This is a genomic window from Rhizobium mayense (assembly GCF_030272705.1).
In the GTDB taxonomy this organism is placed as follows: Bacteria; Pseudomonadota; Alphaproteobacteria; order Rhizobiales; family Rhizobiaceae; genus Rhizobium; species Rhizobium mayense.
Window position 1 is genome coordinate 165437 of the sequence record NZ_JARFYM010000005.1, and the last position, 54985, is coordinate 220421.

At 60.7% G+C, this 54985-nt stretch carries 56 protein-coding genes, 2 tRNA genes and 1 riboswitch (2 of these 59 cut by a window edge); of the genes, 33 read left to right on the forward strand and 25 right to left on the reverse strand.

Annotation, left to right across the window (positions count from 1 at the left end; all coding sequences use genetic code 11):
* The 5 genes from PY649_RS09625 to PY649_RS09645 form a co-directional block, all read left to right on the forward strand.
* Positions 1–213, forward strand: partial view of an ABC transporter permease gene (locus tag PY649_RS09625; protein ID WP_285868069.1) — the end only. 852 nt of this gene lie to the left of the window's left edge; the window shows 213 of its 1065 coding nt (coding positions 853–1065); its start codon lies beyond the left edge, outside the window; it ends in the stop codon at positions 211–213.
* Positions 210–998 (forward strand): ATP-binding cassette domain-containing protein, encoded by a 789-nt coding sequence (locus PY649_RS09630; RefSeq protein ID WP_432761341.1) that lies wholly within the window; start codon positions 210–212, stop codon positions 996–998. Before PY649_RS09625 ends, PY649_RS09630 begins: the two co-directional genes overlap by 4 nt.
* Positions 995–1627, forward strand: coding sequence for a nucleoside triphosphate hydrolase (locus PY649_RS09635; protein ID WP_285868071.1), 633 nt, complete (start codon positions 995–997; stop codon positions 1625–1627). Before PY649_RS09630 ends, PY649_RS09635 begins: the two co-directional genes overlap by 4 nt.
* A gap of 98 nt (positions 1628–1725) precedes the next feature.
* A complete protein-coding gene (gene pyrC / locus PY649_RS09640; RefSeq protein ID WP_285868072.1) occupies positions 1726–2766 on the forward strand; it encodes a dihydroorotase in 1041 nt (346 codons plus the stop codon).
* Between the two features lie 183 nt (positions 2767–2949).
* Positions 2950–4128: a GGDEF domain-containing protein gene (locus tag PY649_RS09645; RefSeq protein ID WP_285868073.1), complete on the forward strand. Its 1179-nt coding sequence runs from the start codon at positions 2950–2952 to the stop codon at positions 4126–4128.
* Between the two features lie 31 nt (positions 4129–4159).
* Here the strand turns inward: PY649_RS09645 and PY649_RS09650 are convergent, their stop codons facing one another.
* Both PY649_RS09650 and PY649_RS09655 read right to left on the reverse strand, forming a co-directional pair.
* A complete protein-coding gene (locus PY649_RS09650; protein ID WP_285868074.1) occupies positions 4160–4639 on the reverse strand; it encodes an anthrone oxygenase family protein in 480 nt (159 codons plus the stop codon).
* Positions 4636–5466 carry an NmrA family NAD(P)-binding protein gene (locus PY649_RS09655; protein ID WP_285868075.1) on the reverse strand — a complete coding sequence of 277 codons (831 nt, stop codon included), beginning with the start codon at positions 5464–5466 and terminating at the stop codon, positions 4636–4638. Before PY649_RS09655 ends, PY649_RS09650 begins: the two co-directional genes overlap by 4 nt.
* 98 nt (positions 5467–5564) lie before the next feature.
* Between PY649_RS09655 and PY649_RS09660 the strand changes: the two genes are divergently transcribed.
* From PY649_RS09660 to PY649_RS09670, 3 genes are all read left to right on the forward strand, one after another.
* Entirely contained in the window at positions 5565–6236 is a 672-nt protein-coding gene (locus PY649_RS09660) for a TetR/AcrR family transcriptional regulator (RefSeq protein ID WP_285868076.1), read from the forward strand.
* Between the two features lie 100 nt (positions 6237–6336).
* Complete coding sequence (locus PY649_RS09665; protein ID WP_285868077.1) at positions 6337–7038, forward strand: orotate phosphoribosyltransferase; 702 nt, start codon at positions 6337–6339, stop codon at positions 7036–7038.
* Between the two features lie 74 nt (positions 7039–7112).
* A complete protein-coding gene (locus PY649_RS09670; RefSeq protein ID WP_285868078.1) occupies positions 7113–8039 on the forward strand; it encodes a carbohydrate kinase family protein in 927 nt (308 codons plus the stop codon).
* 139 nt (positions 8040–8178) lie between these two features.
* Here the strand turns inward: PY649_RS09670 and pgi are convergent, their stop codons facing one another.
* A complete protein-coding gene (gene pgi / locus PY649_RS09675) occupies positions 8179–9804 on the reverse strand; it encodes a glucose-6-phosphate isomerase (protein WP_285868079.1) in 1626 nt (541 codons plus the stop codon).
* A gap of 173 nt (positions 9805–9977) precedes the next feature.
* Entirely contained in the window at positions 9978–11675 is a 1698-nt protein-coding gene (locus PY649_RS09680; protein ID WP_285868080.1) for a long-chain-fatty-acid--CoA ligase, read from the reverse strand.
* A gap of 353 nt (positions 11676–12028) precedes the next feature.
* Here PY649_RS09680 and PY649_RS09685 point away from each other — a divergent pair, with 353 nt between their 5' ends.
* Entirely contained in the window at positions 12029–12424 is a 396-nt protein-coding gene (locus PY649_RS09685; RefSeq protein WP_285868081.1) for a PRC-barrel domain-containing protein, read from the forward strand.
* A 57-nt stretch (positions 12425–12481) separates the two neighbouring features.
* Here the strand turns inward: PY649_RS09685 and PY649_RS09690 are convergent, their stop codons facing one another.
* From PY649_RS09690 to osmF, 5 genes are all read right to left on the reverse strand, one after another.
* Positions 12482–12877: a VOC family protein gene (locus PY649_RS09690; protein WP_285868082.1), complete on the reverse strand. Its 396-nt coding sequence runs from the start codon at positions 12875–12877 to the stop codon at positions 12482–12484.
* 222 nt (positions 12878–13099) lie between these two features.
* Entirely contained in the window at positions 13100–13852 is a 753-nt protein-coding gene (locus PY649_RS09695; RefSeq protein ID WP_285868083.1) for an ABC transporter permease, read from the reverse strand.
* Entirely contained in the window at positions 13849–14796 is a 948-nt protein-coding gene (locus PY649_RS09700; RefSeq protein WP_285868085.1) for an ABC transporter ATP-binding protein, read from the reverse strand. Before PY649_RS09700 ends, PY649_RS09695 begins: the two co-directional genes overlap by 4 nt.
* Positions 14793–15959, reverse strand: a complete 1167-nt coding sequence (locus tag PY649_RS09705; protein ID WP_285868086.1) for an ABC transporter permease — start codon at positions 15957–15959, stop codon at positions 14793–14795. The genes PY649_RS09700 and PY649_RS09705 overlap by 4 nt, the downstream gene beginning before the upstream one ends.
* Positions 15960–16086: 127 nt before the next feature.
* On the reverse strand, positions 16087–16995 hold the full coding sequence (gene osmF / locus PY649_RS09710; protein WP_285868087.1) for a glycine betaine ABC transporter substrate-binding protein OsmF: 909 nt from the start codon (positions 16993–16995) through the stop codon (positions 16087–16089).
* Between the two features lie 455 nt (positions 16996–17450).
* Here osmF and PY649_RS09715 point away from each other — a divergent pair, with 455 nt between their 5' ends.
* The 3 genes from PY649_RS09715 to PY649_RS09725 all read left to right on the forward strand — a co-directional run bounded on the left by PY649_RS09715 (position 17451) and on the right by PY649_RS09725 (position 19457).
* Positions 17451–18653 (forward strand): LysR family transcriptional regulator, encoded by a 1203-nt coding sequence (locus PY649_RS09715; RefSeq protein WP_285868088.1) that lies wholly within the window; start codon positions 17451–17453, stop codon positions 18651–18653.
* Positions 18654–18790: 137 nt separating this feature from the next.
* The gene (locus PY649_RS09720) at positions 18791–19036 is read left to right on the forward strand and encodes a hypothetical protein (protein WP_285868089.1); all 246 of its coding nucleotides are present in this window, start codon (positions 18791–18793) and stop codon (positions 19034–19036) included.
* Positions 19037–19190: 154 nt separating this feature from the next.
* On the forward strand, positions 19191–19457 hold the full coding sequence (locus PY649_RS09725) for a hypothetical protein (RefSeq protein WP_285868090.1): 267 nt from the start codon (positions 19191–19193) through the stop codon (positions 19455–19457).
* Positions 19458–19569: 112 nt separating this feature from the next.
* Here the strand turns inward: PY649_RS09725 and PY649_RS09730 are convergent, their stop codons facing one another.
* The 4 genes from PY649_RS09730 to PY649_RS09745 form a co-directional block, all read right to left on the reverse strand.
* Positions 19570–19869, reverse strand: a complete 300-nt coding sequence (locus PY649_RS09730) for a putative quinol monooxygenase (RefSeq protein WP_285868091.1) — start codon at positions 19867–19869, stop codon at positions 19570–19572.
* 461 nt (positions 19870–20330) lie between these two features.
* Positions 20331–20546, reverse strand: coding sequence for a hypothetical protein (locus PY649_RS09735; protein WP_285868092.1), 216 nt, complete (start codon positions 20544–20546; stop codon positions 20331–20333).
* Between the two features lie 170 nt (positions 20547–20716).
* Positions 20717–20792, reverse strand: a tRNA-Thr gene (locus PY649_RS09740).
* A 137-nt stretch (positions 20793–20929) separates the two neighbouring features.
* Complete coding sequence (locus PY649_RS09745; RefSeq protein WP_285868093.1) at positions 20930–21889, reverse strand: NAD(P)H-dependent flavin oxidoreductase; 960 nt, start codon at positions 21887–21889, stop codon at positions 20930–20932.
* A 340-nt stretch (positions 21890–22229) separates the two neighbouring features.
* Here PY649_RS09745 and PY649_RS09750 point away from each other — a divergent pair, with 340 nt between their 5' ends.
* On the forward strand, positions 22230–23462 hold the full coding sequence (locus PY649_RS09750; protein WP_285868095.1) for a hypothetical protein: 1233 nt from the start codon (positions 22230–22232) through the stop codon (positions 23460–23462).
* A gap of 17 nt (positions 23463–23479) precedes the next feature.
* Here PY649_RS09750 and ppk2 read toward each other — a convergent pair whose 3' ends face one another.
* Positions 23480–24361, reverse strand: a complete 882-nt coding sequence (gene ppk2, locus PY649_RS09755; protein WP_285868096.1) for a polyphosphate kinase 2 — start codon at positions 24359–24361, stop codon at positions 23480–23482.
* Positions 24362–24606: 245 nt separating this feature from the next.
* Here ppk2 and phoR point away from each other — a divergent pair, with 245 nt between their 5' ends.
* The 7 genes from phoR to phoB all read left to right on the forward strand — a co-directional run bounded on the left by phoR (position 24607) and on the right by phoB (position 32265).
* Positions 24607–25863 (forward strand): phosphate regulon sensor histidine kinase PhoR, encoded by a 1257-nt coding sequence (phoR, locus tag PY649_RS09760; protein WP_285868097.1) that lies wholly within the window; start codon positions 24607–24609, stop codon positions 25861–25863.
* Between the two features lie 184 nt (positions 25864–26047).
* The gene (locus PY649_RS09765) at positions 26048–27082 is read left to right on the forward strand and encodes a substrate-binding domain-containing protein (RefSeq protein WP_285868098.1); all 1035 of its coding nucleotides are present in this window, start codon (positions 26048–26050) and stop codon (positions 27080–27082) included.
* Positions 27083–27141: 59 nt separating this feature from the next.
* Positions 27142–28623, forward strand: a complete 1482-nt coding sequence (gene pstC, locus PY649_RS09770; protein WP_285868099.1) for a phosphate ABC transporter permease subunit PstC — start codon at positions 27142–27144, stop codon at positions 28621–28623.
* Positions 28620–29954 (forward strand): phosphate ABC transporter permease PstA, encoded by a 1335-nt coding sequence (pstA, locus tag PY649_RS09775; protein WP_285868100.1) that lies wholly within the window; start codon positions 28620–28622, stop codon positions 29952–29954. Before pstC ends, pstA begins: the two co-directional genes overlap by 4 nt.
* Before the next feature lie 14 nt (positions 29955–29968).
* Positions 29969–30784, forward strand: a complete 816-nt coding sequence (gene pstB / locus PY649_RS09780; RefSeq protein ID WP_285868101.1) for a phosphate ABC transporter ATP-binding protein PstB — start codon at positions 29969–29971, stop codon at positions 30782–30784.
* 51 nt (positions 30785–30835) lie between these two features.
* Entirely contained in the window at positions 30836–31549 is a 714-nt protein-coding gene (phoU, locus tag PY649_RS09785) for a phosphate signaling complex protein PhoU (protein WP_285868102.1), read from the forward strand.
* A gap of 32 nt (positions 31550–31581) precedes the next feature.
* Entirely contained in the window at positions 31582–32265 is a 684-nt protein-coding gene (phoB, locus tag PY649_RS09790; RefSeq protein ID WP_004128368.1) for a phosphate regulon transcriptional regulator PhoB, read from the forward strand.
* A gap of 84 nt (positions 32266–32349) precedes the next feature.
* On the opposite strand, the gene PY649_RS09795 is transcribed toward phoB, so the two are convergent.
* Positions 32350–32874, reverse strand: a complete 525-nt coding sequence (locus PY649_RS09795; protein WP_285868103.1) for a GcrA family cell cycle regulator — start codon at positions 32872–32874, stop codon at positions 32350–32352.
* 425 nt (positions 32875–33299) lie between these two features.
* On the opposite strand from PY649_RS09795, the gene PY649_RS09800 reads away from it, so the two are divergent.
* The 3 genes from PY649_RS09800 (at position 33300) to PY649_RS09810 (ending at position 36525) form a co-directional block, all read left to right on the forward strand.
* On the forward strand, positions 33300–34499 hold the full coding sequence (locus PY649_RS09800) for an aspartate aminotransferase family protein (protein WP_285868105.1): 1200 nt from the start codon (positions 33300–33302) through the stop codon (positions 34497–34499).
* Between the two features lie 72 nt (positions 34500–34571).
* Entirely contained in the window at positions 34572–35489 is a 918-nt protein-coding gene (argF, locus tag PY649_RS09805; RefSeq protein ID WP_285868106.1) for an ornithine carbamoyltransferase, read from the forward strand.
* Between the two features lie 46 nt (positions 35490–35535).
* Positions 35536–36525, forward strand: a complete 990-nt coding sequence (locus PY649_RS09810) for an Hsp33 family molecular chaperone (RefSeq protein WP_285868108.1) — start codon at positions 35536–35538, stop codon at positions 36523–36525.
* Between the two features lie 16 nt (positions 36526–36541).
* Here the strand turns inward: PY649_RS09810 and apaG are convergent, their stop codons facing one another.
* Positions 36542–36934: a Co2+/Mg2+ efflux protein ApaG gene (gene apaG, locus PY649_RS09815; RefSeq protein WP_285868177.1), complete on the reverse strand. Its 393-nt coding sequence runs from the start codon at positions 36932–36934 to the stop codon at positions 36542–36544.
* A gap of 325 nt (positions 36935–37259) precedes the next feature.
* Positions 37260–38447 (reverse strand): O-succinylhomoserine sulfhydrylase, encoded by a 1188-nt coding sequence (locus PY649_RS09820; RefSeq protein ID WP_285868111.1) that lies wholly within the window; start codon positions 38445–38447, stop codon positions 37260–37262.
* Between the two features lie 43 nt (positions 38448–38490).
* A riboswitch (SAM riboswitch) is annotated at positions 38491–38569 on the reverse strand.
* Positions 38570–38740: 171 nt separating this feature from the next.
* Here PY649_RS09820 and PY649_RS09825 point away from each other — a divergent pair.
* A complete protein-coding gene (locus PY649_RS09825; RefSeq protein WP_285868113.1) occupies positions 38741–39835 on the forward strand; it encodes a 2'-deoxycytidine 5'-triphosphate deaminase in 1095 nt (364 codons plus the stop codon).
* A 58-nt stretch (positions 39836–39893) separates the two neighbouring features.
* Positions 39894–39967 (forward strand) — tRNA-Gly (locus PY649_RS09830).
* A gap of 101 nt (positions 39968–40068) precedes the next feature.
* Here PY649_RS09830 and PY649_RS09835 read toward each other — a convergent pair.
* Entirely contained in the window at positions 40069–40467 is a 399-nt protein-coding gene (locus PY649_RS09835; protein ID WP_285868114.1) for a VOC family protein, read from the reverse strand.
* A gap of 84 nt (positions 40468–40551) precedes the next feature.
* On the opposite strand from PY649_RS09835, the gene PY649_RS09840 reads away from it, so the two are divergent.
* Positions 40552–41298: a helix-turn-helix transcriptional regulator gene (locus PY649_RS09840; RefSeq protein WP_285868116.1), complete on the forward strand. Its 747-nt coding sequence runs from the start codon at positions 40552–40554 to the stop codon at positions 41296–41298.
* Positions 41299–41377: 79 nt separating this feature from the next.
* Positions 41378–41812, forward strand: a complete 435-nt coding sequence (locus PY649_RS09845) for a GNAT family N-acetyltransferase (RefSeq protein WP_285868118.1) — start codon at positions 41378–41380, stop codon at positions 41810–41812.
* Positions 41813–41836: 24 nt separating this feature from the next.
* Here the strand turns inward: PY649_RS09845 and PY649_RS09850 are convergent, their stop codons facing one another.
* Positions 41837–42748, reverse strand: a complete 912-nt coding sequence (locus PY649_RS09850; protein WP_285868120.1) for a LysR family transcriptional regulator — start codon at positions 42746–42748, stop codon at positions 41837–41839.
* Positions 42749–42849: 101 nt separating this feature from the next.
* Between PY649_RS09850 and PY649_RS09855 the strand changes: the two genes are divergently transcribed.
* The 3 genes from PY649_RS09855 to PY649_RS09865 all read left to right on the forward strand — a co-directional run bounded on the left by PY649_RS09855 (position 42850) and on the right by PY649_RS09865 (position 46658).
* Positions 42850–44085, forward strand: coding sequence for an MFS transporter (locus tag PY649_RS09855; RefSeq protein ID WP_285868122.1), 1236 nt, complete (start codon positions 42850–42852; stop codon positions 44083–44085).
* Positions 44086–44192: 107 nt separating this feature from the next.
* Complete coding sequence (locus tag PY649_RS09860) at positions 44193–45974, forward strand: adenylate/guanylate cyclase domain-containing protein (RefSeq protein ID WP_285868123.1); 1782 nt, start codon at positions 44193–44195, stop codon at positions 45972–45974.
* Between the two features lie 96 nt (positions 45975–46070).
* Entirely contained in the window at positions 46071–46658 is a 588-nt protein-coding gene (locus PY649_RS09865; protein ID WP_285868125.1) for an acyltransferase, read from the forward strand.
* A gap of 84 nt (positions 46659–46742) precedes the next feature.
* On the opposite strand, the gene PY649_RS09870 is transcribed toward PY649_RS09865, so the two are convergent.
* Entirely contained in the window at positions 46743–48749 is a 2007-nt protein-coding gene (locus tag PY649_RS09870) for a HAMP domain-containing methyl-accepting chemotaxis protein (protein WP_285868127.1), read from the reverse strand.
* Between the two features lie 440 nt (positions 48750–49189).
* On the opposite strand from PY649_RS09870, the gene PY649_RS09875 reads away from it, so the two are divergent.
* A complete protein-coding gene (locus PY649_RS09875; protein WP_432761342.1) occupies positions 49190–50062 on the forward strand; it encodes a transporter substrate-binding domain-containing protein in 873 nt (290 codons plus the stop codon).
* Between the two features lie 8 nt (positions 50063–50070).
* On the opposite strand, the gene PY649_RS09880 is transcribed toward PY649_RS09875, so the two are convergent.
* The 4 genes from PY649_RS09880 to PY649_RS09895 all read right to left on the reverse strand — a co-directional run bounded on the left by PY649_RS09880 (position 50071) and on the right by PY649_RS09895 (position 53127).
* The gene (locus PY649_RS09880; protein ID WP_285868129.1) at positions 50071–50484 is read right to left on the reverse strand and encodes a tellurite resistance TerB family protein; all 414 of its coding nucleotides are present in this window, start codon (positions 50482–50484) and stop codon (positions 50071–50073) included.
* Positions 50485–50565: 81 nt separating this feature from the next.
* Positions 50566–51879 (reverse strand): thermonuclease family protein, encoded by a 1314-nt coding sequence (locus PY649_RS09885; RefSeq protein WP_285868130.1) that lies wholly within the window; start codon positions 51877–51879, stop codon positions 50566–50568.
* Positions 51880–51894: 15 nt separating this feature from the next.
* The gene (locus PY649_RS09890; protein WP_285868131.1) at positions 51895–52560 is read right to left on the reverse strand and encodes a S24 family peptidase; all 666 of its coding nucleotides are present in this window, start codon (positions 52558–52560) and stop codon (positions 51895–51897) included.
* Positions 52561–52698: 138 nt separating this feature from the next.
* Positions 52699–53127: a hypothetical protein gene (locus PY649_RS09895; RefSeq protein ID WP_285868132.1), complete on the reverse strand. Its 429-nt coding sequence runs from the start codon at positions 53125–53127 to the stop codon at positions 52699–52701.
* A gap of 108 nt (positions 53128–53235) precedes the next feature.
* On the opposite strand from PY649_RS09895, the gene PY649_RS09900 reads away from it, so the two are divergent.
* The gene (locus PY649_RS09900; RefSeq protein WP_285868133.1) at positions 53236–53592 is read left to right on the forward strand and encodes a DUF952 domain-containing protein; all 357 of its coding nucleotides are present in this window, start codon (positions 53236–53238) and stop codon (positions 53590–53592) included.
* The gene (locus PY649_RS09905) at positions 53589–54677 is read left to right on the forward strand and encodes a quinone-dependent dihydroorotate dehydrogenase (RefSeq protein ID WP_285868134.1); all 1089 of its coding nucleotides are present in this window, start codon (positions 53589–53591) and stop codon (positions 54675–54677) included. The genes PY649_RS09900 and PY649_RS09905 overlap by 4 nt, the downstream gene beginning before the upstream one ends.
* Here PY649_RS09905 and PY649_RS09910 read toward each other — a convergent pair.
* Positions 54653–54985: the final stretch of an MATE family efflux transporter gene (locus PY649_RS09910; protein WP_285868135.1), read on the reverse strand. It continues 1017 nt past the right edge of the window; 333 of the gene's 1350 nt are visible here — the last part of the coding sequence; its start codon lies off the right edge, out of view; it ends in the stop codon at positions 54653–54655. The two genes, PY649_RS09905 and PY649_RS09910, sit on opposite strands and share 25 nt — an antisense overlap.

Genomic DNA, 54985 nt, shown 5'->3' on the forward strand with positions numbered 1-54985 from the left:
CAGGCGATTACCGCGACTGTGATCGGCGGCATCTCGCTCTTCGGCGGCCGCGGCTCGATCCTCGGTACGCTGTTCGGCGCGATGATCGTCGGCGTGGTGTCCATGGGTCTCAACATGCTCGGAGCCGATCCGCAGTGGAAGGTTCTTTTGACGGGCGTGCTGATCATCGGCGCCGTCGCGATCGATCAATGGATCAGAAAGGTGTCGGCATGACCACGACTGGCGAACCTCTTCTCACGGCGCGCGGCCTCGTCAAGCGTTACGGACGCGTGACCGCCCTCGACAATGCCGATTTCGACCTTTACCCCGGTGAAATCCTTGCCGTCATCGGTGACAACGGCGCCGGCAAATCCTCGCTGATCAAGGCGATTTCCGGTGCGACCACGCCCGATGAAGGCGAGATCAGGCTGGAGGGAAAACCTGTCCACTTCAGGTCGCCTATGGAAGCGCGCGAGGCCGGCATCGAGACGGTCTATCAAAACCTCGCGCTGTCGCCGGCGCTCTCGATCGCGGACAATATGTTCCTCGGCCGCGAGATCCGGAAACCCGGCATCCTTGGCTCGTGGTTCCGCATGCTGGACCGGCCGGCGATGGAAAAGCGCGCCCGCGACAAGCTCACCGAACTTGGCCTAATGACGATCCAGAACATCAACCAGGCGGTGGAAACGCTTTCGGGCGGCCAGCGCCAGGGCGTGGCGGTGGCGCGCGCCGCCGCCTTCGGTTCCAAGGTTGTCATCATGGACGAGCCGACGGCAGCCCTCGGCGTCAAAGAAAGCCGCAAGGTGCTGGAGCTCATCCTTGACGTGCGCACCCGCGGCTTGCCGATCGTGTTGATTTCGCACAATATGCCGCATGTCTTCGAGGTGGCGGACCGCATTCATATCCATCGCCTCGGGCGTCGTCTGACCGTAATCAACCCCAAGGAATATTCTATGTCCGATGCCGTTGCCTTCATGACCGGCGCCAAGGCACCACCGGCGGAGACTGTCGCCGCATGACATCTGCGACTGAGGCACTTGCCAATGATATTGTTGCGCGTGCCGGCAATGCCAAACGGTTCCTGGTCGCGATCGCCGGTCCGCCCGGCGCTGGAAAATCAACCTTGGCCGAAAATTTGGCCAAGGTATTGCATGCCAAAGGCGAGAGCGTCGAGGTTCTGCCGATGGACGGCTTCCACATGGACAATGCCGTGCTGATCGAAAAGGGACTGCTGGCACGCAAGGGCGTGCCGGAAAGTTTCGACGTTCGGGCGTTCATCGATATCGTCAAGGCGGTGCGTGCAGCCGATCAAGAGGTATTGGTGCCGGTCTTCGATCGTTCGCGCGAGATCGCCATCGCATCGGCCCGCATTGTGTCGCCCGATCATCGCTTCATTATCGTCGAGGGACTCTACCTGCTGTTCAGCGAAGGCAAGTGGGCGGAGCTAGAGGGCATTTTCGATTATACGATCATGCTGGCGCCGCCGATTGAGGTGCTGGAGGAGCGGCTGTGGCAGCGTTGGCGTGGCTATAATCTCACTGAGGAGGCGGCGAGCGCCAAGGTTTACGGCAATGATTTGCCCAACGGTCGCCGCGTCCTTGAAAACCGTCGCAGGGCCGATACGACCATCGATATCCTCCAGGACTGACATCCAGCTATCATTTCCGCCCCATCTTCGATTGTTTTGCGGCATAGGATGGTGCTATCGAGGCTCGACGATACAAGACGAGTCCAGAGGTCGCTGCCATGCAAAAGCTCACCATCCGCCGCCCTGACGATTGGCATCTGCATCTGCGCGACGGCGCCATGCTGGAAGGCGTGATTGGCGATACCTCCAGGCATTTCGCCCGGGCCATCATCATGCCGAACCTGGTGCCGCCGGTCGTCACCGCGGCGGATGCGACCGCCTATCGCGAACGTATCCTGAAGGCATTGCCGGCTGGCGACCGTTTCCAGCCGCTAATGACGCTTTATCTTACTGAGCATACCGATCCCGACGATGTCGAGGAGGGCAAGAGAAGCGGCCTCATCACCGCCGTCAAGCTCTATCCCGCCGGTGCGACGACCAATTCCCATGGCGGCGTGCGGCACATGGAGAAGGCGATGCCGGTGCTGGAGCGCATGGCCAAGATCGGCCTGCCGCTCTGCGTGCATGGCGAGGTGACGACGCCGGATGTGGATATTTTCGACCGCGAGGCCGTTTTCATTGAAAGCGTGCTCGATCCGCTACGTCGGCGCCTGCCGGAACTGAAAGTCACCATGGAGCATGTGACGACCTCGGACGGTATCGATTACATCAAGTCGGCAAACGCCAATCTCGCCGGTTCGATCACCACGCATCATCTGATCATTAACCGCAATGCTATCCTCGTCGGCGGTATTCGGCCCCATTATTACTGCCTGCCGGTCGCCAAGCGCGAAAGCCATCGCCTGGCGCTGCGCGCTGCCGCCACCAGCGGCGACGCCAGGTTTTTCCTCGGCACGGATTCCGCGCCGCATGTCGATCCGCTGAAGGAATGCGCCTGCGGCTGCGCCGGCATCTACACATCGATCAATACCATGAGCTGCCTGGCGCACGTCTTCGAACAGGAAGGCGCTCTCGACAAGCTCGAAGCCTTCGCCTCGCTGAACGGCCCAGCCTGGTATGGCCTGCCGGCGAATGAGGACCGGATTACGCTGCTTCGCCGCGCTGAATCGGTGACCTTTCCCGACAAGATCGAAACCGGGGCAGGCTCCGTTACCGTATTCGACCCGATGTTCCCCTTGCATTGGGACGTCGAGATCTGAGCCAAGCGAATTAGTACTTCAATAAATAGCCTTTTTGTTTGAAAATTCCGGGGAGTAATGTTGGGGTCATATTTCATTGAAATACATGATCTTTATCGGACCCTGTAACCAATTTGATACCCCTTGAAGGATAGCTTGATGCTGATCCCCAACGGTGCGGAATGAAACCGTCGAAGGAAGAGCATGGAGCTTGACTATAATTCTCTTCTGCTGGCGTTGGGCGTTTCTGCATCCTGTCTTGCGGTGACGCTGATCGGCAGTTGGTTTTCCCGCCGGCCGGAGACGTTCCTGCTGACCTGTTCGGCTGGCCTTGCGCCCATCGTTGCAGGCATTTTCGCTTATGGCGCCTATGTCGACAAGCCGCGGTTGAGCCTCGCGATCCTGACTTTCGTCCTGTTTTTCATCGGCTTTTCGACCATCTGGGCTGCGGGATACCAGTTCCGCATGCGCCGGTTCTCCAAGGCCCGTGTCCTGTTGGGAAGCTTGATCGGCATTGCCGCCTCCGTGCTCGCCATGCTCGCCGGTTATGATGGTCTTGCTTTCATCGGCGAAAACTCCGTCATCGCAGTGCTGCTCGTGCTGACGGCGCGCGAATATTGGCTGAGCCGCCAAGAGGCGCCCACGCCGCTCTATGGGATTACCGTGCTTTATACTCTGACCGCCATTTCCTTTGCGATGTGCGCGGGAGTCCTGATCTGGGACGGCAAGCTCGTGCTCGGCCACGCGCCGGACAATTGGGCCGAGGATGTCAGCCTTGCGATCTGCATCGCCGGCATGACCGGCATCGGCGCCTTGTCGCTCGCGCTGCATCAATGGCGTCAGGCGGCGCATCACCGGCTTGAGGCGATCACCGATCCGCTGACCGGCTTGCTTAATCGCCGCGCTCTGTTCGATCTTTATGGTCAACGCTCCTTCGGTCCGTCGATGGCGGTGGTCGTCTTCGATATCGACCGCTTCAAATCCGTCAACGACCAGCATGGCCATGCCGCCGGCGACCGCGTGCTGAAGTTTTTTGCCCAGGAGTTGTCGAGTGGGCTGCGGGCCTCCGATACGGTGGCCCGCCTTGGCGGCGAGGAATTCGCGCTTGTGCTCGATAACGCTTTGCCGGGCCGGGTAGAGCAGATCGCCGAGCTGGTGCGGACCGCTTTTTCTGCTCGCGAAATCGCCGTGGAAGGTAAGTCTTTCGCCTGCACGGTCAGCGCCGGCATCGCCTTCGGCACCGCAGAGGGTATCGGTTTCGACGGCGTTCTCAGCGCTGCCGACAAGGCGCTTTATTCCGCCAAGCGCAATGGTCGCAACCGCGTCGAAGTCGCGGTTCATCTGCATGCAGTCTCGCCGGACGTTTCCCGCACGGCGTCCTGACCCGTCCGCGACGGTCAACTAAAGACATCGTCTAAAAGAGAGCCCGGACGAAAGCGCAGGCAGCCAGCAGGGACGCCACCGTGCGCACATGGTTCCATCTCGTCCAATCGCTGAGATAGGTGGTCCATAATTGTGCCGCCTCCGCCGTGCGGCCATCGACCTTATCCAAGGCATCGTTCAGAGGAACATTGAAGACGATCGTCGAAAGGAAGCTGGTGACGATATAGAGCGCCGCGCCGGCAATCATCAGGATGCTGACGCCGCCCCGCCAATAGACGATGGCCATCACCGCAATGAACACCGACAGCATGAGGGTCAGGAGAAACACCGCCATGAACGGCGAGCGTAGGATCGTCGTATTGATCGACTGCATGGCTGCGATGCCCTGATCGGCGGGAAGCCTGGCGAAGGCCTGGATGATGAACGTCGAGAAGGCAAAAAAGATGCCGGCGATGAGACTGCTGCCGAGTGCGGCGGCGATGAGGGCGATATTTGTGATCGGGTAGGTCATTGCTGGATACTCCAGATGCCGGTTGCCGCGGTTTCACGGGCATAGTCGGCAAAATCCTTAGGCCTCCTGCTGAGGACCTGTCGAACGCCATCCGTGACGTTCGAATTGCGGCCATCGAGGACCTGCGTGAAAAGCTCGTGCAAGATATCGATCGTCTCCAGCGGCAGACCCGCTGCCGTCAGCCCGGCGATGAAGGCATCTACCGGGACCGTCTCATACTCCATGGTTCGGCCGGAAGCCGCCGCGATTTCCGAGACCGCCTCACGAAACGTCAGAGCACGAGGTCCCGTCAGCTCATAGGTTTGGTTGCGATGCCGAGGATTGGTGAGAACTTCGACGGCCACATCTGCAAGGTCGTCGGCATCGACGAAGGGCTCCGGCACATCGCCGACCGGCAACGCCAGCTTTCCTTGGTGGAGCTGGTCTAAAAAGGCGCCTTCGCTGAAATTTTGATTGAACCAACTGGCGCGCAGCACGGTGTAGTCCACGCCCACCGCCTTGAGTTCGTTCTCGCTGCGAACAGCACCATTTTCGCCGCGGCCGGAGAGCAGCACGATGTGCCCGACACCCGCATCAGCTGCCGTCTTCGCGAGAGCCGAAATCGCTTCGGCTGCCCAGGCGACCGCAAGATCCGGCTGGAAGGCGACATAGGCGACGGCAACGCCCGTCAGCGCTGCATGCCATGTGCCGCGGTCCTGCCAATCGAAGCTGGGTGCCGTCGAGCGCGAAGCGGCGCGGACGTCGATGCCGCGATCTTTCAGGCGCCTGGCGACACGGCCGCCGGTTTTCCCCAATCCCCCGATGATGGCGACACTCGAGATCTGCATGTCAGCTCCTCCTGCTCAAAATGTGATAAATACTCTCATTTGCGAAATGTGATAAACTCTCTTATATCGTCTGTCAAGAATGTGGGACGAGTCGCGACATGGCGCAGGAACCGATTGTGAAACGCCGGCGCAGCAAGGAGGAGGCAGGCACACCCCGCCGGATCCCGAGCCAGCAGCGCGGCCGCGAGCGCGTCGAGCGGATATTGTCCGTTGCGATGGAATTGATCGAAAAGAACGGCAGCGATGCGTTGCGAATGGGCGAGATCGTCGAAAAGGCCGGCGTATCCTTCGGTTCGCTCTATCAATATTTTCCCGACAAGACCGCCATCATCCGCGTCCTGGCCGAACGCTTCAACGAGCAAGGGCGGCAATGTGTGGAAAGCGAACTGGCGCGTGTGAAAAGCGCCGCTGATCTCCACGGCGTGCTCGGCAGCATCATCGATGGTTACTATGCGATGTTTTGCGAAGAGCCGGTCATGCGCGATATCTGGCACGCGACGCAGGCGGACAAGCTTCTTCAGGAGATCGATGCCGAGGATATGGAATGGCATTCCCAGGCATTTCTGGCAGTACTCCATCGTCTCTGGCCGGAGCGAGATTCCGCAGACCTGGCGCGGATCGCACGTTTGACCATGCAACTGGTCGCAGCCGCCGTCCGCTACGCGATTTCGATTGAGAAGGGGGAGGGCGACAAGGCTATCGCCCTGTTCAAGGCAATGCTGCCCGCCGATATAGGCTCTGTTTCAGAGAAGCCGCGATTGATGAAATAGAAGCCTCGTGTAGGGCGCATAAAACCCTCGATCCGTCTGGAAACCTCGGCCGCTTGCTGCTATTGCCGCAGGAATGTCCTAAGAGCGAAGGAGGCTCCGCATGACCACCCAAATGACATTTTCCGATCGCGCCGTCATGGCCGAACTGGTGGCGAAGATGCTTTGGGAGATCAAGGCGGTACATTTCAGCGCCGATAAGCCCTACAAGTTCGCCTCGGGCATGGCGAGCCCGGTCTATATCGACTGCCGCAAGCTGATTTCCTACCCGCGCGTCCGGTCGACGGTAATGGATTTCGCCGCCAGCATCGTGATGCGCGATGCCGGTTTCGAGCAGTTCGATTGCATCGCCGGCGGCGAGACGGCGGGCATCCCCTTCGCCGCCTTCCTCGCCGAGCGGCTCGACCTGCCGATGATCTATGTTCGCAAGCAGCCGAAGGGCCATGGCCGCAACGCGCAGATCGAGGGTCATATGCCCGATGGTGCCCGCGTGCTGGTCATCGAGGATCTGACGACGGCAGGCGGCAGCATGTTCACCTTCATCGATGCCGTCCGGGCCGCCGGCGGCATCGTCGAGCACGGCATCGCGCTGTTTTACTATGGCATCTTCCCCGAGGCGGAGGAACGGTTTGCCAACGGCAAGGTTCGGCTGCATCATATAGCCACGTGGCGCGACGTGCTCGCTGTTGCCAAGACGCAGAAGCTGTTCGACGACAAGACGCTCGAGGAAGTCGAGGCATTCCTCAATGCGCCGCTCGCCTGGTCCGGCCGGAACGGCGGCGTATCGGAACTGGCAACAAAGTGACGCTTTGCTTTTGCCGCAAATTTATCTAATCGATTTATAGAACTAGACCGACAGACGCTCTCCAGGAGGCCGGAATGATATTGTGCTGTGGCGAAGCTTTGATCGACATGCTGCCTCGGGATACGACGCTGGGCGAAAAGGCCTTTGCGCCCTATGCCGGCGGCGCGATCTTCAACACCGCGATCGCGCTTGGCCGCCTCGGCGTTCCCACTGGCTTCTTCACCGGCATTGCCGACGACATGATGGGCGATATCCTGCGCGAGACGCTGTCGGCCGCCAAGGTGGATTACAGCTATTGTGCCATCGCTCCCCGTCCGAGCACGATCGCTTTCGTCAAGCTCGTCAATGGTCAGGCGACCTATGCCTTCTATGACGAAGGCTCCGCCGGCCGCATGATCACCGAGGCCGATCTCCCGACATTGGGGGACGACTGCGAAGCCTTGCATTTTGGCGCCATCAGCCTCATCCCGGACCCTTGCGGCGCGACCTACGAAGCGCTGATGAAGCGCGAGCACCAAAGCCGCGTCATCTCGCTCGATCCGAACATCCGGCCCGGCTTCATCAAGGACAAGGCCGCGCATATGGGCCGCATCAGCCGCATGGCTGCCATGTCCGATATCCTGAAATTCTCGGACGAAGACCTGGAATGGTTCGGCATCCCCGGAAACCATGATGAACTCGCTGCCCACTGGCTGAACCAGGGCGCCAAGCTGATCGTTGTCACCAAGGGCGCCGAGGGCGCGACGGGTTATACTAAGTCGTTGAAAGTCACGGTCCCGAGCGAACGCGTTACCGTCATCGATACCGTAGGGGCAGGCGACACTTTTGACGCCGGTATCCTGGCGTCACTGAAGATGAACGATCTGCTCACCAAGGCGCAGGTGGCTTCGCTGGACGAGAAGGCGCTGCGGGATGCGCTGGCTTTGGGCGCCAAGGCCGCGGCTGTTACGGTTTCCCGCGCAGGTGCCAACCCGCCCTGGGCGCACGAGATCGGGCTGTAATTTAACCCTCCCCTTGAGGGGAGGGTCGGTACCCAGTGCCGGGGTGGGTGATCCTTTAGGCGTTCAGACGCGGAGAGCCTCGTCACCCCCTCCCGCCGCTTTGCGGCGACCTCCCGCCTCAAGGGGAGGTGAATGCGCCTTACTTCGCCCGACTTGCCAGCGCAGCCACCAGGCCCTGCGTCGAGGAATCGTGGCTGGCAGCGCTTTCCTTGCCTTCGATGACCGGCAGCAGGCCGGTTGCCAGTTCCTTGCCGAGCTCGACGCCCCACTGGTCGAAGGAGTTGATGCGGAATAGCACGCCCTCGACGAAGACGCGGTGCTCATAGAGAGCGATCAGGCGGCCGAGCGCATAGGGCGTCAGCTTGTCGTAGACGAAGGTGATCGACGGGCGGTTGCCGGTGAAGACGCGATGTGGCGCGATGAAATCGGCCTTCTTGTCGTCCATGCCCTTGGCGGTGAGCTGACCCTTGGCCTCCGCGAAGGTGCGGCCTTTCATCAGGGCTTCCGACTGTGCCACGCAGTTGGCCATCAGCAACTGATGCTGGTGGCGCAGGTCCGGCTCGAAGGCATTGGCGGCGATCATGAATTCGGCCGGGATGATGCTCGTGCCCTGGTGGATCAGCTGGTAGAAGGCGTGCTGGCCGTTGGTGCCGGGTTCGCCCCAGACGACCGGGCCGGAATTGCCCTCGACCGGCGTGCCGTCGATGGTGACGCCCTTGCCGTTCGATTCCATGTCGAGCTGCTGCAGATAGGCCGGGAAGCGCGACAGGCGCTGGTCATAGGGCAGGATGGCGCGGGTCGTGTAGCCCAGCACGTTGCGGTGATAGAAGCCGATGAGGCCGAGCAGCATCGGCAAGTTTTCTTTGAACGGCGCCTTGCGGAAATGGTTGTCCATCGCATGCGCGCCATCGAGGAATTTGCCGAAATTCTCCGGACCCACGGCGATCATCAGCGGCAGGCCGATGGCCGACCAGATCGAGTAGCGGCCGCCGACCCAATCCCAGAAGCCGAAGACGCGCTCGCTATCGATGCCGAAGGCGGCGACTTTGTCGAGCGCTGTCGAAACGGCGGCGAAGTGATGCTGAACGGCAGCTTCGCCGAGCGCCTTGGCGATGAAGTTGCGCGCCGTCTGGGCGTTGGTCATCGTCTCGATGGTGGTGAAGGTCTTGGACGCGACGATGAACAGCGTCGTTTCCGGCGAGACGAGCTTCAAGATGTCGGCGATATGGGCGCCGTCGATATTGGAGACAAAATGCGCGCGCGGGCCATCATGGAAGGGCGCAAGCGCCAGCGTCGCCATAACCGGGCCGAGGTCCGAGCCACCGATGCCGATATTGATGACGTCAGTGATCGCCTTGCCGGTCGCGCCTTTCAGCGTACCCGAGCGGATGCCGTCGGCAAATTTGCCCATGGCGGCCAACACGCCGTTGACGTCGGGCATCACATCCTTGCCGTCGACGAGGACAGGCGTGTTGGAACGGTTGCGTAGCGCAGTGTGCAGGACGGCGCGGTTTTCGGTGAAGTTGATGGCAACGCCCGAGAACATCTCGTCGCGCTTGGCCGCGATGCCGCCTTCGGTTGCGAGCTTCTCAAGAAGAGCAAAGATCTCGTCGTTCACCGCAGTCTTGGAATAGTCCATCAGCAGGTCGTCAAGCGAGGTGCTGAAGCGTGAAAAACGGTTGGAGTCGGCGGCGAAAGCGGCGCGGATATCGGTGGCCTTTGTGGCCGCTGCGGTGCTCTTCAGTTGTTCGACGAGGGCGTTCATGGGGGGCTCCTTGCGGTTCGCGCCACTGGCCGGCTGGCGAGGGCGGGGCAATCTGAGTTAGTCGCGGAAACTAGTCGCTTTGTAGGGCGTAAATCAAGTTCACGTGTCATCCAAAACGAAAAAAGCCGCTCGCGAAAAAGAGCGAGCGGTCTTCTGAATCGCATGGAATTATGTCAGTTGCGCAATTCCTTGCGCAGGATTTTGCCAACATTCGATTTCGGCAGTTCAGTGCGGAATTCGATGAAGCGTGGCCGCTTGTAATTGGTGAGGTTTGCGATGCAATGGGCCTTGACCTCAGCTTCGGTCAACGCCTGATCCTTCTTGACGATGAAAAGCTTGACGGCTTCGCCCGAATGCACGTCCGGCACGCCGATTGCCGCAGCTTCGAGAATACCCGGATGCATGGCGGCGACTTCCTCGATCTCGTTCGGATAGACGTTGAAGCCGGAGACCAGGATCATGTCCTTCTTGCGGTCGACGATCTTGGTGTAGCCGCGCTCGTTCATGAACCCCATGTCGCCGGTTCGGAAAAAGCCATCGGCGGTCATCACCCTGGCGGTTTCCGCCGGTTGCTTCCAATAGCCGGCCATGACCTGCGGCCCGCGAACGCAGATTTCGCCGACCTCGCCGAGCGGCAGCGAATTGCCGTCCTCGTCGCGAATGTCGAAATCGGTGCCCGTGATCGGCAGGCCGATCGTGCCAGTGAAATCCGCACTGTCGAATCGGTTGGCGCTGGCCACCGGCGAGGTTTCCGAAAGGCCATAACCCTCGGTGATCCACGAACCTGTCATCTTCTGCCAGCGCTCGGCGACCGGCCGCTGCACGGCCATGCCGCCAGCCAGCGTCCAGGTGCGGGACAGGTCGAGCTTGGCGAATTCCGCATTGTTCATCAGCGCGTTGAACAGAGTGTTGAGACCGGGAAACAGGTCGAATTTGTATTTGCCGAGCTCTTTGACGAAGGCCGGAATATCGCGCGGATTGGCGATCAGCACATTATGTCCGCCGAGCGACATGCCCATCAGCGAATTCACCGTCAGCGCGAAAATATGGTAGAGCGGCAATGCGCAGACAAAGGTCAGCCTGTCGGGCCGCGCCTTGTCGCCGTAAGCGGCTGATAACCACAGCAGCAACTGCAACTGATTGGCGAGCAGGTTGGCATGAGTGAGGATCGCGCCCTTGGCAATACCGGTCGTGCCGCCGGTATATTGCAGGAATGCGATGTCGCTGCCGGTGAGATCAACCGGCTTCAGCGGCAGCCTTGCCCCTTCGTCCAGTACGGCCATGAAACGCCGATGTCCGGGGATGGACCAGGCCGGTACCAGCTTCTTCACCTTGCGGACGATGAAGTTGACGATATGGCCCTTCAGCCCCAGCATGTCCCCGAGCGAGGTGACGATGACATGGCGCACATCGGTATGCGCCAGCACTTGCTCGACCGTGTGGGCGAAGTTTTCCAGCACGAAGATCGCCTTGGCGCCGCAATCGCGCAACTGATGTTCGAGCTCGCGCGGGGTGTAAAGCGGATTGACGTTGACGACGACGAAGCCGGCGCGAAGGATGCCGTAAACGGCGATCGGGTTCTGCAGCACATTCGGCATCATGACGGCAACGCGGTCGCCTTTTTTCAGGCCGAGACTCTGCAGCCAGGCACCGATCTTGCGCGTTTGTGCATCGAGGTCGCGATAGGTGATCGATTTGCCCATGCTGGTGAAAGCGAGCCGATCGGCATAACGCGCGCAGCTTTCCTCCAGCAATTCGGCAAGCGATGTGTGCTCCAGCTGCGGCAACTCGGCCGGCACGCCATCCGGATAGGAGGCGAGCCAGATCTTCTTGACCGCCGATCCATCCGAAGGAGCGGAAACTGAATTCATGCGTACTTCCTCCTTGACGCATCGTCACGCCCAGCCTTCGGCGCGCGGCTCTGTAGCGTGGCACTGCTTGGCTGAAAAGTCTCCCGTTTTTCGAACGCCCTGCCGCTTTGCCCTCACCTAAAGACTTATGGCAACAACGAAGCTATAATAACTTTGACGTAAACGTCAATAATCCATGGGCGTTAACCAATTTTTAATAAGTTTGAAAAAAGTACTGGAACTTTTGTGACGACAGCGCGTTAATGAAGCCGTGGGCGAAAACCCCGTCGGAGCATCGTGCTGCCTGCTCAAGTACCAGGCGGATCGGAGGCTCCAAAAGTTTATGTGAAGCGTATCCAAAAGGAGGTGCGCACATGCATAAAGAGAGTGCCGATACGATGAGCCGCGATCTCTATGTCAAGGACATGTCGATGTTGGTTGCCTGCGATCGAGTCGAGGGATCGAAGGTCTTTGGGTGCGACGGCAAGCAGATCGGTCATATCGAGCGCCTGATGATGGAAAAAAGCGATGGACGCATCGCCTTCATTATCCTGAGCTTCGGCGGCTTTTTCGGCATCGGGCAGGATCACTACCGGTTGCCGTGGGAGAAGCTGCGCTATGACGCCCGCATCGATGGCTACCGCATCAACATGACCAAGAACGACGTCGAAAAGGCTTGTCGTTTCGCTGGCAAGGACGACACCCTCGTCCATAAGGATCATGGCCACAAGAGCCACGACTATTTCGGCGTGCCACCCTACTGGATGTAGGCACAAAAATAGTCAGCCGGACTGCCCCGCTTGCGCGGGGCTTTGGTTGTGCTGCTTTTATTGAAACCGTCCGTTCCTTTGCACCACTTCGATCTTGTAGCCATCAGGATCGGTGACGAAGAAGAAGAGGGCGAACAATCTTCCATCGCGATTGAGCTCGATGACCTTGCCGGGATTCAGACCGAGCTCGGTGAAGCGCGCGTGCTCGTCCCGAAGTTCGTTGACGGATACAGCGAGGTGGCCATAGCCGTCACCGAGCGCATAGGGCTCGATTCGGTCCTGATTGACGGTCAGTTCCAGTTCAAAACCGGTCTCGGGATTGCTGAGATAGATCAGCGTAAATGTCGGGAAGGCGATGCGGTCGGCGACCGTTAGCCCGAAAGCCTTGCTGTAGAAATCGACCGAGCGCGCTTCATCGAGGACTCGGATCATCGAATGGATCATTTTCGCCATATACGCACCTCCCTGGCGCCAAGTGTGGTCTCCGATGTGAAGCATGAACCCCAAAAAAACTGCGAAGCGATTTTCGGACAAGATCGCGCACGCAAGCCGTCAGAGCCATGCCGCCTAGAACGCCTTGCTTCACTTGAACGCACAAAGGTTGTTCTAGTCTTTTGAAACTAGAGCATCTTATCCGCTTGTGGGTGGTACCCGCGGGATGCTCTAGCCGCGGCATCAGGGCAGCGGCTGCAAGCCGATTTTGCGAGTAACGGCATGTTCGATCATCTCCATGCCGTCATAGATCAACACCGCCATCAGGCCGACGATCAAGCCGCCCTGCAGGATGAAGGCAGTGTTGTCGTTGATCAGGCCGGCGATGATGACTTCGCCGAGCCCCTTCGCCGCAACGGTCGAACCGATCGTCGCCGTACCGATATTGATGACGGTGGCGATCTTCAGGCCTTCGATGATCAGCGGCAGAGCGAGCGGCAGTTCGACCTGAAACAGCCGCTGCCAGCCGTTCATGCCCATGCCGTCGGCGGCGTCGAGCACGGAAGCGGGCACCTGCTGCAGGCCGGCGACGGTATTTTCGAAAATTGGCAGAAGCGCGTATAGAAAAAGCGCAATCAGCGTCGGCACCGCGCCGAAACCGGTGGTGGAGATAGCGAGAGCCAGCACCGCGACCGGGGGAAAGGTCTGCCCGGCATTGGCGATCGCCCGCGACAAGGGCAGGAAATCGGCGCCGCTCTTGCGGGTGACGAAGATGCCGCCGAGCACGGCGAGAATACCGCTGGCGGCGATCGAGACGAGGATCAGCTCCATATGGCTGATCGCGAGGCCGACCAGGCTGTTCTGCGTATAGATCGGCGATGCCCCGAATTTGGTGAGCGGTGCCAGAATCGGTATCAGCCATTCCGGCCGGAACAGCAGCACCAGCAGCAGCGCCAGCGCCAGGAAGCGGAAGATGTTGGCGGTCAGAAATTTCATGCTTTGCGGCCCAGCTCGATCAAATGCCGCATGGAGATCGAGCCGACCGGCACGTTGCTGTCGTCTTCGACCACCGCCTCGTCGGCACCCTGCCAGATCATCTCCGCCAGCGCATCGCGCAGATTGAGTGTCTGCGGCAGGCGGTAGTTGAGCCCCGGTCGCGGCGGCTGCATGCTTTCCCTGAGCGGCAGCAGCGACATCAGCTTCAGCGCCCGGTCGGAGGTGCCGGTCAGTTGCTGCACGAAGGGATCCGCCGGTTCGGTCAGGATCTTCCCCGGTTCCGAACATTGCAGCAGCTTGCCTTCGCTCATGACGGCGATCTTGTCGCCGAGATGGAAGGCTTCGTCCATGTCATGGGTGACGAGAACGATGGTCGTGCCGAACTGCTTCTGGATGGCCAGAAGATCGTCCTGCGCCTTGCCGCGGATGACAGGATCGAGGGCACCGAAGGGCTCGTCCATCAGCAGCACTTCCGGCTCGGCCGCAAGCGCACGGGCGACGCCAACGCGCTGCTGCTGGCCGCCGGAAAGCTGGCTCGGATATTTCGACGCGAAGGTGCCGGGATCCAGATGGAAGAGATTGAGCAGTTCCTCGACACGCTGGTCGATGCGTGCCTTCTCCCAGCCGAGCAGTTGCGGCACGGTGGCGATGTTCTGCGCCACGGTGCGGTGCGGAAACAGGCCGTGGCCCTGAATGGCATAGCCGATGCCGCGGCGCAGCTCGGTCGCCGGCACGGTCGTGACATCCTGGCCGCGGAGTAAAATCCGGCCGGCAGAGATCGGCACCAACCGGTTGATCATGCGCATCAGCGTCGACTTACCGGAGCCGGAGGTGCCGACGATGACGGTGATCGTGCCCTTTTCCATGCTCATGCTGACATTGTCGACCACGGCGACACTGCCGTAGCGCTTGGTCACGCCTTTCAGCTCGATCATGGTGGTCATGCGCTTTGTCCTCGGATGCTGTCGATGACCGCATCGAGGATGACGGCCGATGAGAAGGCAAGAAAGACCGTCGGCACGGCGCCGAGCAGCACCAGGTCATTGGCTGTCTGGCCGATGCCCTGGAAGATGAAGAGACCGAAACCGCCGCCGCCAATCAGCGCCGCGACGGTGACGAGGCCGATCGCCTGCACCAGCACGATGCGAATGCCGGTCAGGATGACCGGGAAGGCGAGCGGCAAATCGATGCCGGTTAGTATCTGCCGGCGCGTCAGTCCCATGCCGGCGGCGGCATCACGCACTGAGGGATCGACGCCGGCGAGCCCGACGACGGTATTGGCGACGATCGGCAGCAGCGAATAGATCACCAGCGCCACCAGCGCCGGCGCAGTGCCGATGCCTTGAACGCCGATCGCGGCTGCGAAAGGGACATGGGTGGCGATATAGCCGAGCGGCAGCATCAAAATGCCGAACAGGGCCAGGCTCGGAATGGTCTGCACCAGGCTCAAGCCGCGCAGCACGACGGCGCGAAGTCTCGGCTGCCAATAGCAGAAGATGCCGAGCGGCAGGGCGAGCACGATGGCGATGGCGACCGAGCCGAGCGACAGGAACACGTGGCCCAGCGCCTCGTTCCAGAATTTGTCGGCATTGTTGCCGTACTCCTTCATGATCGACAGATTGTCGAGCAGGCCCGATCTGAGGATGACGCCGAGGATCGCCGTGTAGAGGGCGAGCGATGCGACCCGAAGCCATGGCGTCAGCTGCAGCTTCACCAGCGCATCGGAAATCACCAGGCCGATGACGGCGAGCAGCACCCAGAAGCAACCACCGGGCGTGATGCGCGCCACAGCGCTGCCGGCCGGCGTGGCCGCGGTCGAGACGAGGCCGAGCGTGACGATCAGAAGGGCGATGGCGAGTGTCGCGATGCCGAGGCGGACGAGCTGGTTACGCAGGAAAAGAGCGGCAAGCGCCGTGGCGACGAGAAGAATAAGCAGCGCCAGCGCGACCGGCTGAGCGAGGAGCTGCGTCAGCAATTGCGGCTTGCCGGCGGCAATACGGTTTGCCTTGACGATGACGAACGGCATCGATGCCGCCGCCAGGAGGCCACCGGCCACCAGCACCATTCCAAGACGGTCCACCCTGCGGACCGCAAGTGCATCTTCCATCAAGCAAGCTCCGTCAGCGCATGATCTCAAAACGCGCAAAGCGGTTTTTGGCCAAGATCACGCCTCATCAAATATGACTGCGGCTCCACCTTATCAAAGCGGAGCCGCGAGGGTAGTTGGTAAAGTCTTACTTCAGGAAGCCGTTTTCCTTGAGGTAGGATTCGGCAACCGACTTGGCCGGCTCGCCATCGACCTGGATACGGCCGTTCAGCTTGCGCAGCACGTCGGCGGTCAGGCCCTTGAAGATCGGGGCCAAAACCTCTTCGATCTTCGGATTGGCCTTCAGCACAGCTTCGCGGATGATCGGCGTCGGTGCATAAACCGGCTGCACGCTCTTGTCGTCTTCGAGAACCGTCAGTTCAGCCGCCTCGATGGCGCCGTCCGTGCCGTAAACCATGGCGGTGTTGACGCCGTTGGTCTGGTCGGCCGCAGCCTTGATCGTCGCCGCGGTGTCGCCGCCGGAGAGCACGACTTCCTGGTCGGGCTTGATCTGGAAGCTGTAGGTCGCCTGGAAGGCCGGCAGAGCAGCCGGCGAGTTGACGAACTCGGAAGAGGCCGCAAGCTTTACCGGGCCGCCGCCGGCAACCCATTTGCCGAAATCGGACATGGTCTTGAGCTTGGCCGGACCGGCAACGTCGTTGCGAACGGCAATCGCCCAGGTGTTGTTGGCGGGCGAGGGCGTCAGCCAGACAATCTTGTTGGCGTCGTAGTCGAGTTTTTTCGCCTGGTCATAGCCCTGCTGCAGGTTCTTCCAGGCCGGATCGTCGGCCTTGTTGAAGAAGAAGCCGGCATTGCCCGTATATTCGGCATAGATGTCGATTTCGCCGGCCGTGATCGCCTTGCGCAGAACCGGCGTCGTGCCGAGCGCGATGCGGTCCTTCGCCTTGATGCCGTTGGCATTGAGCGCGGCGAAGATGATATTGCCGAGCAGCGTGCCTTCCGTGTCGATCTTCGAGGAGACTACGACGTCGGCGGCGCTGGCGCCGTTGGCCACGAAAGCCGCCAGCGCGGCGGCGAGTGCGAGCTTCTTGAACATGGTGTTACCCTTTGTACCCCGTTGAACCGTTTGTCTCGCGTATCCGTTCGGTTCAAATCCGGTCCCCGGACACGCCATGTATAACTGCGGGCCGAAGAACCCGCATGCGAAGTCCTGTCTGCGTCTTGGAGATAGTGCTCGTCATCAAAAAATCGATGACACGCCAATCAGCCACCTGCAGTCGCAGCACAATTATGACGAGGGCGCGCGGCATAAGCGCGAAAATAGATTTCTTTTTTCGGGGGCAAGTGCGTTTGTTTTTGTTCCCCTTACCCGTTTCGCCGCCGTTCCGATCTCTTGTTGACGGCTGGATCGGTTAGGTGGCGATCGAACGATAGTCATTGGCTTTCAGGTTTGGGATATCTTTTTTTGAGAACACATCATATCGTCACGGCGTCTGAGTTGGCACGCACGCGAAGGAGGACGTATGCAGCACGCTTGAAAGGTAGACTGGTTTGTATCTCGGGGCACTGTTCATCGCCGATACGGTTTTCTCGATCGGCTCCGTCAGGGAGACCGCGCGCAGGCTGTCTTTTTCGGCCTCGACCGTGTCGAGCGCACTGCGGCGGCTGGAGACGGAGCTGGCAATGAAGCTCGTCGAACGAGCGTCCGGAGAACTTGCCACTCTGCTCGCGAGCTCGAAGGTGCAGAAGAGCCTGCAGCCGATCCTGTCGGCCATGCGGCAGCTCTCGGCGCTGACGAAGGAACCGCCCGCGCCGGAGAACTATGCGCAATGGGCGGCTCGCCTGCCGCTGAAGATCGCCACCATCGAGCGCTTCCTTGAGGTCGCCGATCAGGGCAGCATCAACCGCGCAGCTCGCCGCCTGCGTCTCGGTCAGCCGCAGCTTTCGCTGCAGATCGCCAATCTGGAAGAATTCTTTGGCTGTCGCCTGTTCGAACGTCAGGCGCAGGGTTCGGTGCTGACCGATGCGGGACGCGACGTCTACGCCATCCTCGCCAGTATCGCCCAGGCATGGGATGAGATGAAGGCGGCAGCGGACGAGCGATTTCAGCGGACCGCGCGCGCCGTGCGCATAGGGTCGATCATCCCGACGGGTTCGGAAAGCTGGGTGGCTCGCTCGCTTGCCAGCCTCGTGGCACGCTGGAACATCAGCGGCAACCGCAACACGTTGTCCTTGATGCTGATGACCGCCGACGATCTGCGCGAGGCGCTGAGGTCCGGCCGGATCGATGTCGCCATCGTCGATTCCGTCTTCGGCCTGGATGCCTTCGAGCATATGGAACTGGTGGCGACCGACATGGTGGCGATCGCACCGCCCGGCAGCACCGAGCAGACCGTGACAGCATTGGTCGAAAACCATCCGCTCTGCGTACCTAGCCCACGCACCGGCATCGGCAACGCTGCCATGGCTTTCGGCTTTGACAGCGGCGACCGCCGCCGGTTTCGTGGTCGCGACATCACCTCGGCCGACTCGCTGCCCGTCATCGTCGATCTTGTCGCCAATCACGGCTATGTTTCGTTTCTCGGCCGGGTCAGTGCCGCCCCAATCGCTGACAAGGTCCGGATCGTCAATCCGGACCACGTGCTGCCGCTGTCCTATCACTTGGCCCACAACGGCCGCCGCGCTTCGATCGATGCCTGCCGACTGATCCAGGAGGCGGTGCGGGAACTGGTGGGCAGGTTGGAAGCCGCCTGAAGACGCGGTTCATATCGAGGTGATCTGGAACCAGCCGGCCCCAATCGCGTTACCTAACGTCACGTCCGTTCGGACGTGCGCATATTGATCCCATCCTGGCTGGATGTTTTGTCCGGCAATCAAGGAGACGAAAAGAAATGAAAATTCTGGCAACAGCGCTCGTTGCGCTGGGCGTTATCGTTTTGCCCGCAACCTATACCGAAGCCCGCGAATACCACCATCCGCATCACTTCGTTCATCACCCTCATTATTATCATCATTATTATTATCGCCATTATTATCATCGCGGTTATCACCATGCCTATGGATGGCATCACCATCGGCCAGTCCATCACCACTGGGATCGGGGTTATAGCCACAGGCAGCATTTCTCGCATAACTGATAGCGTCCGGCCATCCGGAACCATGCCTTCCCCTTGAGCGTTATCTCACTGTCCCCATTTGTGCGGGGACGGTGCCACCGGGCCGGCGCCGATGTCGCCGGCCTTGCGGATGCGTTCAAGGAGAAGAGAAATGAGGATCATCGCAACAGCGTTAGTGGCGCTGGGTATCCTCGCGTTGCCAGTGACCAATGCTGAGGCTTACCATTATTATCACTATCATCATTACCACCACCATTACGGCGGCCCCAGCGTGGTGATCTCACCGGGCTTCGGCGTCTATGTCGGTCCGAGCTACGGCTATCGCCACTACTACTATCGCGATTATTATCGTGACCGCTATTGGGGCGGACCGTACTATGGGCACTATCGTTATGGGTATCGCCCCTATTGGCGCGATCGCTATTACGACCCATGGTACTGAGCAGGCGGACATTCCGCTCCGGCAGGCAGGATAGATTCCGGCAGGCAGGATAGATGAAGAACGGCGCCGACAGGGGCCGTGGGCATAGTTGTTCAGCTCCCGTTGGGTGCGATCAGACCGGGCTGAGCACATGCACGGCATGCGCGGCCATCAGGTCCTTCACCTTTTCCCCATAGGCCGCCATATGGGCCGAGGCGGCATGTGCCGTAAGCGCCGCCATGCTTTCCCATTTTTCGACCACTACGAACGTATCGGGACCGAACGCCGGGTTGGCGCCCTCGACATCCACCACGGCGGTATATTCGATGCAGCCGTCCTCGGCGTGCACAGCCGGAACATTCGCCTGGAAGGCTTCGAGCACCGCGGCACGCTTGCCGGGCAGGGCGGTCAGGATGGCGAGAACGTGGATCATGAGGTTTCCTTTGAATGGATCGGATGATGCTGAGGTAAGACAAAAAATTGGTGCAGTCGCAATTCGCACGACCAATGAAGCAAAATCGCCGCGGCATTCAAAGTGATTACATGACAATCGACAAACATTAGTGCTTCCCTATGTTCATAAAAAAACGGGAGGGAGCCAATGTCATCTGAATGGCCAATGTTCATACTGCAGTCGATCGTGGTTTTTGGCTTGGTAGGCGCCCTGTTCATCAGGGCATAGCAGCCATCGTCGCCGCATGAACCACAGTTTCCCGGTTCCGAAGCCAAGCAGCCCGACCGATCAGACGGTCGAGCTGCTCTACGATCCGATCAGGGGTCAAATCCAACCAGATGATAAATCACTAAGTTGAACTTATTATAAGTCAACTACTATTTTGGGCTTTCTTTCCCACCATCAGAACCGCGCGAACCTCACATCAAGACCAAGCCTGGTCAATCGTGCCCGCGCCCACGATATGTCGTCGGAACGCCGGCCGCTTCATGGCATTGCGCGAGAGTTTCCAGCCATGTTGCCAGCCCATCCGGCACTTTGGCATTCCCCGCTTCCAATGCCTCCACCCATGACAGGTCACATTGCAGGGCGCTCGCCAAATTGATCGGCGTCCAACGGATATGCAAAAGGCATTCGGAAAAGCGTTCTGGGGTCATGATATTCTCCGCGATAGCATTCAAGGTGTCAGCGAGTGGTACGACGTTAGAGAGGCTTGCTTATGGCCTATAGACAATGCTCGTTCGCATCCGTCGCGACACGAGGCGTCAGCACAGAAAAACTCAAGAACTTCTAACGATATAACTATCTTATTTTTATTGGAGAAATATGGTGCCGCTTACGTGACTCGAACACGTGACCCCATCATTACGAATGATGTGCTCTACCGACTGAGCTAAAGCGGCATTTCAGGGCGTTCGGTGCTGCCCCGCGATTTGCATGGCGCTGATACAGTCAATGCGGCGAGATTTCAAGCGTTCAAATTGCCGAATGGCAAAAAAGCGAGAGGCTTGTGAAAAACCGGCCATGCGCATGAGCGTTCTCAGAGTGCCAGCCGGGCGCGTGCCTGGTGGTATTCCGCTTCCAGCCGATCGACGAGTTTGGCCACCGGTTCGATGGCTTTGACGGCGCTGATTCCCTGTCCGGAGCCCCAGATGTCCTTCCAGGCCTTGGCGCCGGCCGTCTCGGTTTCGAAATCCATTTTCGAAGGATCAGCTTCGGGCAGGTTGTCCGGATCCATGCCGGCGGCGCGGATCGAGGGTTTCAGATAGTTGCCATGCACGCCGGTGAAGAAGTTGGAATAGACGATATCGGCCGCCGCCCCGTCGACGATCGCCTGCTTATAGGCTTCCGTTGCGCGCGCCTCTTCGGTGGCGATGAAGGGCGAGCCGATATAAGCCATGTCCGCGCCCATCGCCTGAGCAGCCAGGATTGCGCGGCCATTGGCAATCGCGCCGGCAAGCAGCAAAGGCCCGTCGAACCATTCGCGGATTTCCTGGACGAGCGCGAAGGGTGAGAGTTGGCCGGCATGGCCGCCGGCGCCCGCCGCCACAGCAATCAGCCCGTCCGCACCCTTGCGGATCGCCGAATTGGCATGACGATTGTTGATGATGTCGTGGAGCACGAGGCCGCCATAGGAGTGCACGGCCGCATTGACCTCCGGCACGGCGCCGAGCGATGAGATGACGATCGGCACCTTGTATTTCACGCAGAGCATCAGATCGTGCTCCAGCCGCTTGTTCGACGTATGGACGATCTGGTTGACGGCGAAAGGGGCGGAGGGTCGTTTCGGATGCGCGGCGTCGTGTGCGGCGAGATCCTCGGTGATCATTGCCAGCCATTCGTCCAATTGGCTTTCCGGCCGGGCGTTCAGCGCCGGAAACGAACCGACGACGCCGGCCTTGCACTGCGCCAGCGTCAATGCCGGATGCGAGACGATGAAGAGGGGCGAGGCCACGACCGGCAGCCGCAGGCGCTCGGTCAGGACAGGGGGAAGGGCCATGAACATCATCCGTATTTGACGTTTACGAAAACGTCAAAGGGATAGCAGATGTGGGCGGGGAGGGAAAGATGGGGGAAGAAGCAGGCAAATAGGTAATAGTGATTGACCATATCCGCGCGCCTGGCGCTTTCCCTGCTGCCCTTTGCCTACTGCCTCGCAACTGCACCCCATTTGTGTCGTCTTTGCCATTTATCCCCGCCGGAGTGCCCGCGGGTCATTTGGAGAGACTTGCACATTGCCGGGCGGGGCGTTACCCAATTCGGTTAGCGAATGGTAAAGAAATAGTCGTCTTGGCGGTAGAGTATGCGGGCGCATCGCGAGTGAGAGTAAAGGACCTGAAGTGAGCGGATTAGAAACGGCTATCAGAAACGCCCTGGAGCGATCCGACCGTGCCAATCCGGAAATCCGGGCCCGTATCTATCAGTCGGCGCGACAGGCGCTCGAATCGGGACTTCGCAAGCAGGACATTACCGACGTCGGCATCATTGCAGCTCAGCGCCAGCGCCTGGAGGCGACCATCCGGACGATTGAGGGCGAGGAGCGCGTCCGCCCGCCGGAAACACCCGTGACGCCCGAGGTGGAGGCGCCCCATATACCCTCTGCGCCGTCCCGGCAGGCGCCTGAGCCTGCTGGGCAACGACAGGCGCAGGAGCCTGTCATGAGCGTGCGCGGCGAGACGCGCGACCGCCCAATAGCCGCTCAAGCCCCCGTTCCCGCCGAATCCCCTGCGCCGGAAAGCGATTTTGGCGACATGCGCGCCGGCCCGACCGATCATCTCGGCGCCGACAGCGATCAGCCGCAGTCGGCCGCACCGGCCGCAACGCGGTCGATGAATTTCAAACCGGAACGCGCCGCCGTTCGCCGCAAACCGCGCAAGTTCTTCTCGCGCCTGCTGGTCTTCTGCATCCTGCTCGCCTTCCTCGGCGTCGGCGCCTGGTGGATCAAGAGTTCGGGTGTGTTCATGACGGCAGCGCAGCGCGACACCAGCGTGCCCAATCCGCCGGCGCATGTTGATTCCCAGGATTTCAAGGGTAACAACAGCGACGACGACACCTCCAATGATGATGACAACAGCAGTCCCGCCAATCCGGGATTGGCAACGATTGATCCACAAAACCGCTTCTCCGACGAATGGATCGAGATTTTCAAGCCGACCGACCTGGCGAATATTGTGAGCGGTGCGCAGGCCAAGGCCGAGAACGTTTCGGAAAACGAAGGTCCGGCGGTGCGGCTGACCTCTCAGACAAACGCCCCGGACGGCAATGCGTCGGTTGAAGTGCCGGTCAGCGTGCTGCAGCAATTGGCCGGCAAATCGTCAGCAGTCGCGCTCACGCTGCAATCCACTTCCGACACGCCGACGCAGATCACCGTGGAATGCGATTTCGGCTCGCTCGGCAGCTGCGGCCGTCACCGCTTTAACGTTACTCGCCAGAAGGGCGACGCCCTGTTCGAGGTCCATTTCGACCGTTCGCTGGCGCCAAACGCGCCCGGCCGTCTGATCATCAACAGCGATGTCGATGGTAAGGCGAGGGGCATCAACATCTACGCCATCCGTGTCCTGCCCGGGCAATGAGGCCGGGCCGCGGCCCCTCATTTGAGGACATGCGGCCCCTTGCCCAGAATCTTGTCGTCGATTTCGCCGATCGCCTTCTCGTCCTTGCGGTCATAGTCGAGCGTCAGCAGCATGTGACGGATGAGGTTGAGGCGCGCGCGGCGTTTGTCGTTGGCATGGAGCACTGTCCATGGCGCGTAGTCCGTATGCGTCTCCTTCAACATGCGGTCGCGTTTTTCACTGTAGTCTTTCCACTTGCTCAGCGCCGCGATGTCCATGGAGGAAAGCTTCCAGACGGCGCGCGGATCGTGGCGCCGGTCGTGAAAGCGCTTGAGCTGCATTTCCCTGCCGATGTCGAGATAGAATTTGAAAAAGAAGATGCCGTCCTGGACGATGAGCTTTTCCAGATGCGGAGTCTGTTTCAGGAATTGCTCGTATTGCTCCGGCGTGCAGAAGCCCATGACCGGTTCGACGCCGGCTCGGTTGTACCATGAACGATCGAACAGCACGAATTCGCCCGCCGTCGGAAACTGGGCGACATAGCGCTGGAAATACCATTGCCCCGCTTCGCGGTCGGTCGGTTTGGTCAGCGCCACGGCGCGCGCGATGCGGGGGTTCATATGCGCTGAAGTTGCGGCAATGGAACCGCCCTTGCCGGCGGCGTCCCGTCCCTCGAAGAGCGCCATCACCCGCTTGCCGGTCGCCTGCAGCCAGAATTGTACTTTAATGAGTTCGATCTGCAGCTTTTCCAGTTCCAGCAGATACTCTTCATCCTTCAGCTTCTTCTTGTAGGGATAGCCGCCGGAGGCAAGCGCCTCGTCGTTGATCCAGTCCGGCAGGACGGGGTCGTCGACATCGAATACGCGGGTCTTGCCACCGATATGCAACTCCACCGCGCGGCTTTCCACGTTCTCTCCCATGTGTTCTGTTCCTTTGCAATTCACGTTGTTCTAACGATATCCGCTGGGTGTGGCAAAAAAGCTTTGAAGCAAGTTGGGATATTTATCCAGTATTTTCAATCTCTTTGCCAGCCGCTCCCTTTGCCGGCTACATTTATTATTGTAAGTCGTCGGCTTCTGTGGATAGAGCCGAAAATTCTGTCATGAATCCCCGCTAATACGCGGAGTCTTGGATTCCGTAATGGCAGGCGAAGGGACGGGTGCACGTGGAAGACGAATGGTCATTCCTCAGGAAGCTGGCTGCACGGCTGCGGCAGGAGACCGCCATCCTGATTCTGGCGACGCTGATTGCCATTCTGGCGCTCGTCGAGGGTATCAATACCGGCGTCGTCTTCTGGATTTGGGTCGTCGTGATGATCGTGGCGCTCATCCGCCGGCCGTTGGTCGAAAAGGCAGTCCCGCCGGCGCCCGTCGAGCCCGCTCAGGCCGATCCGGAGGTCCTGTTGCGCACGGTCTTCTCCGGCTTAGCAGCACTTGACGTGCCGGTTCTCATCATCGATCGCGAGGCGTCTGTCCTGGTGCAGAATGCCGCCGCCGACAAGGCGTTCGGCGCTTTTCCGTCCGGCGCCCATATCTCCGCCAAGCTGCGCTCCCCCGGCGTCCTCGACATGGTGCGCGAGACGATCACCACCAACACGCCGAACCAGATCGAACATTCCGAGCGTCTGCCGTCGGAGCGCGTCTATATCGTCCGCATCGCGCCGATCGATTTGCCTGAATCAGACATCGAGCCCGGGACCTTCTTCGTGCTCTCCTTCCGCGACATTTCTGAACTTCGCCATATCGATCGTATGCGCTCCGATTTCGTCGCCAATGCCAGCCACGAGCTGCGCACGCCGCTCGCCTCGCTGCGCGGGTTCATCGAAACCATCCAGGGGCCGGCCAAGGCAGACCCGAAGGCGCAGCAGCGCTTTCTCGGCATCATGTTCGACCAGACGACACGCATGAGCCGGCTGGTCGACGATCTCCTATCGCTGTCGCGGCTGGAGTTGAAGTCGCACATCGCGCCGGATCAGAAGGTTGATCTCGTGCCGTTGCTCGGCCATGTCCGCGACGCGTTGCTGCCGCTGGCCAGCGATCTCGACGTGACCATCAATCTGCATCTGCCCCCCGGAAAGGTGGAGGTGCTGGGTGATCGTGACGAGCTGGTGCAGGTCTTCGAAAACCTCATCGAAAATGCCTGCAAATACGGTCAGGAAGGCAAGGTCGTCGAGGTTTCGCTCTTGAACGAGCCCGGTCAAGCCGTCGAAGTCGTCGTTTCCGACCGGGGGCCGGGTATTCCAGCGGAGCATGTGCCGCGCCTGACTGAGCGTTTCTATCGCGTCAATGTCGAAGACAGCCGCTCGAAAAAAGGCACCGGCCTGGGGCTCGCCATCGTCAAGCACATTCTCACCCGCCACCGCGCAAGGCTGATCGTCAAGTCGGAAGTCGGAAAAGGAACGGACTTTACCGTGCGGTTCTGAACGGCTCTGTGAATCGTTCATTTTGGGCGTGACTTAATCCATAGATTTCAATTGGTTGGACTGTCATAATTGTTTCACTCGCCTGACATAAAAGGGCGGTGCTTTGACCGCTAAAAAGAGTTGTTGAAAGGCGGACGCTCCGTTCGCCGCCACGCTCTTCAAAGCCCGTCAGGGAGGGTTCACCATGAACACGTTGAAACTGTCTATCATTGCGTTGGTCGCATCCGCCGCTTTTTCTGGCGTCGCCGTGGCCCGCGATCAGATTCAGATTTCCGGTTCTTCCACCGTATTCCCCTATGCCAAGATCGTTGCCGAGACTTTCGGGGAAACCTTCACGAATTTCAAAACGCCGGTCGTCGAATCCGGCGGCTCCGGCGCCGGCCTGAAGGAATTCTGCAAGGGCGTCGGCCCGGATTCCATCGATATCGCCAATTCTTCGCGCCCGATCAAGGACAGCGAAGTCGAGGCCTGCAAGGCGGCCGGCGTTGCCGATATCCAACAGGTCAAGATCGGTTACGATGGCATCGTCTTCGCGTTCGACAAGAGTAATCCCGACATAAAATTCGTGCCCGCCGATCTCTATAAGGCGCTCGCTGCCGAGGTTGTGGTGAAGGGCAAGCTGGTTCCCAATCCTTACAAGAAATGGTCCGAGATCAATCCGGCCCTGCCGGACTTCGAGATCGCAGCCTATATTCCGGGCGAGAAGCATGGCACGCGCGAGGTCTTCGAAGAGAAGGTGCTGGCCGCCGGCTGCAAGGATTCCGGTGCGCTCGACGTCATCAAGACGACCGTTTCCGATCCCGATCAGCAGACCGCGAAGTGCATCGCAGTGCGCAAGGACGGTGCGGCAGTCGATATCGACGGTGATTATCCCGAGACGCTGGCCCGCATCGACGCCAACAAGCATGGAGTCGGCGTCTTCGGCCTCTATTTCTATCAGAACAATGCCGACAAGCTGAAGGTTGCGACCGTAAGCGGCATCGTGCCGTCGGGCCAGACCATCGCCGACGGCACCTATCCGGTGTCGCGGCCGCTGTTCTTCTACGTCAAGAAGGCGCATCTGGGCGTCATTCCGGGCCTGAAGGAATATGTCGACTTCTTCACGAGCGATCAGATGATTGGACCGGACAGCCCGCTGGCCGAATACGGCCTGGTGCCGGCGCCTGATGCTGAACGGGACCAGATCCGCAAGGATTTCGCGGACGGGAAGATCATGTGAGTGCTTAAGGACTGCCGCCGGCGGGGCTTGCCCGCGCCGGCGTTTGCCGGGGAATGGGAATGAGTTTGTCATTGCTGCTGTTGTGCCTGTCGATCATCGGCGCCTCCGCCTTCGTGCTGGGGCGGACGAGAGCGGCTGCGCTTTCCGGCGGCAGGTCCTCGGCCATGCATTCGCGGCTCGGCTATCACGGCGCCTATGCCGCCATATGGGCGGTGTTGCCGGCGTTGGCGTTGATCTGCGTGTGGCTGACCATCAGCCCGGAGGTGATCGACCATTTCGTGATCAAATCCTTTCCGGAGGAGGTGCAATCCCTGCCGCAAGCCGAACTCAACCTCAGCTACGGCATGGTGCGCAGCATCGCCCACGGCATGCGCCTGCTCGATGACCAGGAACTGGCCACCGTCGCCGGCGGCTCCGCGGATCTTCAATTGCTCCTGGCGCAGAAGGGTGTCCCGCTCGCGGTCCGGCCGACCGGATATATGATCGAGGCGTCCGACAAATATAACAGTATGCGATATGTGAGCCGCATCGTCATGTCGGTGGCGGCCATCATTCTTTCGGTGGTCTGCGCCATTCATGGCCTGCGTGCCATCGACTTGCGCTTTCGTGCCCGCAATCGAGTGGAGCAGGTCATTCTCGGCGGTCTGATCGTCGCTTCCTCCATCGCCGTGCTGACGACGATCGGTATTGTCGCTTCGATGCTGTCGGAAGCCGCCCGCTTCTTCAACATGGTTCCAGCCGCCGAATTCTTCTTCGGCACCGTCTGGGATCCGCGTTTCACGGGAGCCGGCTCGCAAACGTCGGGCACGTTCGGGCTCATCCCGTTACTGGCCGGCACGCTCTATATCGGCTTCGTCGCCATGTTGGTTGCAGTGCCGGTGGGGCTGTTTGCCGCCATCTACATGGCCGAATATGCCTCGGCGCGCGTGCGCTCCGTCGCTAAACCGATGCTCGAAGTGCTGGCTGGCATTCCGACCATCGTCTACGGCTTTTTCGCCCTGGTGACGGTCGGGCCGTTCCTGCGCGACATTTCCGCTGATATCAACGGCCTGCTGACGGGCAATTATGCGAGCTTCATCGAGGCGCAGAGCGTCTTGACCGCCGGCTTTGTCATGGGCGTCATGCTCATTCCCTACGTCTCGTCACTTTCGGACGACATCATCATGGCCGTGCCGCGTTCGCTGCGCGACGGTTCGCTTGGCCTCGGCGCTACGCGATCGGAAACGGTCAAGCGCGTCCTGCTGCCGGCTGCTTTGCCCGGCATCGTCGGCGCGCTGCTGATGACCGCGTCGCGGGCGATCGGCGAGACGATGATCGTCGTGCTGGCCGCCGGCGTTGCCGCCCGCATGCAGCTCGATCCCTTCGAGCCGATGACAACGGTCACCGTGAAGATCGTCAACCAGTTGACCGGCGACCTCGAATTCACTTCGCCGCAGACATTGGTGGCCTTCGCGCTCGGCATCACGCTCTTCGGCCTGACCCTTTGTCTGAACGTCTATGCGCTCTACATCGTCCGCCGGTATAGGGAGCAATACGAATGAGCGAGGTCGCTTCTTCCGCACCATCGCCGATTCCGCGTGGGCTGACGCCCGGCGCGCCGCCGCGGCGCGATATCGGCATTAAGCGTCGTTACGCCGCTGAGCGGCGGTTCCGCGCCTATGGCCTTGCCGCCGTCACCTTCGGCCTTGTCTTCCTCGTCATCCTGGTCTCCACAGTGGTGCGCCACGGCTACACCGCCTTCGTGCAGACCTCGATCACCTTGCCGATCGAATTTACCGAGAAGGTGATCGATCCCACGGGCAAGCGCGGCAGCGATCCGAAGGTGCTGATCGCGGCCAATTATCCGATTCTCATCCGCGATGCTCTGGTGAAGGCGCTAAGCATCGATCCTTCCAATCGGGTACTCGTCCGCGAAGCGACGGAAATGGTGTCGGACGGCGCGCGGATTGCATTGCGCGACAAGGTCCTGGCCGATCCCTCGATCATCGGGAAGACTGTAGAGGTCACTTTCCTCGCCAGCGCCAATATCGACTCCGCCAACAAGGGACAGATCGACCTGACGGCCGCCGAAAAGGACCGCAAGGTCTCAGACCAGCAGCTCACATGGATGAGGCAACTCGCCACCAACGGTGCGTTGTACAAGGCATTCAATACGGGCCTGTTCTTGTCCGGCAATTCCAGCCGCCCGGAGGCGGCCGGCCTCGGTGTCGCGCTGATCGGTTCGCTCTACCTGATGCTGACCGTGCTGGTCTTGGCATTGCCTGTCGGCGTGGCCGCCTCGATCTATCTGGAGGAGTTTGCGCCGAAGAACCGCCTGACGGATCTGATCGAGGTCAATATCAACAATCTCGCCGCGGTGCCGTCGATCGTCTATGGCCTGCTCGGCCTTTCGGTCTTCATCAATTTCATGGGCTTGCCGCGCTCCGCTTCACTGGTCGGCGGGCTGGTGCTCAGCCTGATGACGCTGCCGATGATCATCATCGCCACGCGCTCGGCCCTGCGGGCCGTGCCGCCTTCGATCCGCAGCGCAGCCCTCGGCCTTGGCGCTTCGCGCATGCAGGTGGTGTTCCACCACGTCCTGCCGCTCGCCATGCCCGGCATCCTGACGGGCACGATCCTGGGGCTGGCGCATGCGCTCGGCGAAACCGCGCCATTGCTCCTGATCGGCATGGTCGCCTTCGTCGCCAATTATCCGGCAGGGCCGCTCGATCCGTCGACGGCCCTGCCAGTGCAGATTTACATGTGGGCGAGCGAAGCCGAGCGCGCCTTTGTCGAAAGAACCTCCGGGGCCATTATCGTCCTGCTCTTCTTCCTTGTTGCGATGAACATCGGGGCAATCCTGCTGCGCCGTCGTTTTGAGCGGCGCTGGTGACAGGAGAAGATGGAATGAACATGATAACGGAAGCCGCGAGCGAAAAAATACTGGCCAGGAAGATGATGACGATCCCCTACAAGATGATCGGCCAGGACGTCTCGGTCTACTACGGCGAGAAGCGCGCCCTGTTCGACGTGAACCTGAACATCCGTGCCAATACGGTCACCGCGCTGATCGGCCCTTCCGGCTGCGGCAAGTCCACCTTCCTGCGTTGCCTCAATCGCATGAACGATACGATCGACACCTGCCGCATCACCGGCAAGATCACGCTCGACGATCAGGATGTCTACGACAACGCCATCGATGTCGTGGAGCTGCGTGCCCGTGTCGGCATGGTGTTCCAAAAGCCCAATCCGTTCCCCAAGTCGATCTACGAGAATGTGGCCTACGGCCCCCGTATCCACGGCCTTCACCGTTCCAAGGCCGATCTGGATCACATCGTCGAAACTAGCCTGCAGAAGGCCGGCCTTTGGGGAGAAGTAAAGGATCGGCTGTATGATGCCGGCACCAGCCTGTCCGGCGGCCAGCAGCAGCGCCTCTGCATAGCCCGAGCCGTCGCCGTCAGTCCGGAGGTCATTCTCATGGACGAGCCGTGCTCGGCGCTCGATCCGATCGCTACCGCCAAAGTCGAGGAACTCATACATGAGCTGCGGGAGAACTTCACGATCGTCATCGTGACGCATTCCATGCAGCAAGCAGCCCGCGTGTCACAACGCACCGCAATGTTTCACCTCGGCCATCTGGTCGAGGAGAACGATACCGATAAGATGTTCACCAATCCCGATGATTTCCGCACGCAGGATTACATCATGGGCCGCTTTGGCTGATGACGCTCCCCGCGCGGTTCCCTTCACATTGTTCACCTTGAGGATAGAAAAATGGTCTCCACACACATTCTCTCTGCCTATGACGAAGACCTGAAGTTCCTGACGCGCCGTATTGCTGAAATGGGCGGCCTGGCAGAGCAAATGGTCAGCGACAGCGTGCGCGCTCTGGTCAATGGCGACGCCGGCCTGGCGCAGAAGGTCATCTCCGATGACGTCATTCTCGACCACGCCGAACGCGAAGTCGGCGACAAGGCGATCGTCACCATTGCACGCCGCCAGCCGATGGCTGCCGACCTGCGTGAAATCATGGGCTCCATCCGTATCGCGTCCGACCTAGAGCGCGTCGGCGATCTCGGCAAGAACACCGCCAAGCGCGTCATCGCCGTGCAGGGCACCGGCGTTCCGCGCCGTCTCGCCCGCGGCATCGAACACCTCTCCGAACTGGCGCTCGTCCAGCTCAAGGAAGTGCTCGACGTCTACACGACCCGTTCACCCGACAAGGCTGTGTCGATCCGCGAACGCGACGAGGAAATCGACGCCATGTACACCTCGCTCTTCCGCGAGATGCTGACCTACATGATGGAAGATCCGCGCAACATCACCACCTGCACGCATCTTCTCTTCTGCGCCAAGAACATCGAGCGCATCGGCGACCATGCGACGAACATCGCCGAGACGATCTATTACATGGCGACCGGCGCCCAGCCCGAAGGCGAGCGCCCGAAAGACGATACCGCCAACACCGTCGGTGCAGTGACGGAATAACGTAGACGCTGAGAGAGGGAGACCAGAGGCGCATGGTTCCGAGAGTAGCTGTTGTAGAAGACGAGGAAGCGCTAAGCGTTCTGCTGCGCTATAATCTTGAAGCCGAGGGCTTCGAGGTCGACACCATCCTGAGAGGCGACGAAGCCGAGTTGCGCCTCCAGGAGCGCATCCCCGATCTACTGATCCTCGATTGGATGCTCCCTGGTGTATCCGGCATCGAGCTCTGCCGCCGGCTGCGCATGCGGCCGGAGACGGAGCGCCTGCCGATCATCATGCTGACCGCTCGCGGTGAGGAAAGCGAGCGCGTGCGCGGCCTTTCCACCGGCGCGGACGACTATGTCGTCAAGCCGTTCTCGACGCCGGAGCTGATGGCTCGCGTCAAGGCGATGCTGCGCCGAGCCCGCCCGGAAGTACTCTCCACGGTATTGCGCTGTGGCGATATCGAGCTGGACCGCGAAACCCATCGCGTTCATCGCAAGAGCCGCGAAGTGCGGTTGGGGCCGACGGAATTCCGCCTGCTGGAATTCCTGATGTCCTCGCCGGGCCGCGTCTTCTCGCGCTCCCAGTTGCTCGACGGCGTATGGGGACACGATATCTACGTCGACGAACGCACCGTCGACGTGCATGTCGGTCGCCTGCGCAAGGCGCTGAACTTCTCCAATATGCAGGACGTCATCCGTACCGTTCGCGGCGCGGGTTATTCCATGGAGGCCTGATCGGATCATCCGACAGGTTTTTGCAGAGCGGCGGAAACAGAAAACGGGCCTTTCGGCCCGTTTCTTTCATGTGACTGATGTGGCTCAGTGGGCCGCCCGGCGGCGATCATGCACCGGCTGGTAAGCCAGGCGCTGATGATAGGTGCAGTAGGGCGAAGAGTCCGGGCTGTCGTTGCCGCAGAAGTGAAAATCGTCCTTTAGCGGGTCGCCGACCGGCCACTTGCAGGTGCGTTCGGTGAGTTCCGTCAGGCCGAGGCGGCGAGAAATCGGAACGACCACATTGGCGGCCGGACGATATTCGATCTCGTTGACGGTATCGATCTCGACCTCTTCCTTGAGCATCGTCGCACCCTGCTGGCGGGTAACCGTGCGGGTTGCAACGCGCGAGGCGTAATTCGGCGCGCGTGGTGCCGAGGTATTGCGTTTTGGCGCTCGGGCCGTCGTTGCCGTGCCGCCGGCCTTGGCCCGGCCGGGCAGGCTCAAGCGATGCACTTTGCCGATGACGGCGTTACGACTGACACCACCGAGCTGTGCCGCGATCTGGCTGGCGCTCAAACCTTCGGACCACAGCTTCTTCAGCTTCTCGACGCGTTCGTCTGTCCAATTCATGCCCTGTCTCCGCTATCGCGTTTCTGATGGCAGAATCCCTCACCATTGCCTCGCATTGGGTCGAGGCGCGAAACGCTTTAAAATTGTGGTGACTAGTTCCGCCGCATGCAGTCTAGTAATTGGTTTTTAACCTAGTGTGAGGCTGACTCCGTGACAAGAGTCGCACGAATCTTGGAGAATCGATTTCGAGGTTTTCCCCAACTTGCTATAGGTGAGTGGCATTTATGCAATATAAGTTGTCGAAGACCTGCCATGCATCCAGAGGCGCTCTGCCGCACCTGCTAAATCGCCAGTTTTGTTGACATCGCGGTGCAAAACATCAATAGTGCCTCAGGCCGCCGCAAGGCGGCATTTTGATTTTTCCGGGCCCGTTTCACTCGAAGGAAACGTTGGCCCTAAAGGTTGTGATCGAGGAGATATGGGCCATGGCTGAAACCGCGCCGCTTTATGACACCTATGTGCGTGCTCCGCTGCGGTTCGAGCGAGGCGAAGGCGTGTGGCTGATCACGGAAAGCGGTGAGCGCTATCTCGATTTCGCCGCTGGCGTCGCGGTCAATGCGCTTGGTCATGCGCATCCACATCTGGTTGCAGAGCTGAAGTCGCAGGTCGACAAGGTCTGGCACCTATCCAACCTCTATGAGGTGCCCGGCCAGGAGAAGCTGTCGAAGCGCCTGACGGAAGCCACCTTCGCCGACAAGGTTTTTTTCACCAATTCCGGTGCCGAGGCGCTGGAATGCGCCATCAAGACGGCGCGGCGCTACCAGTTCGCCAAGGGGCATCCGGAGAGATATCATATCATCACCTTCGAAGGCGCTTTCCATGGCCGCACGATCGCGACGATCGCCGCCGGTGGCCAAGAGAAGTATCTCGAAGGTTTCGGCCCGAAGGCGCCTGGATTCGACCAGGTGCCGTTCGGCGATCTCGATGCAGTGCGTGCCGCCATTACCAATGCGACAGCCGCCATCCTGATAGAGCCCGTTCAGGGCGAGGGTGGCATCCGCCCGGCGACGAACGAGTTCATGCGCGGGTTGCGTCAGATCTGTGACGAGCATGGTCTGCTTCTGGTCCTCGACGAAGTTCAGACCGGCGTCGGCCGCACTGGCAAGCTTTTCGCCCACGAATGGGCCGGCATTACGCCGGATATCATGGCGGTCGCCAAGGGTATCGGCGGCGGCTTTCCGCTCGGCGCCTGCCTTGCGACGGCCGAGGCCGCATCGGGTATGAAAGCCGGCACGCATGGCTCGACCTATGGCGGCAATCCGCTCGCCATGGCCGTCGGCAATGCCGTGTTGGATGTCGTGCTGGCCGAGGGTTTCCTTCAGCATGTGCGCGATGTCGCATTGGTCTTCCGCCAAGGCCTCGCCTCGCTCAAGGATCGGTTTCCGGATATCATCGAGGATATCCGCGGTGAGGGGCTGCTGCTCGGCATGAAGGCTGCCATCCCCTCGTCGGAACTGTTGCAGGCAATCCGCGCCGAACATCTGCTGGGCGTGCCGGCCGGCGACAACGTCATCCGCCTGCTGCCGCCGCTGGTGGTCACTGCCGAGGAAGCGCGCGAAGGCATTGCTCGCATCGAACGCGCCGCCGAAAACCTGCGCGCCGCCCGCACCAAGAAGTCGGCTTGAGTTCAACGCCCGCTGATCGGGGCGTTGTTGCCCCCAGCGGGCGTAATCTTTTTTGGGAGTACAGGTAAGGACATGGCTTCACCGAAACACTTTCTCGATCTCTCCGCCGTCGCGGCGACCGATCTGCGCAGCATCATCGACGATGCCATCGTGCGAAAGCAGGCGCTGAAGGCGGGCGCTGTCGACAAGCCGTTGGCCGGCAGGATGCTGGCGATGATTTTCGAGAAGCCGTCCACGCGCACACGCGTCTCCTTTGACGTCGGCATGCGCCAGCTCGGTGGCGAGACACTGTTCCTTTCGGGCACGGAAATGCAGCTCGGCCGCGCCGAGACGATCGGCGATACCGCCAGGGTGCTGTCGCGTTATGTCGACGCGATCATGATCCGCACGACCGACCATTCGCGCATGCTGGAACTCGCCGAACACGCGACCGTGCCGGTTATCAACGCGCTGACCGACGATACGCATCCTTGCCAGATCATGGCCGATATCATGACTTTCGAGGAGCATCGCGGACCGATCAAGGGCAAGACCATCGCCTGGAGCGGCGACGGCAACAACGTGCTTCATTCGCTGGTCGAAGGGGCTGCCCGTTTCGGCTATCGCATGAACATGGCCGTGCCCCTTGGTTCCGAGCCGAAGGATCACTATCTGAACTGGGCCCGCAACGAGGGCGCCGAAATCATGCTCTCGCATGATGCTGACCGTGCGGTCGCCGGCGCCGATTGTGTGGTAACCGATACCTGGGTTTCCATGAATCAGGAGCACCGGGCCCGCGGTCACAATGTCTTCCAGCCCTATCAGGTCAATGCGGCTTTGATGGCACAGGCCGGCAAGGACGCGTTGTTCATGCATTGCCTGCCCGCCCATCGCGGGGAGGAAGTGACGGACGAGGTGATCGACGGTCCGCAATCCGTTGTTTTCGATGAGGCGGAAAACCGCCTTCATGCGCAAAAATCGATTCTTGCTTGGTGCCTGGGCGCGATCTGAGGATATAGAACCGCGCTAAAGTCGCGGGCGCAGTAGGAGTAGAGCAATGGCGGAAAGTGCAGCCTCGCTGGGTCAATTCGATTTTGCCGGCGACGATCATGTCGTTCCCTTCCAGGTAGAAGGTCTTGATGTCCGCGGCCGCGCCGTGCAGCTCGGGCCTCTCTTGGATGCAATTCTCGCCCGGCACGATTATCCTGCCCCCGTTGCCCGGCTGCTGGCCGAGGCCGTGGTGCTGACCGTATTGCTCGGCACTTCGCTGAAGTTCGAGGGCAAGTTCACCGTGCAGACGAAGAGCGACGGGCCGGTCGATCTTCTGGTCGCCGATTTCTCGACGCCGGAGAACGTCCGTGCCTATGCCCGGTTCGATGACGAGGCACTGGCAGAGGCCGTGGCCGCCGGCAAGACCGAGCCGGAACAGCTGCTCGGCAAGGGCGTCCTCGCCTTCACCATCGATCAGGGCCGCTTCAGCCAGCCCTATCAGGGGATCGTTGCCCTTGATGGCGCTTCTCTCGAGGAGATCGCCGGTACCTATTTCCGCCAGTCGGAGCAGATCCCGACGCGTGTTCGTCTCGGTGCGGCCGAACTGTTCGACCGCGACGAGGCCGGCAAGCCGCGCCACCGTTGGCGGGCGGGCGGCCTAGTCGCGCAGTTCCTGCCGGAAGCACCGGAGCGCATGCGCCAGCCGGACCTCCATGGCGGCGACGGCGACACGAGCGTCCGCGAACATGTCGAGGATGATGCCTGGGCGGAAGCGCGCACGCTGGTCGAGACGATCGATGCGGACGAACTGACGGACCCGCAGGTCGGCACCGAGCGTTTGCTGTACCGCCTCTTCCACGAGCGCGGCGTGCGCGTCTACGAGCCGAAGGCGGTCTTCGACTGCTGCACCTGTTCGCGCGACAAGCTGAAGAGTGTGTTGCAGGGGTTTTCTGCCGAGGAGATCGAGGCGAGCCAAGAGAATGGCGAAATTGCCGTTACCTGCGAATTCTGCTCGACCACCTATCGCTTTGATGTGTCCGAGGTGACTGACGCCTGAGCAATTCGTCTCAGAGTCAGTTCAGCGTCCGCAGCAGGTTCGGCGTATCCAGCGAAAAGGCGGGGATCTTGACGTGAAAGAGCTCCCCGTCATCCGTCTCCATCTGGTAATGGCCGAACATCATGCCGGATGGCGTGTCGAGCGGGCAGCCTGAGGAATATTCGTAGGTATCGCCCGGCCGCAGCCTCGGCTGTTCGCCGACCACGCCGGGGCCGGTCACTTCGTCAACGAGGCCGTTCTGATCGGTGATGTGCCAATAGCGCGTCACCAGCCGGACGGAAATGGTGGAGTGGTTGGAAATGACGATGCGGTAGCCCCAGACATAACGATCGTCGTCCGGATCGGATTGCTCCTCCAGATAAAAGGGTTCGACGACAACTTCGATGTCGCGTGTCAGAGCGCGATACATGCCTGATACCTTGGTCACTCTCCGAAACGTCGTGCGTTCAAACGAACACACAAGGGACGCTCCAGCATTTTACATCTAGGGCATCTTATCCGCTTTCTATGATCCCACGGAAAGCGGGATACCTAGCGGTATCCTATAAAGCGACCTCTTCCGTCAAGGAACGGATGGGTGAAAACGTCTTTAGCGAATTAAACCAATCGGATTTTCAAATGTTAGGCCTAATTCTAAAGCTTAATCGACCGCCGCCGAAAGTATAGGCGCATGGCCTGCTTTCAAGATCTGTAAGCCCGCCCGAACCACATTCGGACGGGCTCTAGTAGAAACGTCAGGCTGAAACCTGTGCCAGCGCTCGGGCGAAATCCTCGACCAGGTCCTCGCTGTCCTCGATGCCCGCGGAAAAGCGGACCGTTCCGGGCGAAATGCCAAGCTCGGCGCGAGCCTCGTCGGTGAGGTTCTTGTGCGTGGTAGTGGCTGGATGCGTAATTAGGCTCTTCGAGTCGCCGAGGTTGTTGGAGATCTTCACGATCTCCAGCGCGTTCTGCAGCCTGAACGCCGCCTCCTTGCCGCCCTTCAGCTCGAAGGCGACAAGAGTCGAGCCGCCGCTCATCTGCTTGGCGATGATATCGGCCTGCGGATGGTCCTTGCGGCCGGGATAGATCACGCGGGCGACCTTATTGGTCTGCTCGGCGAGGAAATCGGCAACCTTCGCTGCGTTCGCCGTCTGCTGCGTGACGCGCAACGGCAGCGTCTCGATGCCCTTCAGCAATGTCCAGGCCGTAAAGGGCGACATGGCCGGACCGGTATGGCGGAAATAGTCCTGCAGGTTCTCGGTGATCCACTGCTTGTCGGAGAGGATGACGCCGCCGAGTGAGCGGCCCTGGCCGTCGATGTGCTTGGTGGCGGAATAGACGACGATATGGGCGCCGAGTTCCAGCGGCTTCTGGAAGAGGGGCGTGGCGAAGACGTTGTCGACCACGACCTTGGCGCCGATCTGGTTGGCGAGCTTGGCGACGGCGGCGATATCGACCACTTCCAGCGTTGGATTGGTCGGGCTTTCCAGGAAGAAGACCTTGGTGTTCGGTCGAACAGCCTTTTCCCAGTTCTCAACGAAACGTCCGTCGACCAGCGTGCATTCGATACCGTATTTCGGTGCCAGCGTCTCGACGACCCAACGGCACGAGCCGAAGAGGGCGCGGGCGGCAACGATGTGATCGCCGGCCTTCAGCTGGCAGAGGATGGCGGCGGAAACGGCGGCCATACCGGATGCGGTGGCGCGGGCATCTTCGGCGCCTTCCAGCGCACACATGCGCTTTTCGAACATATCGTTCGTGGGGCTGCCGTAGCGAGCGTAGATGAAGCCGTCCGTCTCGCCCTTGAAGCGGGCTTCCGCGGCTTCCGAGGTGTCGTAGACGAACCCCTGGGTCAGATAGATCGCTTCGGAGGTTTCGCCGAATTGCGAACGGAGCGTTCCGCCGTGAACGAGCTGTGTTGCAGGGCGCCAAGTCTTGCTCATGCCATCACCACTTTCAAAACAAAAAAACCGGCCGCGAAAGCAGACCGGTTTAACCCCGGTCCTTTTAGCCACTTGTTTAACGTGGCTGCAAGCCGACCGGCCAAATCACCACGGGATAAGTTGCAATACTTCCGTTGACCGCTTGCGTCAATTCCCCGAGTTTGGTTTTGTCGGCGGCAAATTACCGCCCGCGCGTCCGTTAGGATGCGCAAAGGGCGCAGTAACAGTTTAGATCGGCGCATGACCCGGCAAGTCCATTCTCGGCTTGCCGGGTCATGCGCTGAGGAAGAGGCATGATGGCTCGCAATACTGGAATTTTGGCCGATCGCGCCATTGCAGCGCTTTTCGAAGCAGGGCGGCTGACGAGCGAAAAAGAGCTGGATGTCGATCAGATCCAGCCGGCGAGCCTTGATCTTCGATTGGGCGCGCATGCTTTCCGTGTCCGTGCCAGTTTCATGCCAGGCCCTTCGCATCTGGTCGCCGACAAGCTCGACCGGCTGAAGCTGCATGTCGTCGATCTCTCGGAAGGCGCAGTGCTGGAAACCGGCTGTGTCTATATCGTGCCGCTGATGGAGCGTCTCGACCTGCCGGCCGAGATGTCGGCCTCCGCCAACCCAAAAAGCTCGACGGGCCGCCTCGATATCTTCACCCGCGTGATTACCGACCGGGCGCAGGAGTTCGACAAGATTCCCGCCGGCTATTCCGGCCCGCTTTACCTCGAAATCAGCCCTCGCACCTTCCCGATCGTCGTACGCCGCGGTTCGCGCCTGTCGCAGATCCGCTTCCGCGTCGGCCAGGCACTGCTGAGTGAGCCGGAGCTGATGGCGCTGCATGCCAGCGAGACGCTGGTCGCCAGCAAGCAGCCGAACGTCACCGGCGGCGGCATAGCGCTCTCGATCGATCTTGCCGGCGATAAGGAAGGCCTGATCGGTTATCGCGGCAAGCATCACACGGCCGTCGTCGATGTCGACAAGAAGGCGCAGCACGATATCTTCGATTTCTGGGAACCGCTCTACAGCCGAGGCCGCACGGAACTGATCCTCGATCCGGATGAGTTCTACATCCTCGTCTCACGCGAAGCGGTCCATGTGCCGCCGCATTATGCCGCCGAAATGACGCCCTTCGATCCCCTGGTCGGCGAATTCCGCGTTCATTACGCCGGTTTCTTCGACCCCGGCTTCGGCCATGCACCCGCCGGCGGGCGCGGCAGCCGCGCCGTGCTCGAAGTGCGCAGCCACGAAGTTCCCTTCATCCTCGAAGACGGCCAGATCGTCGGCCGCCTGGTCTACGAGCACATGCTGGAACAGCCCTCAAGCCTCTACGGCTCCGGCCTCGGCTCGAACTACCAGGCGCAGGGCCTGAAGCTGTCGAAGCACTTCCGGCTGTGATCGTCTATTTGGCGGCCTTGACAGAGGCCGCCAACTGTTGGACATCTCTGAATGTCAGGCGGGTGTAGCTCAATGGTAGAGCAGCAGCTTCCCAAGCTGAATACGAGGGTTCGATTCCCTTCACCCGCTCCAAAAATCTCCGGGTATAGAACATCCGACTTCACGACGTAGAAAAATCAGTGGCAAAACCGATCCAAGAATCGGGCAGGAGATGTGCGATCGCAATGGTCACCTTATCTCGTGGCAAATCGCTTCTTTGCTTCGTCGGTACTCGGCATATAAAGCGAAACGGCATTGCCATCGGGGTCCCGAAACTGAAACGTCGTGTTGCCCCAGGGCATTGTCTTCAGTTCATGCACCAAGGGCACTCTGTCTTTGAGACGAGCATATTCGGCGTCGATATCGTCGACCTGAAACTCCAGAACGAGACTGCGATTGGCGCATGGTCCGGCGCTGCCTTCCTTCCAGAGTGCAACCGTTTCCAATGAGCCAATCGCCAGTGCCGCGCCGGGCAGGACTATTTCGGCAAAGACCGGAGCCAGCCATTGCGCTTTTGCGTTAGCGATCATCTCGTAGAAAGCGACCAGTTGCTTGATGTCTGCGGTGATGATGCGGATTGAAGCGAGCTTCATTGTGAATTCCTTTGTGGCAATGACAATGGAGGCGCTTGTGACACAGGGCTGTTGCCACCATTATGGCAGCAGGAGTCAGCACTTATGCGTCGAGCCGATCGCCTGTTTCAGATCATTCAAGTCCTGCGTCGCAGTACCCGGCCAGTGACTGCCGCTGCCATTGCCGAGGAACTTGAGGTCTCCAAACGAACCGTCTACCGCGACATTGGCGATCTGATCGGCCAAAGGGTTCCGATCTCCGGCGAAGCGGGCTTCGGCTATCTGCTCGATCGCTCCTATGACATGCCGCCGCTTATGTTCACCCCCGATGAAGTTGAGGCCGTGGTATTGGGCGCACAATGGGTTGCCAATCACTCCGATACGCTCATTGCCAATGCCGCCCGCGACGTCATCACCAAAATTGAAGCTGCCGTTCCCGAAAAATTGCGGCCGTTCATCGCCGAGCCGAGCATAGGCGTGAGGCCGGGTTCGCGCCCGCCAACGGAAATCATTGACCTTGCCGACATCCGGGAAGCGATCCGTCAGAGACGTAAATTGGCGCTGCGCTATCGGGCGGAGAATGGCGAGACAACGGAACGCATTGTGTGGCCGGTCATCCTGGGCTACGCGGAGAGCCATCGGCTGCTTGTGGCCTGGTGCGAACTGAGGCAGGAGTTCCGGCACTTCCGCTGTGACAGGATCCTGGCGGCAAAACTGTGCGACGAACCCATCGGCTTGCGCATGGTCGAACTTCGCCGAAGGTGGCAGCGGTGGCGAGAGGAGACATTCGAACCGCGCCAGAATACCTCTCGCGCAGCCGAAGGTGCCAAAGACCAGGAGCTTCGGCGATAGAAACGGTCGCTCTGAGCCGCAGCGGATATGGCTTCAGCGTGACATCCCATTTCAGAAAAAAGGTTAAAGGCTAAAGTGCATGTCCTTCGTAACAAGATGCTTCACACCGGCTGATTATTTGGGCGCCAGGTCTCTGTGGGAAACAACCGATGGTGTCGGCTTGAGTTCGGCAGACGAAGAACATGCCATCCTCGCCTATCTGGCCCGCAATCCCGGTCTAAGCTTTGTCGCTGAAGACAAAGGAAATATCGTCGGCACCATTCTTGTGGGGCATGATGGCCGTCGCGGGCTGATCCATCATCTTGCAGTCGCGGCATCGCACAGGCGGCAGGGGATCGCGAAGAGCCTCCTCGACGCTGGGATCGCAGCTCTTCGTGAAGCGCAGATCGAAAAGTGCCACCTGTACGTCTTTGAGGACAACGCGAACGGCAGAGCGTTTTGGGAGGCCGCCGGAGCGAGCCGCCGTGTGGAGCTAGCTCTATACTCGCTTCCCGTCGCCGCGCCGCTGTCGTAGTCGCCGCCTCCTATAAGCTATCCGCTACGTCGTCAAAAACGGCATCTCCGCTTTCAGCGTTTCAGCCAGCGCTTCGCTGAAGGCCGCGATCGGACGGGCCAGCCGGCCGGCGGGCGGACGGTGCAGGACCCAGGAGACTACTTTCGGGCGGAAATCCGGCGTGTCGATGATCTCGACTGCATCGCGCCAGGGGCTGCCGGCGAGCGCCGCCGGCGTGACGATACCGATGCCGAGACCGCGCGCGACGAGCGACATTCTGAGATCGGCGGTCATGGCTTCGACGCCGACGTTGAACGGCAGGCGTTCGATTTCGAAACGGTGATGGATGAAGGCGCGGAAGCCGCAGCCGGTCTGGTTCATGATCCAGGGAAATCTTGAAAGCTCTTGGAGCCTCGGTGTCTTGGGAACCTCGAGCGATGGAGCCGCCACCAGAAGCACGCCATGTGTTCCAAGATTGTTTCCGACGACATCCTCGGGCGGGTGGACGCCCTCCGGCAGGCAGACCGCCACCGCATCAAGCTGGCTATGAGCGACCTGATCGACAAGCTGCGGCGACCAGCCGGAGAAAATGCGGAGCGTCAATTGCGGGAATTGGCTGCGTAGCCTATCGAGCGGCGGCGAGAGGGCCGCCTCCGAAAGATAGGGCATGACGCCGAGACGGAACTCGCCGCCGATCGTCCCGGCCGGTGAGACGCCGGCCTTCAGATCGTCCAGTGAGCGCAGCACGCGACGGCCGTGCTCGTAGGCCTCGCGTCCGGCGGCCGTCGGCTTGAGCGGCTTGGATTGCCGGTCGAGGAGGGCAATGCCGAGACTGTCCTCAAGGTTCTGCACACGACGGGTGATGCCCGGCTGGGTCAGGTTGATCCGCGCCGAGGCTGCGACGATCGATCCTGTTTCCACCACAGCGACGAATGCTTCGAGATCATGGATGTTCATAAGGAATCCGCATAATCATTATCAGTTCATTTCACTTGCTGCATTATGCAAGAAAACGATAAACATGGCTATCGATATTAGCAAAAATTATTGGAGAGTCCATGTCACCCGCGTCTGAACGCATCGCGAACAAGTTTGATGAGCTTGAAGAGGAAATACGGGAAACCGCTGCCGGTCCCTCGACTTTGCTTTTTGCCATCGCCACCGGTGTCATCATCATCAATCTTTTCTCACCACAGACCCTTGTCGGCGTCATCGGTCCATCGCTCGGCTTTTCTGAAAACGGCGCCGGCCTCGTCGCCATGGCATCGTTGCTGGGTTATGCCGCCGGCCTCTTCTTCCTCGTGCCGCTTGCCGATCTCGTCGAGAACCGCCGGCTGGTGCTGCGCATGCTCGTCTCCGCCCTGGTCGCAGCCGTCGCCGCCGCCTTCGCGCCGACCGGCTGGAGCCTGCTCGTCTTTCTCTTCCTGCTCGGTGCGGCCTGTTCCGCCATTCAGATCCTGGTGCCGATCGCTGCGGCCATGACGCCGCCGGAACATCGCGGTCGGGTGATCGGAAACGTCATGAGCGGTCTGATGGTCGGCATTTTGCTGTCGCGGCCCCTGGCCAGTCTGGTCGCCGACTTCTGGGGCTGGCGGAGCTTCTATGCGGTCAGCGCCGCGGCACTCGCCGTGCTGACGGCCGTTCTTGCGCTCCGATTGCCGGAACGGCGGCCATTGATAAGCTCCAGCTACGTCAGCTTGATCGCCTCGCTCTGGCACCTCTTGCGCAATGAGCCGGTGCTGCGGATACGGGCCGTCACGGCCGCGTTGGTGATGGCGAGTTTCAGCCTATTCTGGACCGCGGTCGCGCTGCGACTGGCGCAGCCGCCATTCTCCTTAGGCCAAGCCGGCATCGCCCTGTTCGCCCTTGTCGGAGCCGGCGGCGCGGCGGCGACCTCGCCCTTCGGGCGGATGGGCGATCGGGGATGGACGCGGGTGGCGACCACAGCCTCGCATCTGATCTTGATCGGCGCCATGGCGCTGTCCGCATGGGCAGGTGAGGCTACGACCAGCCAATCCGCGATTTGCCTGGTGCTGCTCGGCGCCGGTGCCGTGATGCTCGATGTCGGTGTTACCGGCGATCAGACATTGGGCCGCAGGGCGATCAATCTACTGCGGCCGGAAGCGCGCGGCCGCATCAACGGGCTGTTCGTCGGCATCTTCTTTTTGGGCGGCGCCGTCGGCTCGGCCCTGGCGGGAACGGCCTGGAGCTGGGGCGGCTGGACCGCCGTCTGTGCCGCCGGCGCAGTTTTCGGAGCTGCGGCACTTCTCAGCGGTCTTGCCACAAGGACCTGACCTTCCTGCGGCCGGAATGTTCGTAACGGGTGACACGATGAGCTTGTCCGTTAGTCGGAGTGGCTCTGTCCGGGTTGTGGTGGTAGACTGACATACGGGAGGCGCCCATGAGCGAGGCCCGGAAGATAGCGGCGATCCTAGTCTCGGATGTGGTTGGTTACAGCCGGCTCGCGGGCGCGGACGAGGATCGCATCTTGGCGCGGCTGCGCGCTTTGCGCAGCGATCTTATCGACCCCACGATCGCCGTGTATCACGGCCGCGTGGTCAAGCGTACCGGGGACGGCAGTCTTGTAGAGTTTCGCAGCGTTGTCGATGCCGTGCGTTGCGCCATTGAGGTGCAGAACAGCATGATCGAGCGCAATGCCGGCCTCCCTGCTGAGCGGCGGATCGAGTTCCGCGTCGGCATTCATCTAGGCGACGTCGTCGAAGAAAGCGACGGCGATCTTATGGGTGATGGCGTCAATATTGCTGCCCGCCTGCAAGGAATTTGTGATCCCGGCGGCATCTGCCTCTCCGAACAGGCGTACTGGCAGGTCAAGGCAAGGCTTGACCTCGCGATCAACGATCGTGGCGACCTGCAGCTCAAGAACATCATCGAGCCAGTCCACGTCTATTCTCTGCTGGTCGGTATTCCTGCCCAGGTAAAGCCCGCAACTCCCGCGGGCAGTGCAGGGCCGGAAAAGACTTCAACGTGCCTTACGCTGCCCGACAAACCCTCAATTGCGGTCCTGCCCTTCCAGAACATGAGCGGTGACCCGGAGCAGGAGTATTTTGCCGACGGTATGGTGGAAGACATCATCACCGGGTTGTCGCGGATCAAATGGCTGTTCGTGATCGCGCGAAACTCGAGCTTTGTCTACAAGGGAAAAGCCGTGGATGTCCGGCAGGTCGGACGCGAGCTCGGTGTGCGCTACGTCTTGGAGGGAGGCGTGCGCAAGGCGGGGAACCGATTGCGCATTACCGCCCAGCTTGTCGAAGCCGAGACTGGAACGCATCTGTGGGCAGACCGGTACGACGGCGCGTGGGAGGATATCTTCGACCTGCAGGACCAGATCACTGAAAAGGTGGTGGGCATCGTCGAGCCGAGCCTGCAGCGATCGGAGATCGAACGTGCGCGGCAAAAGCGCCCCGAAAACCTCGACGCCTATGACCTCTATCTGCGTGCCGTCCCCCACATGGCAGCCGTGATGCCCGCCGACGCCAAGATCGCTGCCGGGCTTTTGCAGGATGCACTGGGCCTGGACCCAAACTACGCCGCTGCCCATGCGCGCCTTGCCTGGTGCCACGAGATTTTCTTCACGCGGGGCGGCTTCAGCGAGGCCGACAAGGTCGCCGGGATCGGGCACGCGCGCTCCGTGATTGCGAGCGGCACCGACGACGCATCGGCGTTGGCCATCGCCGCCTTTGTGATCTTTATGCTGGGCAAGGAGCAAGATGCGGCATTGAACTCCGTGGAGCGCGCGCTGTCGCTGAATTCCTCCTGCGCTACTGCACTCTACTTCGGTTCCCTCATCTACGCCTTCGCCGGTCAAGACGCTAAAGCGACCTCCAATGCCGAACGCGCGCTAAGGCTCAGCCCATTCGACCCCATGGCTTTTGCAGCACATTTGGCGCTGGGAGCAGCGGCCGTCCAGCGGAAGCGATACGACGAGGCGGTATCGCATTGCGCGAGGGCCGCTCAGGCAAATCCGCTATTCAGTACGCTTTATTTCTTTCAGGCCGCTTCATTGGCGCTCGCTGGCCGCCAGGAGGAAGCGCGGCCGGTCGTGCAGCGATTGCTCGAACTGGAACCGGGATTCCGGCTTCGCGTGTTCTTCGAACTGGGGATGGTGCGGGCAATCGCCGACAGGTTTGCGGACGGTGCGCGCATGTTGGGTTTGCCCGAGTAGCCGGCTTGCCAGAGAATTCCTCAATAATACCTTTCTTCCTTCAGGTTGCTGCCAGACATTCGTGCCAGAAGATCCGCAAAACTGGAATGGAAGCCAATGCTCAACGTTGCGTGGTTTTACAAATTGAGGGCGATCTTCACGCGCGGTGCGTTGAAGATTTCCCGCCACACGAAGGTGCCGCTCAGCGCGATGATCATCTGGAAGGATGGTAGAGTCAGCATTGGGCCAAAGGCCTTTCTCCGCAAGGGTATCGTCATCGATGCCCAACGCGGCAGCATCGATCTCGGCCGGAGTGTCTCCCTCAATGACTATGTCATTCTGCTCGGACGCGGCGGCATCACGATCGGCAACGACGTGCGGATCGCCGCCCATGCCATGGTGGTTTCGTTCGACCATAATTTCGAAGATCCGAACCAGCCCATTCGTATGCAGGGCGTGGCCAAGAAGCCGGTCGTCATTGAGGACGATGTCTGGATCGGCGCCGGAGCGAAAATCCTGGGCGGCTCCCATATATCTAAAGGATGCGTCATCGGCGCAAATTCCGTCGTCAAGGGGAAGACTGAGCCCCATGGCATCTATGTCGGCGCTCCCGCAAGGCTGATCCGGCGGCGAGGCGAAACGGGCAAAGTCAGACACGCCAATGTCCAACCGCTGCCTGTCCCCAAAAGAAAAGCGGACCGGTAGGCTCCCTCAAACAAACAGGCGGGATGCGTTGAACACATCCCGCCTGTTTTTTTGTCGAGTTATCGCACCAAGCAGTGGCGCGGCTCAGAACTCCGTCCAGTCCGCATCCTTTGCCGGAGCGGCGGCTGCCTGGCTGCCGCCGCCGAAGGCGCTCATCAGCTTTTGGCCGAGCGCGCGGGCCGGCGAGGGAGCAGGGCGTGCCTTCGTTCCTTCGACAGCGCGAACCGGTGCTGCGGCGGGCCGCGGCGCCGAGCGAGCGGAGGTGCGCGGTGCGTAGTTCGATGAAGCTGCCGAAACATGGCCGCCTTCGGTTCCGGTCATGCGGAACTGGCCGAGCAGGGCCGTTAGCGAGGCGGCTTCCGCTGCCAAGCTATGGCTGGCGGCGGTGCTTTCCTCTACCATGGCGGCATTCTGCTGGGTGCCATGATCCATGGCGTTGACGGCGGTGTTGATCTCCTGCAGGCCGGCCGATTGCTCGCGCGAGGCTTCGGCGATCGCATGCACATGCCGGTTGATCTCCTGAACTTCGGAGACGATGGCGTCGAGCGCTTTGCCAGTCTCGCCGACCAGATTGACGCCGGTCTGCACATGCGTGCCGGATGCGGTGATCAGCGATTTGATCTCCTTGGCGGCGTTGGCCGAGCGCTGAGCCAGTTCGCGCACTTCCTGCGCAACGACCGCAAAGCCCTTGCCGGCTTCACCGGCGCGCGCTGCTTCGACACCTGCGTTCAGGGCCAGAAGGTTGGTCTGGAATGCGATGTCGTCGATCACGCCGATGATGTTGCCGATCTCGGACGAGGATTTCTCGATCTGTTGCATGGCGCTGACGGCATTGCGGACGATCTCACCCGACCGTTCCGCGCCGGCACGGGTATGGGCGACGAGCTGACTGGCTTCCTCCGCCCGCTTGGCAGCGTCCTTAACCGTCGTGGTGATCTGCTCGAGGGCGGCGGCCGTCTCTTCGACGGATGCGGCCTGCTGTTCGGTTCGCTTGGAAAGTTCGTCCGCGGAACCGCGGATTTCGTTGGCGCCGGCATTGATGGCGCGCGCATTGGAGCCGACCGCCTGCATGGCCTCGTTCAGTTTGGTGAGCGAGTTGTTGAAATCCTGCCGCAATTGGTCGAGATGGGCAACGAACTGCGTGTTGATCTGGGTGACGAGATCACCCTCCGCGAGGCGCTTCAGGCCATCGCCGAGTACCTGCACTGCCTGCTGCAGATGCGCGGCTTCGGCCGCCCGCTGCGCTTCGTGTTCGGCGCGCTCGCTGTCGCTGAGATTGCGATCGGCTTCCGCTTGCGCTTCCAGGCGGCTGCGTTCAATGGCGTTGTCGCGGAAAACGGAAACTGCCGAAGCCATCTGGCCGATTTCGTCACGACGGTCGAGACCGTCGATCTCGCTCGTCGTATCGCCGTTGGCGAGCGTCACCATGCGACGATGCAGCCGCGTCAAGGGCGTGGCGATGCCCGTCTGCGCGACATAGACGCCAAGGGCCATGCCGAGAAGCGTCAGAGCGCCGAGAATGACGAGCGTGTAGTCGATTGCCGTGTTGACGTGGGCAGACAGGGCATCGGCGCCCTTGTTCAGTCGGTCGGTCAACCCATTGTTGTTCGTCTGCATCTTGCCAACGAGTGCGCTCAACTTGTCGCTGACGTCGGCCATGCCCGCTTCTGCGCCTCCAACGTCGCCGCTCTTGCGCAGGTTGATCACCTTGTTCGTCAGCGCCTCCAGCTCGTCCATGCCGACGAGGATTTCATCCATTTCTGCCTTCTTCGAAGGAACCAGGCTTTCGGCCTGTTTCAATCGGTCCTTGGCCTCGCCAAAGCGGCTCTTGTCGTCGGCAAGCGCCTTGAAGGCCTCGCTGTCGGGATCGAAATTCAGCATGAGGCTCGCCTGCAGCACCGAATTCAGAATGGATGTGCTCGAGCGCGTGCCCATGTACGCGGCGACGGCCTCATTGTCGAGGAAGGCGCTGTAGGCCTGGTCCGCCTTGCGGAATTCGCTGACGATGTAAAGCAGCCCGGCGAAGGAGATGATCCCGAGAAACAGGATCACGGCGAGCATCTTGGTTTTGATTTTCAGGTTCCTGAACATGACGATCCGCCCGAGGGATATCGCGCCGCATCGGGCGGTAGCGCGCAATGGCCCGCTCGCCTGGGAGGGGCGGCGAACTTAACGCTTGCTGCCTGATGCACGCAGGTGAAGCCGAATTCTTGTGGGATACCTTGCGAAGAAGGTTCGGACGACCTGCGTCATGCGATCAGCTTTCGGAGCCGACGTCGTCGATGCCACAAATAGAATCGATAGAGCTTAATCGACCGCTAACGCCGACGGTTTTCAGGGCCGAATTCTACCGCGCACTCGTGCTTTTTTGATGCACTGCAACCGCCTGATGCGATCACGAATGCGGCTCTGAGCCCGAGGAAGGCTCGCGACTGTCGGCCAGGGCGTGATATTCTCCCTTCGGCCCGACTCTGCTACACCGGTTTCGACAACAGACATCCGCACATTCGACTGGAGGCCGGATCATCATCATGCCTGTTTGCCTTTCGTTGTTGGGATCCGTGCCAAGGCTGATGGCGGGCGCAGTGCTGATCGCCCTGTCCTGTGCCATGCCACTTGCGGCGCAGGAGCCACCGCCCGGCCTGCCGATCCTGTTCGATTCGCGCGAGCGCCTGCCGAAGCCGGACCTTTCCTCGCTGGTCCGGCTGCGGTTCCTGACGTCCGTCGATTTCCCGCCCTTCAACTTCGCCGACCAGAACGGCAAGCTCGCCGGCTTCCATGTCGATCTTGCCCGCGAGATCTGCGGCGAGCTTGGTATATTGGACAAATGTCAGATTCAGGCGCTGCCGTTCGATGAACTGCAGGGCGCGCTTGCCAGTTCGCAAGGTGATGCGGTGATAGCCGGCGTCGCAGTAACGCCCGAGCTGCGCAAAACCTTTGCCTTCTCGCGCCCCTTCCTGATGCTGCCCGCCCACTTCGTTCGTAATCTTAAGGCGTCGATCGACGGCACGACGGCGGCCGCGCTCGCCGGCCACCCGGTTGGTGTGGTCAAGGGCACGGCACATGAGGCGATGCTTGCCGCCTTTTTCCCGGCGATCAAGCAGGTTCCCTTCGACGCTAAGGACGCGCTTCTCGCGGCAGTTAAGGATGGCAAGGTCGACGCCGCTTTTGCCGATGGGCTGCAATTGTCCTTCTGGGTATCCTCACCGTCAGCCGAAAAATGCTGCGCGCTGTTTGACGGACCCTATCTTTCGCAGCAATTCCTCGGCGAGGGCATGACCATCATGTTGCGCCAGCAGGACGCCGATCTGACGGCCGCGATCAATCATGCGCTGGCGACACTGTCGCGCGACGGCCGGCTGCAGGAAATCTATCTACGGTATTTCCCTTACGGGCTCTACTGATGACGTTCTCAGCCCTTGCGGTAGCGGGCAATGGCGCTGCGCTCGATGGCGGCGCAGGTGAGTTTGTCGAGGCCGAGCCGATCGCGCAGCAGGCTGAGCAAGCGCAGCTCCTCAGCCTTGACCGAGAAATCGGCTGACGCAACTTCGACAGCAAGCGCATAAGCGGTGTCATAGAGCCGCGCGGGCAAAGTGTCTCGTACTGTTTCCAGAACGATATCGAGCCCTTCGCTGCGAGCGAGAAGCTTGGCGCAATCGCGCGAGACAGAGATCAGTTTCTCGTCATCGAAACCATCGAAAACCGGCAATGCGTGGATCAGTTCGCCGATCCGACCCATTTCCTTGTCGTTCATCGTCCGATCGACGGCAGACGCCATTACCATGACGTAGATCAGGGCCTCATGGGCGGAAAGCGGCTTGTTCATGGCAGGCGTAGTCCTCCAGTTTTGGCAGCAGACTAGAAAGTCGGGCCCGTCATGACAAGAGGCGGTGTCGGAAGCGTGACCTCAGATTGGATTAAGCGGATTTTCTTTGCGCGGCTCTGGCCCGAGTGTTGATTTCCCGCCCACGCGCGGATCGTCGCCGTAGATGCCGCGCTTCTGCTGCTTTGCCTGTTCGGCGAGGACGGCCAGCGGCGATCCGGCCTCAGGCTCAGCCCAGCCGAAGCGCACCAGCCATTCGCTGAGATCTATGCGAACATAGCGGCAGGCGGCGGTCACTGTACCTTGCCAGGTCGGGTTCGGCAGGTCGCAATCGATGGTACGGCCGCGCAGATACATGCGGAAGGCGGTCCGCGCTGCGGCCCCGCAGGGCCAGCTCTTGCCGCTCGGCCCAGTGCACATGCGGTCGACATCGGTCGGAATGATGCCGGGAAGCTGCACGCTCTTGCCGGCGATGGTCAGTATGCCGGCGCGATCAGAAAACGGCCGCACCAGTTCCACCGGTTTCGGCTGCTCGCTTTCCATCGGCTTTGCCTGCTCGCTCGGCTTTTGATCGGTGCTGGGCGACACCTGCACCTGCTGCGACGGCGGTTCGCTGGGCACGGTGCGATGGGCCGCAGCGGCCTGCTCCCGGTCCGCTTGATCGGCCGGCCCCCGGCCCGCCGGTACTTGGCCCACATTGCTTTGGTCCGAAGGCGCGGGTTTCGGAGCAACCTTGTCCGGCTGTGTTTTCCCCGACTCCGGCGTCGGGGTCTGTGTCGTGTTCGTTGGAGCCGCCTTCGCCGATTGCGTTTCGCCCGGATTCGTCGGGGTCGTCTTTCGCTGCGCCAATTCGGTCGTTGCCTTGCCGTCAGCTTGCTTTGGCGGCTGGGCGACAGCGCCGACATTGCCCTTGTCGATTTGATCCGCGCTAGTGGCGAGAAGAGTTTTCGCCGTGTCTTCCGGAGTCGATGTCGGGGCCACAGTAGGCGGCGAGACGGATGCTGTTGCGGAGAGTGCCACAGCTGGAGATTGATTGCCGTTGTCGATCGTTGCCAGAGCCGTGGCGCCTACCGCGGTGGTTGCGGCCGGCGTCGTTTGCTCAGCAACGGAGGCAGGCAGTGCCGAGTTTTTGTCGTCCGGCTGTGCTTCGACGGTGGGCGCTATCTCCTGCTTGGCTGTCTCTGCAGGCGTCGGGGCTGGAGCGGTTGTTGCGGGGACGGGGTCAGCCTTGGCCGTTTCCGTTTGCGCGGTCGCCGCTGCATGGTTCTCTGTTTCGGCCGTGGCCTCGGCCCTATTCGGCAACCCGAAGCCATGCTCCTCGACCTGCACGGCAATCAATGTCAGCCATGAACCGATGATCACCCCCACCAAACTTGCCAGCCAAATATCACGACGCATAACGAGAAAACTTTCCTATTGGCTGGCCCAGATGATCCGCGCAATCCACTCGACATCCACAAGGTCGAAGCAGCGATTCGGATGTTCCGGGTTGAGCGACAGCAATTCGATCGACCGCGCAGTCTGTCGCAGCAGCACCTTGGCCATGACTTCACCCTCGCGGGTCTTGACCACAACCCGATCATTGCGCCTGATCTGCGCGCCCGGCTCGACGATCAGCACGTCGCCGTCACGATAAAGCGGCAACATGCTTTCGCCCTGCACCTCGAGCGCATAGACACCGCCCCTTTGCCCAGGTGCCGCCGGAAACTCCACCATGTCCCAGCCCTGGCCGACCGGAAAGCCGCCGTCGTCGAAAAAGCCTCCGGCACCGGCCTGCGCGAAGCCGAGAAGCGGGATAGAGCTTGCCGGCGGGGATAAAGCGCGATCGGACGTGCTGCTGGGGCCATCCACCATGCGCATGAAGCTCAGAAACTGCTCCATGCTGGCCCCGGTCGCGTCAAGCACCTTGGCGATCGATTCCGTCGACGGCCAGCGCAGGCGCCCGTCCTGGCTCAGCCGCTTCGACTTGTTGAATGAGGTGGGGTCGAGGCCGGCGCGTCGGGCAAGACCGGACGCCGTCAGGGCATGCCGTTCGGCAAGCCTGTCGATTGCGCTCCATATCTGCTCATGTGACAGCATCGCCGTTCAGCACTCGGAAGCCGGAATATTCGGCGTTTGACCCTTAAAGAAACGTTAACCGAGGCCCTCTCGCGAGTAAAGGGCGGCTTAGGAATAAGGTCCTTTATCCCCTTGCTTTCATTCCTGATTCCAGCCGGCTCAGGTTTTCTGCGGCTGTGCCTTGTTGTCGGGTGCCTCGTTCTGGAATTCCTTGGCCATGCCCATGAAGCCCCGCATGAATTTCTGCATGATGCCAAGGGTGCGGTCGATGTCGGCATCGCTCGGCAGGCTCGATCCGCCGTTCGAGGCCACAGCCTTTTCCAGCTTCGACACGCGCTCGGAGAGGCGGTCGAGTTCGGCATCATAGGCCGCGCGCTCATCGGCAGCCATGCGGCAGACCAGATTGCCGTTCTGATCCTGGCAGATCGATATGGCGCCAGTCTGCTTGTCCAGACGGATGAAATGATCGCCGCTGCGCTCGAGCTGGAAGCGCGCCGTATCCAGCTCCGTGGCCAAGGCCGGCGTGGCAAGAAGAAAAGCGGCAGGCAGGATGAGGGCCGCAAGGCCTGATACCATTTCCTTCGTCATGTCATCCTCCGGATTTTCTGCGTTTTGATGCCAAATAATCTGCGTTGGCCGTGGACATCTGCAGCGGTTTTCGTGCAAAGCCCTATGAGGGATAAAAGTTACACAGGAATGATGACCGCGATGCCAGTGGTTTACAAGATCGTGCCGGATACGCTGTGGCAGCAAGCCAGACAAACCGGGGTTTTTAATGGCGCAGCGATCGACCTGACTGATGGTTTCATCCATTTCTCGACGGCAAAGCAAGCCAGGGAAACAGCGGCGCGGCATTTCGCCGGCCAGACCGGCCTGCTGCTGGTGGCGATCGACGGCGACGCGCTCGGTGACAAGCTGGTCTTTGAGCCTTCGCGCGGCGGCGATCTCTTCCCGCATCTTTATGCGCCGCTGCAGCTCTCGGTCGTGCTCTGGGAAAAGCCGTTGCCGCTCGGCCCGGACGGTGCGCATGTGTTCCCGGAGATGTCCGAATGATCGGCGCCCTTCGCGATCTCGGCCGGCGCGGCCTGTTCATGTTCGATCCGGAGACGGCGCATGGCATGTCGATCGCGGCGCTGAAGTCCGGTCTCGTTCCGGCCTGCCGGATCAACGCCGATCCACGTCTGCGTCAGACCGTGGCCGGGCTCGATTTCGCCAATCCGCTCGGCATGGCGGCGGGTTATGACAAGAACGCCGAGGTGCCGGAGGCGCTGTTGAAGCTCGGCTTCGGCTTTACCGAGATCGGCACGGTGACCCCGAAGGCGCAATCCGGCAATCCGCGTCCGCGCATCTTCCGCCTGGTCGAGGATGAGGGCGTCATCAATCGCCTCGGCTTCAACAATGAAGGCCACGAGGCGGCTTTCCGACGTCTTCAGCCGATCCGCGGCAAGGGCATCATCGGCGTCAACATCGGCGCCAATAAGGATAGTGCCGACCGCATCTCCGATTATGTCGCCGGCATCCGCCGCTTCTATTCCGTCGCGCGCTATTTCACCGCCAATATCTCTTCACCCAACACGCCGGGCCTGCGCGACCTGCAGGCGCGCGAAAGCCTTGCAGCGCTGTTGTCGGCAGTCCTTACTGCCCGCGACGAAGAGGCGGCGAAGGCCGGCAGAAAAATTCCGGTCTTCCTGAAGATCGCGCCGGATCTGACCGAGGAGGGCATGGACGACATCGCCGCCGAAGTTTTGGCGCATGCGCTGGACGGATTGATCGTCTCCAACACCACTCTTTCGCGCGACGGCTTGCGGGATCAGGTTCAGGCAAAAGAAGCCGGCGGCCTCTCGGGCAAGCCGCTCTTCGAAAAATCGACGGTGGTACTGGCAAAGATGCGCCGCCGTGTCGGGCCTGCTCTGCCGATCATCGGCGTCGGCGGCGTTTCATCGGCCGAAACGGCACTGGAGAAGATCAAGGCCGGTGCCGATCTTGTGCAGCTCTATTCGTGCATGGTCTACGAAGGCCCCGGCCTGCCGGGCCGCATCGTTGCCGGCCTGTCGAAGCTGCTCGACCGCGAGCGTGCTGGCTCAATCCGCGAGCTGCGCGACACCAGGCTCGATCATTGGGCCAGCCGGAACGTCTGATCGGCCCGCTTTTTCAGCCCCAGGAGGAGGAAAATGCCACGGAACAGCAGGAAAGCGTTCATGGCCAGCCACAGGCCGTGATTGCCGAGGGTGGGCACAAAGAGTGCAAGTGCCAATAGGTAGCCGGCAAACGACATCAGCATTCGGTTGCGCATGTCGCGCGACCAGGTGGCGCCGATGAAGACGCCGTCCATCAGGAAGGCGAGTGCACCGGCGAGCCCGGTGACGGCGGCCCAAGGCAGATAGGTGTGGGCGGCGGCCCGCACCTCTTCGGAGGTCGTCAGCAGGCGGATCAGCGCGGGGCCGAT

Excerpts from the sequence above, each read along its gene's own strand:
- PY649_RS09685 (WP_285868081.1), top strand. The coding sequence starts at position 12,029 with ATGCATAAAGAGAGTGCCGATACGATGAGCCGCGATCTCTATGTCAAG.
- PY649_RS09635 (WP_285868071.1), top strand. The coding sequence starts at position 995 with ATGACATCTGCGACTGAGGCACTTGCCAATGATATTGTTGCGCGTGCC.
- PY649_RS09800 (WP_285868105.1), top strand. The coding sequence starts at position 33,300 with ATGGCTGAAACCGCGCCGCTTTATGACACCTATGTGCGTGCTCCGCTG.
- pstC (WP_285868099.1), top strand. The coding sequence starts at position 27,142 with ATGAGTTTGTCATTGCTGCTGTTGTGCCTGTCGATCATCGGCGCCTCC.
- argF (WP_285868106.1), top strand. The coding sequence starts at position 34,572 with ATGGCTTCACCGAAACACTTTCTCGATCTCTCCGCCGTCGCGGCGACC.
- PY649_RS09660 (WP_285868076.1), top strand. The coding sequence starts at position 5,565 with ATGGCGCAGGAACCGATTGTGAAACGCCGGCGCAGCAAGGAGGAGGCA.
- PY649_RS09735 (WP_285868092.1), bottom strand. The coding sequence starts at position 20,546 with ATGACCCCAGAACGCTTTTCCGAATGCCTTTTGCATATCCGTTGGACG.
- phoU (WP_285868102.1), top strand. The coding sequence starts at position 30,836 with ATGGTCTCCACACACATTCTCTCTGCCTATGACGAAGACCTGAAGTTC.
- PY649_RS09855 (WP_285868122.1), top strand. The coding sequence starts at position 42,850 with ATGTCACCCGCGTCTGAACGCATCGCGAACAAGTTTGATGAGCTTGAA.
- PY649_RS09845 (WP_285868118.1), top strand. The coding sequence starts at position 41,378 with ATGTCCTTCGTAACAAGATGCTTCACACCGGCTGATTATTTGGGCGCC.
- PY649_RS09890 (WP_285868131.1), bottom strand. The coding sequence starts at position 52,560 with ATGCTGTCACATGAGCAGATATGGAGCGCAATCGACAGGCTTGCCGAA.
- pgi (WP_285868079.1), bottom strand. The coding sequence starts at position 9,804 with ATGAACGCCCTCGTCGAACAACTGAAGAGCACCGCAGCGGCCACAAAG.
- PY649_RS09650 (WP_285868074.1), bottom strand. The coding sequence starts at position 4,639 with ATGACCTACCCGATCACAAATATCGCCCTCATCGCCGCCGCACTCGGC.
- PY649_RS09820 (WP_285868111.1), bottom strand. The coding sequence starts at position 38,447 with ATGAGCAAGACTTGGCGCCCTGCAACACAGCTCGTTCACGGCGGAACG.
- PY649_RS09835 (WP_285868114.1), bottom strand. The coding sequence starts at position 40,467 with ATGAAGCTCGCTTCAATCCGCATCATCACCGCAGACATCAAGCAACTG.
- PY649_RS09655 (WP_285868075.1), bottom strand. The coding sequence starts at position 5,466 with ATGCAGATCTCGAGTGTCGCCATCATCGGGGGATTGGGGAAAACCGGC.
- PY649_RS09795 (WP_285868103.1), bottom strand. The coding sequence starts at position 32,874 with ATGAATTGGACAGACGAACGCGTCGAGAAGCTGAAGAAGCTGTGGTCC.
- PY649_RS09900 (WP_285868133.1), top strand. The coding sequence starts at position 53,236 with ATGATGACCGCGATGCCAGTGGTTTACAAGATCGTGCCGGATACGCTG.
- PY649_RS09645 (WP_285868073.1), top strand. The coding sequence starts at position 2,950 with ATGGAGCTTGACTATAATTCTCTTCTGCTGGCGTTGGGCGTTTCTGCA.
- PY649_RS09765 (WP_285868098.1), top strand. The coding sequence starts at position 26,048 with ATGAACACGTTGAAACTGTCTATCATTGCGTTGGTCGCATCCGCCGCT.
- PY649_RS09630 (WP_432761341.1), top strand. The coding sequence starts at position 210 with ATGACCACGACTGGCGAACCTCTTCTCACGGCGCGCGGCCTCGTCAAG.
- PY649_RS09810 (WP_285868108.1), top strand. The coding sequence starts at position 35,536 with ATGGCGGAAAGTGCAGCCTCGCTGGGTCAATTCGATTTTGCCGGCGAC.
- PY649_RS09670 (WP_285868078.1), top strand. The coding sequence starts at position 7,113 with ATGATATTGTGCTGTGGCGAAGCTTTGATCGACATGCTGCCTCGGGAT.
- PY649_RS09875 (WP_432761342.1), top strand. The coding sequence starts at position 49,190 with ATGCCTGTTTGCCTTTCGTTGTTGGGATCCGTGCCAAGGCTGATGGCG.
- PY649_RS09690 (WP_285868082.1), bottom strand. The coding sequence starts at position 12,877 with ATGGCGAAAATGATCCATTCGATGATCCGAGTCCTCGATGAAGCGCGC.
- phoB (WP_004128368.1), top strand. The coding sequence starts at position 31,582 with ATGGTTCCGAGAGTAGCTGTTGTAGAAGACGAGGAAGCGCTAAGCGTT.
- PY649_RS09860 (WP_285868123.1), top strand. The coding sequence starts at position 44,193 with ATGAGCGAGGCCCGGAAGATAGCGGCGATCCTAGTCTCGGATGTGGTT.
- PY649_RS09705 (WP_285868086.1), bottom strand. The coding sequence starts at position 15,959 with ATGGAAGATGCACTTGCGGTCCGCAGGGTGGACCGTCTTGGAATGGTG.
- PY649_RS09840 (WP_285868116.1), top strand. The coding sequence starts at position 40,552 with ATGCGTCGAGCCGATCGCCTGTTTCAGATCATTCAAGTCCTGCGTCGC.
- PY649_RS09885 (WP_285868130.1), bottom strand. The coding sequence starts at position 51,879 with ATGCGTCGTGATATTTGGCTGGCAAGTTTGGTGGGGGTGATCATCGGT.
- pstA (WP_285868100.1), top strand. The coding sequence starts at position 28,620 with ATGAGCGAGGTCGCTTCTTCCGCACCATCGCCGATTCCGCGTGGGCTG.
- pstB (WP_285868101.1), top strand. The coding sequence starts at position 29,969 with ATGAACATGATAACGGAAGCCGCGAGCGAAAAAATACTGGCCAGGAAG.
- PY649_RS09745 (WP_285868093.1), bottom strand. The coding sequence starts at position 21,889 with ATGGCCCTTCCCCCTGTCCTGACCGAGCGCCTGCGGCTGCCGGTCGTG.
- PY649_RS09880 (WP_285868129.1), bottom strand. The coding sequence starts at position 50,484 with ATGAACAAGCCGCTTTCCGCCCATGAGGCCCTGATCTACGTCATGGTA.
- PY649_RS09865 (WP_285868125.1), top strand. The coding sequence starts at position 46,071 with ATGCTCAACGTTGCGTGGTTTTACAAATTGAGGGCGATCTTCACGCGC.
- PY649_RS09665 (WP_285868077.1), top strand. The coding sequence starts at position 6,337 with ATGACCACCCAAATGACATTTTCCGATCGCGCCGTCATGGCCGAACTG.
- PY649_RS09680 (WP_285868080.1), bottom strand. The coding sequence starts at position 11,675 with ATGAATTCAGTTTCCGCTCCTTCGGATGGATCGGCGGTCAAGAAGATC.
- PY649_RS09870 (WP_285868127.1), bottom strand. The coding sequence starts at position 48,749 with ATGTTCAGGAACCTGAAAATCAAAACCAAGATGCTCGCCGTGATCCTG.
- PY649_RS09720 (WP_285868089.1), top strand. The coding sequence starts at position 18,791 with ATGAAAATTCTGGCAACAGCGCTCGTTGCGCTGGGCGTTATCGTTTTG.
- PY649_RS09905 (WP_285868134.1), top strand. The coding sequence starts at position 53,589 with ATGATCGGCGCCCTTCGCGATCTCGGCCGGCGCGGCCTGTTCATGTTC.
- PY649_RS09895 (WP_285868132.1), bottom strand. The coding sequence starts at position 53,127 with ATGACGAAGGAAATGGTATCAGGCCTTGCGGCCCTCATCCTGCCTGCC.
- pyrC (WP_285868072.1), top strand. The coding sequence starts at position 1,726 with ATGCAAAAGCTCACCATCCGCCGCCCTGACGATTGGCATCTGCATCTG.
- PY649_RS09695 (WP_285868083.1), bottom strand. The coding sequence starts at position 13,852 with ATGAAATTTCTGACCGCCAACATCTTCCGCTTCCTGGCGCTGGCGCTG.
- PY649_RS09700 (WP_285868085.1), bottom strand. The coding sequence starts at position 14,796 with ATGACCACCATGATCGAGCTGAAAGGCGTGACCAAGCGCTACGGCAGT.
- PY649_RS09730 (WP_285868091.1), bottom strand. The coding sequence starts at position 19,869 with ATGATCCACGTTCTCGCCATCCTGACCGCCCTGCCCGGCAAGCGTGCC.
- PY649_RS09850 (WP_285868120.1), bottom strand. The coding sequence starts at position 42,748 with ATGAACATCCATGATCTCGAAGCATTCGTCGCTGTGGTGGAAACAGGA.
- osmF (WP_285868087.1), bottom strand. The coding sequence starts at position 16,995 with ATGTTCAAGAAGCTCGCACTCGCCGCCGCGCTGGCGGCTTTCGTGGCC.
- ppk2 (WP_285868096.1), bottom strand. The coding sequence starts at position 24,361 with ATGGGAGAGAACGTGGAAAGCCGCGCGGTGGAGTTGCATATCGGTGGC.
- apaG (WP_285868177.1), bottom strand. The coding sequence starts at position 36,934 with ATGTATCGCGCTCTGACACGCGACATCGAAGTTGTCGTCGAACCCTTT.
- PY649_RS09825 (WP_285868113.1), top strand. The coding sequence starts at position 38,741 with ATGATGGCTCGCAATACTGGAATTTTGGCCGATCGCGCCATTGCAGCG.